The organism is Pseudoalteromonas sp. CO325X, assembly GCF_004208955.1.
GTDB lineage: Bacteria > Pseudomonadota > Gammaproteobacteria > Enterobacterales > Alteromonadaceae > Pseudoalteromonas > Pseudoalteromonas ruthenica.
The window spans coordinates 230,685-288,355 of the sequence record NZ_SGPG01000021.1 but is presented as its reverse complement, the minus strand read 5'-3'; the positions used below and the strand labels follow the sequence as shown (position 1 = coordinate 288,355).

The 57,671-nt window shown below is 47.6% G+C and carries 55 protein-coding genes; 28 read left to right on the top strand and 27 right to left on the bottom strand.

From position 1 onward, the window contains the following. Positions 1–78: 78 nt before the first annotated feature. Positions 79–423, bottom strand: coding sequence for a mannan-binding lectin (locus EXT46_RS12085; RefSeq protein ID WP_022946214.1), 345 nt, complete (start codon positions 421–423; stop codon positions 79–81). A 321-nt stretch (positions 424–744) separates the two neighbouring features. Here EXT46_RS12085 and EXT46_RS12080 point away from each other — a divergent pair, with 321 nt between their 5' ends. Together EXT46_RS12080 and EXT46_RS12075 are read left to right on the top strand one after the other, a co-directional pair. Then, a complete protein-coding gene (locus EXT46_RS12080) occupies positions 745–3,144 on the top strand; it encodes a TonB-dependent receptor (protein ID WP_130147534.1) in 2,400 nt (799 codons plus the stop codon). Positions 3,145–3,285: 141 nt separating this feature from the next. Further along, positions 3,286–4,308, top strand: coding sequence for a kelch repeat-containing protein (locus EXT46_RS12075; protein ID WP_130147532.1), 1,023 nt, complete (start codon positions 3,286–3,288; stop codon positions 4,306–4,308). 85 nt (positions 4,309–4,393) lie between these two features. On the opposite strand, the gene EXT46_RS12070 is transcribed toward EXT46_RS12075, so the two are convergent. Further along, positions 4,394–5,083 (bottom strand): alpha/beta fold hydrolase, encoded by a 690-nt coding sequence (locus tag EXT46_RS12070; RefSeq protein WP_130147530.1) that lies wholly within the window; start codon positions 5,081–5,083, stop codon positions 4,394–4,396. Between the two features lie 116 nt (positions 5,084–5,199). On the opposite strand from EXT46_RS12070, the gene EXT46_RS12065 reads away from it, so the two are divergent. The 3 genes from EXT46_RS12065 to EXT46_RS12055 all read left to right on the top strand — a co-directional run bounded on the left by EXT46_RS12065 (position 5,200) and on the right by EXT46_RS12055 (position 7,246). Next, complete coding sequence (locus EXT46_RS12065) at positions 5,200–6,279, top strand: hypothetical protein (RefSeq protein ID WP_130147528.1); 1,080 nt, start codon at positions 5,200–5,202, stop codon at positions 6,277–6,279. Positions 6,280–6,315: 36 nt separating this feature from the next. Next, positions 6,316–6,894, top strand: a complete 579-nt coding sequence (locus EXT46_RS12060) for a hypothetical protein (RefSeq protein WP_130147526.1) — start codon at positions 6,316–6,318, stop codon at positions 6,892–6,894. 103 nt (positions 6,895–6,997) lie between these two features. Beyond that, the gene (locus EXT46_RS12055; RefSeq protein WP_130147524.1) at positions 6,998–7,246 is read left to right on the top strand and encodes a hypothetical protein; all 249 of its coding nucleotides are present in this window, start codon (positions 6,998–7,000) and stop codon (positions 7,244–7,246) included. Positions 7,247–7,295: 49 nt separating this feature from the next. On the opposite strand, the gene EXT46_RS12050 is transcribed toward EXT46_RS12055, so the two are convergent. After that, on the bottom strand, positions 7,296–8,444 hold the full coding sequence (locus EXT46_RS12050) for a hypothetical protein (protein WP_130147522.1): 1,149 nt from the start codon (positions 8,442–8,444) through the stop codon (positions 7,296–7,298). Between the two features lie 233 nt (positions 8,445–8,677). Between EXT46_RS12050 and EXT46_RS12045 the strand changes: the two genes are divergently transcribed. Together EXT46_RS12045 and EXT46_RS12040 are read left to right on the top strand one after the other, a co-directional pair. Next, positions 8,678–8,923 (top strand): DUF3297 family protein, encoded by a 246-nt coding sequence (locus tag EXT46_RS12045; protein WP_022945333.1) that lies wholly within the window; start codon positions 8,678–8,680, stop codon positions 8,921–8,923. A 236-nt stretch (positions 8,924–9,159) separates the two neighbouring features. After that, positions 9,160–11,175 carry a TonB-dependent receptor gene (locus EXT46_RS12040; RefSeq protein WP_130147520.1) on the top strand — a complete coding sequence of 672 codons (2,016 nt, stop codon included), beginning with the start codon at positions 9,160–9,162 and terminating at the stop codon, positions 11,173–11,175. Between the two features lie 47 nt (positions 11,176–11,222). Here EXT46_RS12040 and EXT46_RS12035 read toward each other — a convergent pair whose 3' ends face one another. The 3 genes from EXT46_RS12035 to dbpA form a co-directional block, all read right to left on the bottom strand. Next, on the bottom strand, positions 11,223–11,855 hold the full coding sequence (locus EXT46_RS12035) for an SDR family oxidoreductase (RefSeq protein ID WP_130147518.1): 633 nt from the start codon (positions 11,853–11,855) through the stop codon (positions 11,223–11,225). 129 nt (positions 11,856–11,984) lie between these two features. Beyond that, positions 11,985–12,608, bottom strand: coding sequence for a trimeric intracellular cation channel family protein (locus EXT46_RS12030; RefSeq protein WP_130147516.1), 624 nt, complete (start codon positions 12,606–12,608; stop codon positions 11,985–11,987). Between the two features lie 122 nt (positions 12,609–12,730). Continuing rightward, complete coding sequence (gene dbpA, locus EXT46_RS12025; protein WP_022945329.1) at positions 12,731–14,131, bottom strand: ATP-dependent RNA helicase DbpA; 1,401 nt, start codon at positions 14,129–14,131, stop codon at positions 12,731–12,733. 97 nt (positions 14,132–14,228) lie between these two features. Between dbpA and EXT46_RS12020 the strand changes: the two genes are divergently transcribed. Beyond that, positions 14,229–14,459, top strand: a complete 231-nt coding sequence (locus tag EXT46_RS12020) for a hypothetical protein (protein WP_130147514.1) — start codon at positions 14,229–14,231, stop codon at positions 14,457–14,459. 31 nt (positions 14,460–14,490) lie between these two features. Here EXT46_RS12020 and EXT46_RS12015 read toward each other — a convergent pair whose 3' ends face one another. From EXT46_RS12015 to EXT46_RS12005, 3 genes are read right to left on the bottom strand one after another with little or no spacing between them, the layout of a single operon-like run. Then, positions 14,491–15,609: a tryptophan 7-halogenase gene (locus EXT46_RS12015; protein ID WP_130147512.1), complete on the bottom strand. Its 1,119-nt coding sequence runs from the start codon at positions 15,607–15,609 to the stop codon at positions 14,491–14,493. Between the two features lie 42 nt (positions 15,610–15,651). Next, a complete protein-coding gene (locus EXT46_RS12010) occupies positions 15,652–17,763 on the bottom strand; it encodes a LodA/GoxA family CTQ-dependent oxidase (protein WP_130147510.1) in 2,112 nt (703 codons plus the stop codon). A gap of 1 nt (position 17,764) precedes the next feature. Then, a complete protein-coding gene (locus EXT46_RS12005) occupies positions 17,765–19,225 on the bottom strand; it encodes a hypothetical protein (RefSeq protein ID WP_130147508.1) in 1,461 nt (486 codons plus the stop codon). 285 nt (positions 19,226–19,510) lie between these two features. Between EXT46_RS12005 and EXT46_RS12000 the strand changes: the two genes are divergently transcribed. Next, entirely contained in the window at positions 19,511–19,984 is a 474-nt protein-coding gene (locus tag EXT46_RS12000) for a VOC family protein (RefSeq protein ID WP_130147506.1), read from the top strand. A gap of 30 nt (positions 19,985–20,014) precedes the next feature. On the opposite strand, the gene EXT46_RS11995 is transcribed toward EXT46_RS12000, so the two are convergent. Further along, the gene (locus EXT46_RS11995; protein WP_130147504.1) at positions 20,015–21,898 is read right to left on the bottom strand and encodes a propionyl-CoA synthetase; all 1,884 of its coding nucleotides are present in this window, start codon (positions 21,896–21,898) and stop codon (positions 20,015–20,017) included. A 66-nt stretch (positions 21,899–21,964) separates the two neighbouring features. Between EXT46_RS11995 and EXT46_RS11990 the strand changes: the two genes are divergently transcribed. From EXT46_RS11990 to EXT46_RS11975, 4 genes are read left to right on the top strand one after another with little or no spacing between them, the layout of a single operon-like run. Then, a complete protein-coding gene (locus EXT46_RS11990; RefSeq protein ID WP_130147502.1) occupies positions 21,965–22,264 on the top strand; it encodes a hypothetical protein in 300 nt (99 codons plus the stop codon). Continuing rightward, a complete protein-coding gene (locus EXT46_RS11985; protein ID WP_130147500.1) occupies positions 22,243–22,884 on the top strand; it encodes a LytTR family DNA-binding domain-containing protein in 642 nt (213 codons plus the stop codon). Before EXT46_RS11990 ends, EXT46_RS11985 begins: the two co-directional genes overlap by 22 nt. Positions 22,885–22,931: 47 nt before the next feature. Further along, the gene (locus tag EXT46_RS11980; RefSeq protein ID WP_130147498.1) at positions 22,932–23,471 is read left to right on the top strand and encodes a cytochrome b/b6 domain-containing protein; all 540 of its coding nucleotides are present in this window, start codon (positions 22,932–22,934) and stop codon (positions 23,469–23,471) included. Next, complete coding sequence (locus tag EXT46_RS11975; RefSeq protein WP_130147496.1) at positions 23,468–24,685, top strand: erythromycin esterase family protein; 1,218 nt, start codon at positions 23,468–23,470, stop codon at positions 24,683–24,685. Before EXT46_RS11980 ends, EXT46_RS11975 begins: the two co-directional genes overlap by 4 nt. 36 nt (positions 24,686–24,721) lie before the next feature. On the opposite strand, the gene EXT46_RS11970 is transcribed toward EXT46_RS11975, so the two are convergent. Further along, positions 24,722–26,761, bottom strand: coding sequence for a S9 family peptidase (locus EXT46_RS11970; protein WP_130147494.1), 2,040 nt, complete (start codon positions 26,759–26,761; stop codon positions 24,722–24,724). Positions 26,762–26,969: 208 nt separating this feature from the next. Between EXT46_RS11970 and EXT46_RS11965 the strand changes: the two genes are divergently transcribed. Next, on the top strand, positions 26,970–27,353 hold the full coding sequence (locus EXT46_RS11965; protein WP_045978240.1) for an MmcQ/YjbR family DNA-binding protein: 384 nt from the start codon (positions 26,970–26,972) through the stop codon (positions 27,351–27,353). 7 nt (positions 27,354–27,360) lie between these two features. On the opposite strand, the gene EXT46_RS11960 is transcribed toward EXT46_RS11965, so the two are convergent. Then, a complete protein-coding gene (locus EXT46_RS11960; protein WP_045978239.1) occupies positions 27,361–27,786 on the bottom strand; it encodes a CBS domain-containing protein in 426 nt (141 codons plus the stop codon). Positions 27,787–27,993: 207 nt separating this feature from the next. Here EXT46_RS11960 and EXT46_RS11955 point away from each other — a divergent pair, with 207 nt between their 5' ends. After that, positions 27,994–28,584: a VTT domain-containing protein gene (locus EXT46_RS11955; protein ID WP_130147492.1), complete on the top strand. Its 591-nt coding sequence runs from the start codon at positions 27,994–27,996 to the stop codon at positions 28,582–28,584. Here the strand turns inward: EXT46_RS11955 and EXT46_RS11950 are convergent. Beyond that, the gene (locus EXT46_RS11950; RefSeq protein ID WP_130147490.1) at positions 28,574–30,073 is read right to left on the bottom strand and encodes an amidase family protein; all 1,500 of its coding nucleotides are present in this window, start codon (positions 30,071–30,073) and stop codon (positions 28,574–28,576) included. The two genes, EXT46_RS11955 and EXT46_RS11950, sit on opposite strands and share 11 nt — an antisense overlap. A gap of 145 nt (positions 30,074–30,218) precedes the next feature. On the opposite strand from EXT46_RS11950, the gene EXT46_RS11945 reads away from it, so the two are divergent. Together EXT46_RS11945 and EXT46_RS11940 are read left to right on the top strand one after the other, a co-directional pair. Next, entirely contained in the window at positions 30,219–30,569 is a 351-nt protein-coding gene (locus EXT46_RS11945) for a hypothetical protein (RefSeq protein WP_130147488.1), read from the top strand. Between the two features lie 89 nt (positions 30,570–30,658). Beyond that, a complete protein-coding gene (locus tag EXT46_RS11940; protein WP_130147486.1) occupies positions 30,659–31,012 on the top strand; it encodes a hypothetical protein in 354 nt (117 codons plus the stop codon). Between the two features lie 17 nt (positions 31,013–31,029). Here the strand turns inward: EXT46_RS11940 and EXT46_RS11935 are convergent, their stop codons facing one another. After that, the gene (locus EXT46_RS11935) at positions 31,030–31,416 is read right to left on the bottom strand and encodes a hypothetical protein (protein ID WP_130147484.1); all 387 of its coding nucleotides are present in this window, start codon (positions 31,414–31,416) and stop codon (positions 31,030–31,032) included. Positions 31,417–31,491: 75 nt separating this feature from the next. Further along, the gene (locus EXT46_RS11930; RefSeq protein WP_130147482.1) at positions 31,492–32,718 is read right to left on the bottom strand and encodes a GGDEF domain-containing protein; all 1,227 of its coding nucleotides are present in this window, start codon (positions 32,716–32,718) and stop codon (positions 31,492–31,494) included. Positions 32,719–32,895: 177 nt separating this feature from the next. Here EXT46_RS11930 and EXT46_RS11925 point away from each other — a divergent pair, with 177 nt between their 5' ends. Then, positions 32,896–33,591: a LiaF domain-containing protein gene (locus EXT46_RS11925; RefSeq protein ID WP_130147480.1), complete on the top strand. Its 696-nt coding sequence runs from the start codon at positions 32,896–32,898 to the stop codon at positions 33,589–33,591. A gap of 38 nt (positions 33,592–33,629) precedes the next feature. Here the strand turns inward: EXT46_RS11925 and EXT46_RS11920 are convergent, their stop codons facing one another. Then, complete coding sequence (locus tag EXT46_RS11920; protein ID WP_130147478.1) at positions 33,630–34,970, bottom strand: sigma-54 dependent transcriptional regulator; 1,341 nt, start codon at positions 34,968–34,970, stop codon at positions 33,630–33,632. 163 nt (positions 34,971–35,133) lie between these two features. Here EXT46_RS11920 and EXT46_RS11915 point away from each other — a divergent pair, with 163 nt between their 5' ends. Genes EXT46_RS11915 through EXT46_RS11905 form a run of 3 tightly spaced genes read left to right on the top strand, consistent with a single transcriptional unit; the run spans position 35,134 to position 36,928 of the window. Beyond that, positions 35,134–35,610: a DUF2383 domain-containing protein gene (locus EXT46_RS11915; protein ID WP_022945304.1), complete on the top strand. Its 477-nt coding sequence runs from the start codon at positions 35,134–35,136 to the stop codon at positions 35,608–35,610. 45 nt (positions 35,611–35,655) lie between these two features. After that, positions 35,656–36,297 carry a sulfotransferase family protein gene (locus EXT46_RS11910; protein WP_130147476.1) on the top strand — a complete coding sequence of 214 codons (642 nt, stop codon included), beginning with the start codon at positions 35,656–35,658 and terminating at the stop codon, positions 36,295–36,297. Positions 36,298–36,355: 58 nt separating this feature from the next. Continuing rightward, the gene (locus EXT46_RS11905) at positions 36,356–36,928 is read left to right on the top strand and encodes a tRNA-(ms[2]io[6]A)-hydroxylase (RefSeq protein ID WP_130147474.1); all 573 of its coding nucleotides are present in this window, start codon (positions 36,356–36,358) and stop codon (positions 36,926–36,928) included. A 24-nt stretch (positions 36,929–36,952) separates the two neighbouring features. Here EXT46_RS11905 and EXT46_RS11900 read toward each other — a convergent pair whose 3' ends face one another. After that, a complete protein-coding gene (locus EXT46_RS11900; RefSeq protein WP_022945301.1) occupies positions 36,953–37,504 on the bottom strand; it encodes a DUF308 domain-containing protein in 552 nt (183 codons plus the stop codon). 215 nt (positions 37,505–37,719) lie between these two features. On the opposite strand from EXT46_RS11900, the gene EXT46_RS11895 reads away from it, so the two are divergent. The 5 genes from EXT46_RS11895 to EXT46_RS11875 all read left to right on the top strand — a co-directional run bounded on the left by EXT46_RS11895 (position 37,720) and on the right by EXT46_RS11875 (position 44,003). Next, positions 37,720–39,369, top strand: coding sequence for a mechanosensitive ion channel family protein (locus EXT46_RS11895; RefSeq protein ID WP_130147472.1), 1,650 nt, complete (start codon positions 37,720–37,722; stop codon positions 39,367–39,369). 338 nt (positions 39,370–39,707) lie between these two features. After that, complete coding sequence (locus tag EXT46_RS11890; RefSeq protein ID WP_130147470.1) at positions 39,708–41,975, top strand: TonB-dependent receptor; 2,268 nt, start codon at positions 39,708–39,710, stop codon at positions 41,973–41,975. 123 nt (positions 41,976–42,098) lie between these two features. Continuing rightward, on the top strand, positions 42,099–42,395 hold the full coding sequence (locus EXT46_RS11885; protein WP_022945298.1) for a hypothetical protein: 297 nt from the start codon (positions 42,099–42,101) through the stop codon (positions 42,393–42,395). A gap of 84 nt (positions 42,396–42,479) precedes the next feature. Next, positions 42,480–43,136: an HAD family phosphatase gene (locus EXT46_RS11880; RefSeq protein ID WP_130147468.1), complete on the top strand. Its 657-nt coding sequence runs from the start codon at positions 42,480–42,482 to the stop codon at positions 43,134–43,136. Between the two features lie 42 nt (positions 43,137–43,178). After that, positions 43,179–44,003: a DNA ligase gene (locus EXT46_RS11875; RefSeq protein WP_240701128.1), complete on the top strand. Its 825-nt coding sequence runs from the start codon at positions 43,179–43,181 to the stop codon at positions 44,001–44,003. A gap of 29 nt (positions 44,004–44,032) precedes the next feature. Here EXT46_RS11875 and EXT46_RS11870 read toward each other — a convergent pair whose 3' ends face one another. From EXT46_RS11870 to EXT46_RS11855, 4 genes are all read right to left on the bottom strand, one after another. Then, entirely contained in the window at positions 44,033–44,500 is a 468-nt protein-coding gene (locus EXT46_RS11870; protein ID WP_045978231.1) for a methylglyoxal synthase, read from the bottom strand. Between the two features lie 31 nt (positions 44,501–44,531). Continuing rightward, entirely contained in the window at positions 44,532–45,164 is a 633-nt protein-coding gene (locus EXT46_RS11865) for a LysE family translocator (protein WP_130147464.1), read from the bottom strand. Positions 45,165–45,263: 99 nt separating this feature from the next. Beyond that, positions 45,264–47,090, bottom strand: coding sequence for a S8 family serine peptidase (locus tag EXT46_RS11860; RefSeq protein ID WP_240701130.1), 1,827 nt, complete (start codon positions 47,088–47,090; stop codon positions 45,264–45,266). Positions 47,091–47,341: 251 nt separating this feature from the next. Beyond that, on the bottom strand, positions 47,342–48,526 hold the full coding sequence (locus EXT46_RS11855) for a multidrug effflux MFS transporter (protein WP_130147460.1): 1,185 nt from the start codon (positions 48,524–48,526) through the stop codon (positions 47,342–47,344). Positions 48,527–48,675: 149 nt separating this feature from the next. On the opposite strand from EXT46_RS11855, the gene EXT46_RS11850 reads away from it, so the two are divergent. Then, the gene (locus tag EXT46_RS11850) at positions 48,676–49,149 is read left to right on the top strand and encodes a hotdog fold domain-containing protein (protein WP_130147458.1); all 474 of its coding nucleotides are present in this window, start codon (positions 48,676–48,678) and stop codon (positions 49,147–49,149) included. 2 nt (positions 49,150–49,151) lie between these two features. Here EXT46_RS11850 and EXT46_RS11845 read toward each other — a convergent pair whose 3' ends face one another. From EXT46_RS11845 to EXT46_RS11825, 5 genes are all read right to left on the bottom strand, one after another. Then, positions 49,152–49,577: a polymer-forming cytoskeletal protein gene (locus EXT46_RS11845; RefSeq protein WP_022945290.1), complete on the bottom strand. Its 426-nt coding sequence runs from the start codon at positions 49,575–49,577 to the stop codon at positions 49,152–49,154. After that, entirely contained in the window at positions 49,546–50,649 is a 1,104-nt protein-coding gene (locus tag EXT46_RS11840) for a M23 family metallopeptidase (RefSeq protein ID WP_045978227.1), read from the bottom strand. The genes EXT46_RS11845 and EXT46_RS11840 overlap by 32 nt, the downstream gene beginning before the upstream one ends. A gap of 156 nt (positions 50,650–50,805) precedes the next feature. Continuing rightward, entirely contained in the window at positions 50,806–52,113 is a 1,308-nt protein-coding gene (fahA, locus tag EXT46_RS11835) for a fumarylacetoacetase (RefSeq protein WP_022945289.1), read from the bottom strand. A gap of 129 nt (positions 52,114–52,242) precedes the next feature. Further along, a complete protein-coding gene (gene hppD / locus EXT46_RS11830; protein ID WP_130147455.1) occupies positions 52,243–53,289 on the bottom strand; it encodes a 4-hydroxyphenylpyruvate dioxygenase in 1,047 nt (348 codons plus the stop codon). 294 nt (positions 53,290–53,583) lie between these two features. Beyond that, positions 53,584–55,050: a peptide MFS transporter gene (locus tag EXT46_RS11825; RefSeq protein ID WP_022945287.1), complete on the bottom strand. Its 1,467-nt coding sequence runs from the start codon at positions 55,048–55,050 to the stop codon at positions 53,584–53,586. A 531-nt stretch (positions 55,051–55,581) separates the two neighbouring features. Between EXT46_RS11825 and tyrR the strand changes: the two genes are divergently transcribed. Then, the gene (gene tyrR, locus EXT46_RS11820; RefSeq protein WP_022945285.1) at positions 55,582–57,138 is read left to right on the top strand and encodes a transcriptional regulator TyrR; all 1,557 of its coding nucleotides are present in this window, start codon (positions 55,582–55,584) and stop codon (positions 57,136–57,138) included. An 18-nt stretch (positions 57,139–57,156) separates the two neighbouring features. On the opposite strand, the gene EXT46_RS11815 is transcribed toward tyrR, so the two are convergent. Further along, complete coding sequence (locus EXT46_RS11815) at positions 57,157–57,642, bottom strand: hypothetical protein (protein WP_130147453.1); 486 nt, start codon at positions 57,640–57,642, stop codon at positions 57,157–57,159. Positions 57,643–57,671 lie beyond the last annotated feature (29 nt).

Genomic DNA, 57,671 nt, shown 5'->3' with positions numbered 1-57,671 from the left:
GTTGTTTTATATATAATAACGGCTGGCTTTTTAGGGTTGCTAGCCGTTATTATAAAAATAAAGGTAATGTAGAATAACTTAGAACTTGAACTCAACTTCAATCACACTCATTTTGCCTTCAACAATGGTGTGCCACTCACCGGTAAAGGTGCCGCCGTAAGAGGCTGCTAAGGTTTCCCCCACTTTTTGCGCTTCATCGTTGCTCCATAGCGGCCCAGCAAGAACGTTTGTTTTGAAGCAGTCTGAGCCAGTGTTTTTCACTTGCAATTCAACTTCCACAACACTCATCTCTCCTTGAACGACAGTGTTCCATTGTCCCGTCCATTTTCCCTGGTGTGCTGCCGCTACTAGGGGCGCTTTATCCTCAGCATCTTTTTGGTCCCAAATTGGACCTGCGGGAATGTTTACTTTAAATGTTGACATAGTAATCTCCTTTTAATGACTTTAAATTCGACTGTTTTTTGTGGTTTTTATATCCACGCTATAAAATTAGTCGCTGTGTGAATATTAACTATTACACTCGGTAACAGTTAATTATTATATTTAAAATCAGTTTGTTGCTTATATGGGGTCGTGTTTGGGCTGCTACAGAACGAGGGAAAACTGCTAGCTGATTTCAACTTTTGCTATTCAGCTATGGCAGTGCTTACATAAATTTCACAAATAAAAATGACAATTGTTATCATTTGTGTGTGGTGCTAGAATGCGCGCGTTTTTTGCTGTATCTCATATAGGGAAGAGATAATGAACGTATTTCAGTTTTCACTCGTAAGTGCTGCCGTAGGCGCAGCGTTGCTGTCGTCTGATGCATCTGCCAACACCTCGTCGTCGCAAGAGCTAGACAAGGTTGAGCGCATTAGCGTCTATGGTCGCCATAACGAACTCGTGCTCAACAGTGGCACGGCAACCAAGTCGAATATGGCCTTGATGCAAACCCCCGCACCCATTGTTGTGGTTGATAAAGCCTTGCTGGATCAGCAATCGGCTGACACTTTGCAAGAAGCGGTGCGTAATGTCTCCGGATTAGCACAAGCGGGCAATAACTATGGTGTCGGTGATAATCTTATTATTCGTGGCCTAGGCGTTAACTACACCTATGATGGCATGTATGGTGGCGCTGATTTAGGCAACGCCTTTAACCCTACGCGGTCGATGACCAATGTAGACAGTGTTGAGGTGCTTAAAGGCCCGGCTACGGGGTTATATGGTATTGGTGCCGCTGGTGGCGTTATTAATCTAATTGAAAAGAAGCCACAAGACCAAGCCCAGTATGAGGTGGCGGTTAATGTTGGGCAATGGCAAAGCTACGGGGTGATGTTTGATGCAACTGGCGCACTCAGTGAGAACTGGGCTTACCGCGCAGTCGTCAATCACCAATCGAGTGATGGTTACCGCGATTTAGGTAGTGAGCGCAGTGAGTTTTATGGGTCATTGCGTTATCAGGCAAGCGATAACCATCGTTTGTTATTATCAACGGCTTATATTGACGATGAAGTGCAGGTAGACTCCGTAGGCTTTCCAGTACGTATTGTAAACTGGGATAGCATTGACGGTGACTACCCTTTGAGTGGCGCTGATCTCCCCAATGATGCTGCAAGCGAAGCGCTCCAGCTAAGTGCCGAGCAACGTCAACAACTGGCGCTGAGCATTAAACAAAACGATGGGCTTGAGCCCTTTGATCTCGGTGATGGCAATGTAATTTCGCCGTTAAGTCGCCCTAATGCTGGTACTGAGCAACGTGTGAAGCTGCGGTGGGATTGGTATCTCGGTGCCAATACAGAGCTCACGCAACAACTGCAATTTCGCGATTATGAGTCCGACTTCGTGCGCCAAACCGGAGCTTACAACTATGTGTATTGGCAGCGTCGAGGCACCATTAATCTAGCGCCACGTGCACCGCTAATGGTCGATGGTGAACTTTACCCCTATGCAGCGCGACGCCAAGAATATCGCAAGCAGCATGCGCAAGAACAAATGTTTCAGTACTTTGCCGATCTGCAGCATACGTGGGATTGGGGCTCGGTAGTTGGTGAGCACTTACTGAGTGTGAATGCAGAAAAACGCGATATTAGCCTTAAAAGCTGGTCAATTTACGATGCCGATGGCGCCGCTGCGGATGCCAACGCTGTTGATTATATTCTTGATATCCGTAACCCCAACTGGCCAACAGGGCATTTTGAAGACTACAGCCCAGTGCTGCGCAGTCACTATGATAAAAGTGTTGAAGCAGTGGGGATAAGCGGCCAAGAAGTTCTTTATTTAAGTGATGCACTTACAGCGCGTGTGGGCGTAGCCTATACGCGCATTAAGCAAAGTTATCAGCATCGAGGCACTGCGCGACTACCCGAAGTCAGCCTAGAAAACGACAGTGATGATGCCGGTATGACCTATAACCTAGGCCTCAACTATCAGCTGTCATCGCAATTTTCGACCTTTGTGAATGTGTCGAAAGGGCGCACGGCCTATAGTATTTTAGGGTCAGTAAGTGAAAACCAAGCGGATAATCGCCCTGATTCGGAATCCGAATCATTGGATATTGGCGTGCGCTTTACTGCCTTAGAGGAAGACTTACTCGGTTCTTTAGTGCTATTTGACACCCGACGCACTAATTTACGCTATGCCAATGAGGCGTTTAACGACAATCCCAATGACCCCGAGTTCAACATCAGTGTGCCACAATATTTTTATGACGATGAGGACTCCACCAAAGGGGTGGAGTTTGATCTGAATATGGCACTCAGCGAGGTAATGTCTGTCAATGTTAATGGTACGTACCAGGATGCAGTGACCGTGCGTGCAGGCGAGCGCTCTGGGCAAATAAAAGGGGTGCCAAGGCGCTTTGCCAGCACTTGGTTACGCTATGATATGAGCGCCTTTGAGCTTGCACATCCTGTGGCTGTGAATCTCGGGGTGACTTATGTTGATGAGCGCACCATTAATTCCACCGCATTTGGCTTGCCTAAATCCGTGGTCCCGAGCTACGTGCGTTGGGATGCCGCTTTTGCCTACGAGGCGGATAACTACAAAGTCCAATTAAACCTAGATAACCTATTTAATGAGCGTTACTACGAAAAGGCACTTTTCCTAGGCGGCTTGCCCGGAGAGGAAAGGAACCTCGAACTCAGTGTTCATTATCAGTTCTAACTAAGCGCCTGCGGGCGCTTTTTTGTCACTCATGGGTGTTGATAGGGGATTTGTAAGACCTTTAGTTAGTTGTTTTTAAAGCACTGTTCTGTCTATGCTAACGGTTGTTTATTCACCCTTCGGAGTCATCCAAGAATTATTATGCGACAGTTAAAATACCTTCTGATGCTGGTATTGAGTGCTTTGTGGGCCGCTGGTTTACACGCTGAGCCACAACATTCGGGTGCATCTCTTGTGGAGCCTATACAGGAGATATACCCGACATTGATAGGCGATGAGATATGGGTAGCGGGTGGAATTTCTAGCCAGCTGCCAGTGTCTCAAGGGCAAATGACAGCGAAAGTGCATTACTGGTCTCCTGGAGATTCGCACTGGCAGAGCGCACCAGATTTACCCCAAGGGCGTCATCATACCTATCTACAAGCGGTTGGCGATAAGCTGTTTGCATTGGGTGGCTTTATCAACTCCGAAAGCGGCCAGTGGTTTAATACTGGTGACATTTTAATGTTGTCTCAATCAGCGGCGCAGTGGCAGCATGTAGCCACTTTACCTATCCCATTAAGTGAGACGGTTGCAGCGGTTATCGATGACAAGATACACCTCGCCGGTGGGCGCACACTACATAGCGATAAAAATGGTCAGTGGCAGCATAGCCATGATACCGCACGCCATTTTGTGTTCGACCCTGACACATTTAGCGTCACTGAAGCAGCGCCGCTACCCAGTGCTCGTAACAGCGCCGCAACCGTGCAGATTGATGGACGATGGCTCATCCTTGGCGGGCGCCAAGTCGGTATGCCGCCAATGACGGATGTGTTGGAGTATCAGAGCGAACAAGGTATATGGCGGCACTTGCCTTCTATGCCACAGCCAAGGGCAGGGCACGCTGCAACAGTCAATGATCACTATGTATCTGTTTTTGGCGGTGAACACGCCGAGGGGGTCTATACCGATGTGCTGCGCTACAACACTCGTACTCAGCAATGGCATGTGCAAGGACAGTGGCCTTTGGCTCGTCATGGTTTAGGGGCGATTTCCTTAGGCGCACAAACCTGGCTGATCGGAGGGGCTCAGGCGGTCGGTCTGGCAAAAACCAGTGCGCAGGTTAACACCGCCGCTGAGGCCGTGGTAGTAGCGAACGAAGCCACAAGTTCAACGAAATAGTTACGAGCCGGTATGATGGTACCGGCTATAAATGCGTATATTTAGTTATAAAGCAGAGTATTGGGTGCCATATACGACAAGGTCGTTATTGAATTAGACTAACCTGCTTAACAGCGGTCTCGGTTTGTAGGCCAAAATGGCCAAGAGCGTAAGTAAAAGTAGCGGTTTCATGCCAAATTCGACTGCTGTGAATGCCGTATACATAGCAACTCCCCGTTGCGCAGACGACCTGATCGGCATAGCTTTTAATGGAATACACTCGGTTTGCGAATTGCTGCCCATATAGACCGTCAAGAAACGGGCTACTTACTGATAGGCCGTGATAGCCACAGGTACTGTTCCACACATTGTAGGGATAAACACCGCAACTTAATAAACCGCGCAACGCCCCGGCAATACCGACAAATGCATCGACATCGGCACTTACCCCCAGTTTGTAAACTTGCTGCGCGGCTAGGGTGACGCCCATCGAATGGCCAATAATGTCTATTTTCCCACTGCACGATTGGTTGATGGCATCAAGAATTGCTTCGCGCACGGGAAGCTCTTCACTACCGTTGTGATCGTTGCAGCTGGCGCATGTTTTAGAGCCCCAATTCGGAGCAAAGATTTGTGTATCGGTATAACCTTGAGCATGTAGTTGCTCACGGGTGTTGTTCCAACTAGAGGGGGATGATGTGTTGCCATGGACCAAGACGACATTATCGCGACACTGTGCCCAAGCGAATGGACTTAAACCGACCAATAAGGCGATAGCGACAAAAATATGTTTCATGAGTACAAAACCTATTATTAACATAGATTTTACACGGTATGAAAATGATACGGCGCTGGGTATAGTTCTTTGGTACAGGCAGCCATTATTTATATTCTCAAGCCGGACACATTATCATGAATCTAGAGCCGAGCATGGCAAAGCGAGTGCACACGCAACTCAATAACCAACATGCAGTAAAAGCCGCTTTGTACACAAGCATGTGGTGTGTACCTATTTTGCTGCTGTGGTATGGAACGTTTGCTGTGTTGCCTAAGGCATCTCCTTTGATGTTATTTGTCAGCGGTGCTCTGTTAGGCGTTGCTGTGCGTTATCATGGCAAGGGCTTTATGCGGCGTTTTGCCGTGCTCGCTTTGTTGGCGCACATAATAGTCGTGGGCGTTGCCATCAATATCGGTATTGTCCTTTCAGGCACAATTTGGGGAATTATTTTGCTGGCATTGTATGTCAGTGGTGCGTGGGCTGCTGCTTTTTTTGCTCGCAGAAGTGTGCCGTTGACAGACCATCGTGCTTTTTACTTGCTCAGTGAACAGCAGCCACACGCTAGTCGCCAACAGCTAAAGAATCGTAGTTATGTTGCGTTTCCAGTGCTACTGCTTGGCGCTTCCTTTTGTTGTGCCGCAACTGCGCTAGCGATTCATGTTGTTCATGGGGCGAGGCTTCAGCAGCAGTGGGCGCAGGACTATCAGCAACAATTAACGCAGCATCGTGAAAAAAGCATAGATGTGACACCACAGGCATTGCAGGGTTTATCTACCGAGCAGGCTTTTTATTACGCTTACAGTTATTACACTGGTCGTGATATGCGCCCTCAAGGGCAAATGCGCGGTGCCTATCCCCACTCACCGTTTAAAGCGCAAACGATCCTGCGTTATTTGCTCCGCTATCGTCAGCAGCCTCGCGCTGCGTTTATCTTGGCTCGCACGAGTGAGGGAGCCAAACGAGGTGAGTATCTCCAACAGGCTGTAAGCTTGGGCGATAACTACGCAAAATTTTACTCAGTGGTTGACTACGGGTGTGGGGGCCATGAAACTCGAGCCAAAGAGCTACTCACAGCGATGGCTTCGCTGACGCAAGAAGGCGCTATTGGCGCTGATATTGATACCGTGTTGCATTATGGGTTCGATGTCATGTGCACAGACTTTGATAACACCGAATTCCAGTTGCGTTTTATTCGTGATTACTCATTTTTATAAAGTTGTACTTAAATTGAATCTTTAGGGAAGTAGCAGATGAGATTAACGATAATTTTAGGTGTAATTTATTTACTGAATGCCTGTGGAGGAGCGCCACAACAGTGGCAAGGATACTGCTTCCCTCGAGCCTATTTGACGCCCGATATCCAGAGCGACGACAGTAACTTCGACTCCGCAAGCAACTACGGGCCGACGATATTTTTTGAAGGTGAGTATATCGCTAAACATGTAGATAGCTTTAAGGGCACCACTGCCGATCCCTTATTTGGCAGAGTGTATAATCATTTACAAATTATTTCTTCGACCCAAGCAATCGAAAAGCAGCTATCCGAAGAGCACAGCCTAACGCAAAGCGAAGAAGTTCCTAGTCTATATTTTGATAAACAAAGTAAGTACGACTGGTATGCCTATACGCGAGGTGATAACGGTTACGAATACTGGGGAAGCTGTATGTTAGACGGTAGCGGAGACTCAAAACAAGGCTATAGTTGCATGCGGCAGCTGACTCAAAACGGTTTGTCTTTCACTTACGATGTAGATTTTATAAATCTCGCAGCTTATCCACAAATAGACGCCTTTATTAAACGCCAATTAACGCAATGGCGATGCGAGTAGCATTGTTAACGAGTTGGGCGGGCTTGTAGCTTACACAGCCATGTTTATCTGTCGGGCAAGAGTTGTTACCCTTTGCGCTTTAAGCGGTAATTGAGAACCTAAAATGATAAACGATAATGACATTATTGATACGCTAGAGGAATTAGAGGCGTTTCTGCGCTCGGTGGAAAGCGGCAAATTAGGCTTAGACAATGCGGCTGGCATTGCACTGGCGACTAACAATGCCGATGGCCGACCTTTTATTGCGGTACTCGATGACAATCACCAGCTACTACTTGGGCGCTGGGTGACTCAAGAGGTGTACGATAATGGTAAAGATTTAGTGCGTAATACACCGCAGCAGCGTCATTAAAGGCGCGCTGAGGTCAGAGGCTGCCTAGCTAGGCAGCCTCACTTAACAGTTATAGCGCTGTTAAGCTTTGCTTTAGCATGGCTTTAATTTGCGCTACGATTTTCGCTTCCGTTTGTGGCTCAAACTGCGCAATGCGAGGGGTGTGAATATGTCCTGTAGGTACATCTGAATTAAGCTCGTTGCGCAAGCGAATACTGCGGTAAGAGATTTCATTCGATAAGTAGCCACCGCCACCGCCATTGACCGCGATTGCACCTTCCAGCTCGGCCAACGAACTAGGCTTAAATGTCTTCTCTAGAGTGGTTACTTCATGATTATCATTGATTTCATAGGGGCCTTGCGCTTTTTGCATGTGCGCGACTGGCAAACTGAATTCAACAAACTCTGCACCGGGAAGAGGGCGGCCATTAAGGCTGGATATTTTCGGTGCGGTTTGCGTGCCACCATAAACTATATTGGCGTTATCGGGAGCGGTCACGCTGCGGCGCTTACCTGGAAAGCGCTCTAAATCAAAGTGCTCTCGGCCCATACTGATAGTGACGACCATATCAACGTTGTTGAGCGCGTAGTAGGGCGCTAGCAATGCTTCAATCAGGCCCTCATCAAAGTCTTTATAGCGCACCGGGATCATCACGGTGTTAATTTCTGTGCGTATACCCTTGTGGCTGATTACCTGCCCATCTAATAACAATGCAGCGACCCCTGAAGGATTACTTTGGTCAATGTGTTCATCAAGCAAAAAAGGGTCAAAGCCGGTGATCAGAATCTTTTTCTCAGTGCCCTGGCTGTACGCTAAGTCGTATTGTCCTCGGCTGCCTCGCTCTAGGGTGTTGAGTAAGCTTTGACGCTGCGCATCGCTGAGCGCAAAGTGTGGGTTAGTGGCACGAATAATCTTACTCGACTGTAACCGTGCCCAATACAATGCGCGGTCATCGTAATCTTTTTTCGTAGTGATACGCTGTTTGGCGTTGCGCCACAACTGGTTGGCGTAATCATAAACCACATCCTGAGCACGCTCGAAGCTCTTTAGTTTTTGCCACTGTTGTGCAAACGCGCTTACATCACTGGCAAAGGCGCTGGTTACGTTGGGCATTGCTTCAGCAGCTGCGGGTAGACGCTGCTCTTCCACCGTAAGGTTGGCGGCCAAAGCGGTGGCACAAGAAAAGACTAAACTCGAAGCTAGCAATAGTTTGAACATGATTATCCTATGTAGTTACAGCATTAAAACCGCATATCACTATCCTACGTCTGAGAGCTGAGCGCAAATAATTCAGCTCTATTGGCGATGAGGCTAAGCACACTTGTTTAAAGTACATTGCCAACGAAAGCAATATAAGCGAGATTATTTTCCTATCAGCAACTTTAATAATTGAGCCTAAGGATGGGATTACCTACAATAGCGCCCACGTTTATTTGTAGAGATACGTCATCATGACCGACAACAGCAAACCTGATATTCCCAATATGCTTTCGATTAACCCGCGCAGCCCGCATTACAATGAAGAAGTGCTAAAGCACGATATTGGCGTGCGTTTCAATGATAAAGAGCGTAATGATGTAGAAGAGTACTGCATCAGTGAAGGCTGGATTAAAGTAGCCCATCCGAAAGCCCGCGACCGTCGCGGTCAGCCTCTGTTGATTAAAAGTAAAGGAACGGTTGAGGTGTTCTACCGTTAATCAGTTGGGCAGGCCGTTGTGAGCTTGCCTGAACTTTACACACCCCCTTGCTCTAGCGCAGTTTGCAGGCGGCTATCGTTAGCCACACGCCTGGCAGTTATCATTTTCGCATACCCCTGCATTATCAGTGACACTGACAGTGAGCTATCGTTTCTAACTAACTTTCCTTTTTTGCATCCAAAATCAGTGCTTGTCCGTTATCACCTTTGATATTAACTGGTAACAAGGAACAAGCCATGAGGTTTAACACATTACTACTTTCTCTCGGGGCGATTACGGCTCATCCGTTGTCGGCTAATGTAGAAACGATCACCGTGTATGGGCACCGCAGTGGCCTTATTGGTGAGTCGATTAGCGCATCAAGTGGCGTGATAGGTCAGGGTGAAATTGATAGCCGAGCCATATTGCGTAGCGCAGAAATGCTAGAGCTTATTCCGGGTATGGCCGTGACACAACACAGCGGCTCGGGTAAAGCGAATCAGTATTTTATTCGTGGTTTTAACTTAGATCACGGCACCGATTTTGCGACCTATATCGATGGCATGCCCATTAATATGCGCAGTCATGGGCACGGTCAAGGCTATACCGATCTCAATTTTATTATTCCTGAAACGATTGCCACCATCACCTATCAAAAGGGCAGTTATCACGCAGAGCAAGGAGATTTCTCCAGCGCCGGCAGTGCCTACTTTCACCTTGCTGATAACCCCACACATCAGCAGTTAACGTTGACTATTGGTGAAGATAACTATACTCGAGCGGTTGCGATGGCGAGTGTTGCAGCGGGGCAAGGCAAGGTTATTGGCGCTGCCCAATGGCAAGGTTATGACGGCCCTTGGCAAGATATCAATGAAGATATCAGCAAGAAAAATGCGTTGCTACGTTATGTAGGCCGCGCTTGGGACGGCGATATGTCTATAACGGCAATGGCCTACGACAATCGCTGGAATGCCGCCGACCAAATACCACGTCGCGTGGTACGCCAAGGAATAATAACAGAGTTAGGTTCTTTAGATAAAACCTTAGGGGGACACTCCAGTCGCTACAGTGTATCGGCCAATTGGCAAGGGCAACGCGTTAGCGCAAGTGCCTATCTTATTGACTATAAATTGGATTTGTTTTCGAATTTTACTTACTTTCTCAACGACCCCATCAATGGCGATCAATTTCAGCAATATGATGAGCGGGTGATCAGCGGTGCAGCGCTAGGGTATACCTTTTCACAACAGACGCCCTGGCCCATCGAGCACCGCGTAGGGATCACCCTGCGTAACGATAATGTCGGTGAAGTGGGGCTGTATAATACACGTGCGCGTCAGCGTTTAAGTACTGTGCGTGAAGACAGTATTGATGAGCGTAGTTACAGTGCTTATTGGCATTCGCAGATAACCATTAGCTCACAGCTCGAAGCTAATCTAGGTCTGCGTTATGACTATCTAGAAGCCAATGTGCAAAGTGATAACCCAAGTAACTCCGGCGATGCCAGCGATGACTTATTCAGCGTGAAGGCGAACATAAACTACCTCTTTACGCCGCAATGGGCCGGCTATTTTAATTTTGCTCAAGGGTTTCATTCCAATGATGCTCGCGGAGCAACGATAAATCTAGACCCTATCACCCTGGAGGCGACAGAGCGGGTCGACCTACTTGTACGCAGCGAAGGAGGTGAAATAGGCGTGCGCTATTTCGATGAGCAGCAGTTTAATTTTTCAACCGCTCTATGGTGGTTAGAGTTAGACTCGGAGCTACTATTTGTTGGCGATGCCGGTAATACTGAGGCCAGTGATGCTTCGCGGCGCTATGGTTTGGAGCTGAGTGCTTATTATTGGCTCAATGAGCGCTTTAGTGTCGATATGGAAGCGTCGTTCACGCGTTCGCGCTTACGTAATGGCACTCAGGATGATCGCGTCGAGGGCGCAGTACCCGTAGTGGCAAGTGCTGGTGTCAATTGGCATATCAATGAGTTGTGGTTGAGCTCGTTACGTTTTCGTCATATTGGCAAGCGCATACTCAGTGCCGATGGCGAGCGACGTTCGCAGCCTCTGAGTGTGGTCAATGGGTTGCTCAGTTATCGTCAAACCCACTGGAAAGTGGATGTCGAGCTACTCAACATGTTTAACAGTCAGGATCATGATATTGACTACTACTACAGTTCTCGCTTGCCGGGTGAGGCAGATGAGGGTGTTGCGGATATTCACTTTCATCCCATTGAACCACGGACGTTGAGACTCTCGGTAAGCTGGTTGTTTTAATTGGCGTAAAAAAATGAGCGCCCAGCTTGGGGCTAGGCGCATTGGCTTTAATCTATGAGCGAAGTGATTGGTTCGGGACCATCAAACAGCTCAAACACTTGGCTCGTTTTACTGTCTTTGCCGGCGATATACACCAGCGCCTCTGCCACGTTCTCGCGAGAGATCACCGCGTCTTGGCGCGACTCTGGGCGCTTGATACGGTATTTTTTGGTCGCTGGTTCATTGAGCAAAGTACCCGGGCGCACGATGGTGTAATCAAGGCCACTGTTTATCAGTTGCTCATCGGCCATGTGTTTGGCTACCAAATAGGGCTTTATGCTGCTTTCAATATTATCAGGTGCGTCGGCACCAATTGAGCTCACCATAATAAAGTGTACAAGCTTATGATCTTTAGCAAAATCCACGGCCCGCTTTGCAGCCCATAAATCAATGAGTAAGGTTTTATCAGCCCCGGTGCTGGCCCCAGAGCCTGCAGCAAAGATCACTTGTGTGCAATTTTCAAAGGCAGGGCTAAAATCATTTTCCAAATCTTGCTCAATAATAGTTAGCCCTTGTTGGGGCAAGTCACTTAGCTTGCTTTTATCGCGTACTAAGGCCACGACTTCGTGCCCTTGGGCTAACAGTTTCGCGGTCGTCATTTTGCCGATTTGACCACTGGCTCCGATGATCAGGGTTTTCATATCGCGCTCCTTAAAGTTCTGCTATTTTCCCGTGCCGGTGAGGTCATCACCCACGGCTTAAAAAGGTGTACAGTTAAAACCTTGGGGCGGAGCATATGATTTAAACCCCAAATTATAAAATGGTTGGCATTACTGCATTCGGCCTTTCTTGAATATACTCGGCTGCCAACCCCAATGAATTGCGCCAAGGCGCAGCAGCACAGTGACCAACACAGACCCGGTAATGCACCACAGGTAAGCAATATCTAAATGAAATAGCACGGCATAAGTCAGCCCTCCTAACAGACAGGCTGTAGAGTAAAGCTCTTGGCGCATAACGAGAGGGACTTCGGCGCAAATCACATCCCGCAGTAAGCCGCCAAATATGCCTGTGGTCATCCCCATGGTGATGGCCACGATCATATCAGTGCCTTGCAGTAGCGACTTCTCAATGCCGACAATATTGAAAATAGCCATGCCAATGGCGTCAAGTAACAGCATGTAGTAACTTGATACATTAGGAAGGTGGCGGATAAACAACACCGTGATAAAAATAGCGCTGTAGGTGGCATAGAGGTAGTTGGGGTTGTCTATCCAGAATACTGGTTGATTTAGCAACACATCGCGCAGGCTGCCGCCGCCAAGCGCGGTGACTGAAGCAACAACGACGACACCAAAACCGCCGATGTTTTTATCATGGCCTAGCAAAGTACCAGAAATGGCAAAAAATGCGACGCCAATAATGCTTAAAAACTCAAAGTAGTCAGATGTCACCGAAGGCCTCCATTGCAGGTGAAAAAGAGTTCCTGAACAGGCAACGCTAACTAAAGCAAGGTGTATTGATACTGAATGACAAAGTGGGTAGCAGGCCGCAGCAATGTGCGGCCAATGGGATGTTACTTAGTGAGTTTACGAGCGCGAAATTGTCGGCCTTTCATTTTGCCTTCGCTGATCACCTTCAAGGCGGTATTAGCTGCTTTTCGCTCCACTGCGACATAAGCGCTGATCGCCGTGACTTTGATTTTACCTATTTGTGCGCCTTTCACCGCATCCTTTGCCGTCAAGGCACCAAGAATATCACCGGGGCGCAGCTTAGACTTTTTACCACCATCGATTTGAATTGTGACCATAGGCGCACGTTTAACCGGATTACCAAACACGTTGTCGTTAGGTAAGTCTGTTGGCTCCACTGTGGTATTTAGATAATCTTCTAAAGCGTTGACCTTGTGGGATTCTTTATAGCTCATCAATGAACATGCAACCCCTTTATTGCCAGCCCGACCGGTGCGGCCAATACGATGCACGTGCACCTCAGGGTCGTGCGCAATATGGTAGTTAATGACCATATCAACATGGTCAACATCAATGCCACGAGCGGCGACATCGGTGGCAACTAGCACGCTCATGCTTTGGTTAGCAAAGCGCACTAACGTACGGTCACGGTCTTTTTGTTCCAAATCGCCATGCAGTGCACCACAATCAAAGCCACACTGGCGCAGGCTATCGCAGAGCTCTTGGCATTGTGCCTTAGTATTGCAGAAAATAACCGCTGCACTGGGAGCAAAGTGCAATAACAGCTTTTGCGTTGCTTGCATACGCATGGCATTGTCGTCCACCTCGTAGAAATACTGCTCGATAGTGGCATGATCATGGGTGGACTCAACGGTGATTTTTTCCGGATTGTGCATAACATGCTGAGCGAGCTGTTCTATTTTTGCCGGGTAAGTGGCGCTAAATAGTAGGTTCTGTCGCACCGCAGGGCAGTGGTCAACAATGTATTGCAGCGGCTGTTCGAAGCCCATTTCCAGCATGCGATCGGCCTCATCAAGCACAAAGGTATTTACCTCATCTAAACTGAGGCGGCCCTTACGCAAGTGCTCTTCAATGCGCCCTGGGGTACCGACAACAATATGCGCACCATGCTCCAGCGACCCAATTTGTGGGCCCATCGGTGCACCACCACATAAGGTTAACACCTTAATATTATGGATTGCGCGTGCTAACTTGCGGATTTCGACCGCCACTTGGTCGGCCAGCTCACGAGTGGGGCAGACAACCAGAGACTGTACTCGAAAGCGCTGTACATTGAGGTTATGCAGTAACCCCAAAGCGAATGCTGCGGTTTTACCTGAACCGGTTTTGCCCTGACCAATGACATCTTTGCCGGCCAAAATAAGCGGCAAGGTTTGCGCTTGAATATCGGTCATCGAGTGATACCCCAATGATGCGAGGTTATCTAACAACGCAGGGGACAGTGGAGTGGAGGAAAAGGGCAATGCAGTCACGGCAAGGTTCATCTTATTGAGTACAAAACGCCATTATAACACGTTCGTGACGATAATAATGAGGGTCAAGTGCTGCCACTTGACCCACCGAACTTTAAAAAGTGGATTTTTGCATATCAATGACAAAGCGGTAATGCACATCGGCGCGCTCAAGTCGTTCAAACGCCTCATTTTACGCTATCGCATGCCTGCTTTAGTTGCGAGTATCGCTGCTTACTATGTGGGTGTATTTACTTTATTTTGTGGATATGCGGTGCTTGCCGGTATTGCCGCGCTCATCGCTCTACTTAGCTGCACTCTTCATAGCGCTAACAGGCCAGAGCCCAGCAAACCCACTTAATAATGGGTAAGTTTATATAACCCATGCGTTACTAAGCCTGTGTTACGGCCCGTCGTGCTTGCCAAAATGAGGCGTCAGCAAAGCGTTGATTGCAACCGTAATGCTGTGCATGAAGCGCTATATATTGATTAAAATCGGCAAAAACACGCTGCTCATAAGCCAGTAAAGCCTCTTCACTGCCATATTGGAAACACTCAGCAATGGCTTTACCTGCGAGTTCACCATGTATGAGCGCTTTGGTAATACCGGCAGAGGAGATGGGATCGTAGTTACTTGCGCTATCGCCTACTGCCAGCCAGTTGTTGCCAATAACCTTACTAAGAATACCTGAGCTTACGCGCCGCTTTGTTATATGTATCTCATTAGCGCTGTAATTACGTAAGTGGTTAAACCCATACTGAAATAATCCGTTTTCGCAGGCCCGACATAAAAATTCGTAACTGTTATCAAGACCATATTGAGCAACATTATCGCGGTCGGTACATAACATTAGCATCAACTGCTTACCAGGTAAGGCTGCGCCATACCACCATCCATAAGGCTGTGCCTCAACCACAGTACGCTCACTGCATGAAGGCGATTGCTTAACTGAGACAAGCGCACTGAGATAGAGTACTTCATCGAAGGTGTTTTCTGCAACTTCTAAAGTTCGGGTCAGGCGGCGCTGCTGAGCGCTCGCATCCACCACAAAGCGGGCATGGTATATTTTCTTGTCACTCCCTAAGTGTACAGACAAGCGAAAGCCAGTGGTACTTGCAGCGACAGCGTTAACTTTTGCACCACGTAATAATGTCACACCCAGTTGGCAGGCATAAGTACTTAGGTCATGTTCAAAAAGCTGTCGATCTAAATGATATCCTTGGCCTGTCAGGGCAAAGAAAAAGTCATTAAAGCCAACTTGTTCATTATGCCATCGCGAAATCGACCCTGGACAAATGAGGTGCTTAGATAAAAGCTCCTCTGAATGCTCGCCAAGTATTCGCCTAAGCACCTCGTTAGCAGCTGGAGGAATAGTTTCACCAAGCTTTGCTTTGGCACTGGTTGCGGCATCAACGAGTGTAACAGTCAAATGTGGTGCTTGCTTTTTAATTGCGATTGCAGTGGCAATCCCAGCAGGCCCAGCACCAATGATCAAGACATCGTCAGTCATAGTTAATCCTTAGCCGGTCCCAAAAGAACCGGCTATCAAGCGTTATTTACCAGTTGGCTCTGGGATCACTGAAGTTGGCCAAGGCTGTACCAACTGCCCATTAGACTGATACAAGCTCTCTACTTCAACGAACTTGTCGCTACCATAGTTATCACCTTTTGGAGCACTTACTTGGTGACCTTGAATAATAAATCCGGTCTTATGCCAATTAGCCAAGTAATCGAGGTATTGACGGTACCGGCCTACATTTTGCGGGTAATCTGAGTAGGTTAAGTTATCCTCACCATCAGCATCACCGCGAATACTAAAGAGTTGTCCGCCAAGGTTCCAAGTGCCTTGTTGTTCGTTAAATGTACACAAATTGGCAGGGTGTACTTGAACCGGGCGTTGGGCAGGCCAAGACCAATACAAGGTGTTACTTGCAGGGGGCACGGGATCAGGTTCATGCACGGCACAACTGTTGTAATCGGTATGCCAAGGCTGTGCCATAAACTTACTTAAATCTCCGGGGGTTACTTTGGCACTGTTATTGGGTATATAGCCAAAACTTAGGAACGGCTGTGCTTTACTCGCATGGCTATAATCCAATGGCTGCTCGTTTATCCTAAATGGTCCTTGTGTGGCGGGAATCGTGGCTACACCATTGCTATTGTCTACTTTATAAAGGTGTGTATCACGCACAATGAAGGTCAGCTCAATGCCTGGCGAATAGCGTCCTCCCAAGCAGTTTTCTAGAACTACTTTATCAAGCTTTTCGCCCTCACCTAGGTTGGGTGCTTGTTCTTCACTGTGACCTTCGTACCACTGTTTCATAAGGAAGTACTGGGTGGTAGATAACGATAAAAAGCTCTTCGTTGCATCGCCCAGCGACAATGGCATTTTCGTGCGTTCGCTATCATCAGCAGGCAAGTTAGGGTTGCGTATCAAGCCATCGAAGTCTTTGATGAACTCTTTAGGGTTGTCGGAAGGTTTAATTTTAGCGATAAAGTTGTGCCCTTGTATTCCCTTATTCGGTAGATTGGTATTCCAGCGTTGTAAATACGCACCATGCAATATAGGTAAAACATCGCCATTAAAAGAGGCTTTGTAGTTGCTGTTATACTGGCCCTCGCTATAGAGGTCAGGAATAAGGTTGAGATGCTCCACCCAGGTATTAAAAATATCATCCCACGTTGAGACAATGTTTCGCGTTTGCGGAGCATAGGCGGGATCGGTCGATACAAACCAACCGGCGACAACTTGAGCTGTTGAGCCATCATCGAACACAATCGTTGCATGCACTGGGCCATCGGCAACGTCATCGAACCACCCATCATTATCAATAGCGCCATTGAGCTCAACCTTCCGCTTTTGCTCTTCACTCATATGCGCACCTGCGCCATAGTTACCTTTTTTAAAAGCAAAAGCATTACCGTACCCCCCAGTAACGACTAAACGCCCAGTATTAGACTCGACTCGCAGCTCACCTAGGGTGGTAATGTCACCGGAACTGGGATTGAGATTGTCAAAATGATCGCTCGGGAAACTAGTGGGGTAGTTTGGCTGTTGCTGAATTTGCCCCTGTTGATCAATATAAGAGGCAGTAGTGTGAGCATCAAAATGCACCACCGTATTGCTATCACTGGCACGAATGCAACGAGGGCCAGGGTCTATGACTAATTGTAATAGGCGCTCTGGCATGTTTGGGTCAAGACCATAAGTGGGGTTACGCAACGGCGGAGTTTGTCCATGAGTGTAGCTATTTATGCCCTCTTCATTGCCTTCACTATCGGCAATTGTAAAGTTATTGTTCTTTTTATTGGCTACATGCACTTGCCAAATAATATCGCTGACGGTTTTGCCATTGATGGTATCGCCAAGGGTTATTTCCCGACCTTTGTCATTACTTGGGTAGCTACTTTGTGGTTCATCGTACGCGTAGATACGAAAGCGTGCGGCTTGACGTTTTACCCGTTGTTGCTGGTCGCGAAAGTCATCGGCAGTGATAGGGGTCGCTTCGCTTCCCCATTTAATAGGTAAACCACCAAATAGTCCCGATGATTTGTCCAATAGCTCACCGGCGGCTGTCTCCGGAGCGATATAAAACTCTTCACTGTTGCCAACGCGAGCAAAGTTGATGGCTGGGTGAACGCGAAAAATAGTATTAGTACTCATGTTATTTTTCTCCCTTTTTGGCTAGGTTTTCCTTCACGTACTGCTTCATTTCCTGATCCCAGAAATACATATTCATAAAGGCATGGCTGATATTGAGGTTGGTGGGCTTTAATGGCGACAGTTTATGTGAACCATTCGGGGGAAAGCGTTGTGAACTATTATGACAGCGGAAACAATTATCCATAGTGCTTTGTGTTTGCGTAAAGGTCTCTATGGTTGCGTTTGATAAATGTAAACCGCCAATAAGTAATTGCTGTCCCTTGTCATCGACGTTAGTAGCCAGTGTTTGTCCGGGTTTAAGAGCATTTGCTTGAGCAAACCAAATAGCCGAGACCTCAAAATAATTTTTTAACCATTGGCGATCTTGCGGCAGGGCAAAGTCCTTGGAAGCCAGTAAATCATCGACACTGTGGTTCAGTTGTTGTACTACTCGAATATTAGTTGGCGCTTTGAAGGTGGCTTGGGTGGCGTCATTACCCCAGGCATAACGGCGACAAACTTGGGTACTAGGGCTAAGTGTTTGGCTTTTTTCGTCAAGTGTGAGCCGGCCCGAAACACTGTAGTTTAAATTACACTCTTTGTACTTAGTATTGGCACTGTAAAACGTCCAGTCCCGCTCTGAGACAATCTGGTTGGGGTCGATGTTTTGTACTACTGGGCAGGGATCGTCATAACTGTTCTGTGGCTTAGAGCACACATTGGGAGCGTTGTCTTTATGCTCGAAAGTGGCCCAGATCATCTCCGGGTGCCCTTTGACCACGCCTGCAATATGAAACCCTACCAGGGCCAAGTACTCGTTGCTTTGTTGCGTTATATCCACCACTATTTGACCACCCTTATTTACCAACTTATAAACCGGTTGGCGGGTAACAAAATACTGGCCACTGTTGGCGGTGGTCGCATCAACGATTTTCCAAGAAGCTTTAAACTCAGCAACATTAATATCGAAGCTCAGAGATGGGTCAATCTTCTGTACACTTTTATAGTTAGTCAGATCATGCTCGCTGACAAAATCGACAAATTCAGGGTTTAAGTATTGAGAGTAGTAAACAGGTTTGCCTTGTCTGTCGACGAGTAATCCCTCAGTGCCTGCTTGCAGATACTCATCAAGTGCTTTGGCATCGCTCGACTTTGCCATTCTTGGCAGTAAACTTTCACGGTTTTCTACACCCAGTAAATCATAAGGAGTCTCAAACCCTAGGAAGCGTGGTTGTCCAGAATTATGTGGATCTTCTTGCATTAGCCACATAAACATCTGCCATGACCAGGCGTGGAACTCGCAGTTTGAAGACGAGTTAAAGTCATTGCCATCAGGCATAGTGATATTTTTAAAGCTTTGCCAACTCTGTGGCGCTTGGCAGTGTTGGTCATTAAAGTCGTCGGAACTGGCGGCAACAGAGTTGGGACTGCTAAATGTCAGCAGCGAGCTACTTAGCAGCGCAAGTGCGGCAGGTGTTTTCATCAATAATCTCCTTGCTACAAAGAATCCTTTTAAAGCAGGCCTGTTTTACCTTAGGCACCCAATAATGGTGTTGGCCATAAAAGAACAGTGGGTGTAAAAGAACACGATAGATGGTCTCCCCATAATGGGTTCAACATCTAAATTTAATGTAGTTAGTTAACATTTAAATAACAATTACAGCGCATAACATTTGTACCTTAAATTGTTTTAACTTGGTTGTAGTCTGTGTTTGTATAGGCTCATCAACTAAGCTAAAGCTGAGCGATTAAAATAACCGGAGGTCATATGAGTGTGTCTGCCAAACCCAAAGGGTTTCACTCGCTTACTGCCTATTTGATTATTGATGGTGCGGCCAAAGCGATGGCGTTTTATCAACACGTATTTGCCGCAGAAATCGTAATGCAAATGCCGTTACCTGATGGCGGCATTGCTCACGGTGAGCTTAAAATAGGTGATTCATACTTGATGGTGGCTGATGCCTGCCCCGATGAACATTTTATTAGTCCTCACCAACTCGGTGGTACTCCCGTGAGTATGATGCTGTATGTGGACGATGTTGATACCACGTTCGCTCGTGCTATTGACGCAGGTGCAAAAGAGCTGCGCCCTGTGCACGATCAATTTTATGGCGACAGAGCAGGGACCTTAGCAGATCCCTTTGGCCATATTTGGACCATTGCTACCCATCAAGAGGATCTCAGTCCAGAGCAACTGCAACAGCGTATGGCTGACTTTATGAGCGAGCAACAGGATGCTTAGTGAGGGCCCACTACCGTGGGCACCGGGTCTTTAGGCACTGCGTAATTGTTGCGCTATTTGGGTGAAAATACTGGCGTCATCAATGGTAGAAGGAATTTGCAGCGCTTCGCCATCAACCAGTTGACGGAGGTTTTTACGCAGTATTTTGCCCGAGCGAGTTTTCGGTAAACGCTCAACACACAGCACTTCTTTTAAACAAGCAATGGCGCCGATTTGTGTGCGTACGCTGCTGATAAGCTCGGCGCGAATATCAGCCCAAGTCCCTGAATAACTATCTTTCAGCACCACCATTGCCATCGGCAGTTGGCCTTTCAAGGTATCACTTATACCAAACACCGCACATTCGGCAACAGCGGGGTGGGCAGCAACGATTTCCTCCATTTCGCCGGTGGATAATCGATGCCCGGCGACATTAATCACATCGTCGATACGGCCCATGATAAACACGTAGCCTTGCTCATCGATGTAGCCGCCATCACCACAGAGATAATAGCCAGGGTAGGTACTTAAGTAACCGGCTTTGAAGCGTTCATTGTTTTGCCAAATGGTCGGTAAACACCCCGGAGGCAGTGGTAACTTAATGGCAACCGCACCACTTTCACCTGCAGCGCAGGGGGTGCCATCAACATCAAGTATATGCACATCGAAACCGGGAGTGGGCACACTGGCACTGCCCGCTTTGATTGGTAAAGGTTCAATGCCTATGGGGTTACAGGCAATGGCCCAGCCGGTTTCAGTTTGCCACCAGTGATCTAATACGGGTAACTGTGTGGTTTCGGTTAGCCACTCATAAGTGGGCGGATCGAGGCGCTCTCCAGCTAAAAAGAGCCGCTGTAAACTTTGCGTGTTATGGCGCTTAAACCCTGCGCCATTAGGGTCTTCCTTTTTTATCGCGCGAAAAGCGGTTGGCGCGCTAAACAACGCATTTACTTGATGTTCTTCAACCACACGCCAAAAGGCACTGGCATCAGGGGTTCGCACTGGCTTGCCCTCATATAAAACCGTAGTACAGCCGTAGATCAGCGGCGCGTATACAATATAGGAATGGCCGACCACCCAGCCGATGTCCGATGCAGCCCAAAACACCTCCGCCGGTTTCATGGCGTAAACCACTTCCATACTGTAATGCATTGCCAGGGCATGGCCGCCATGCTCGCGCACGACCCCTTTTGGGGTGCCGGTTGTCCCCGAGGTGTAGAGAATATATAAGGGGTGATCTCCGGCTACGGGAACAGCGTCAACGGCGGTGGCTGTTTGCATTGCTTGATGCCAGTCAACATCACGCATGGGGCTCAATTCAGCAGGGCATTGTGGGCGCTGGTAAATAATACAGTGCTGCACCTTATGATGTGCCTTGGCTAGGGCTTCGTCAATGAGTGGTTTGTAAGCGATGACACGCTCTACTTCAATGCCGCAAGAGGCGCCGAGCACCAGCTTGGGTGTGGCATCATCAATGCGCACCGCTAATTCATGCGCCGCAAAGCCGCCGAATACCACCGAGTGAATGGCGCCCAAGCGTGCACAGGCGAGCATCGCTATCACTGCTTGCGGGATCATCGGCATGTAAATCACCACTCGGTCACCTTTGCCGACGCCTAATTCACGCATGACTCCAGCAAAGTGAGCCACTTCATCGCGCAGTTCGCGGTAGCTGTATGTTTGTTGCGTGGCGGTGACGGGTGAGTCATAAATCAGCGCTGGGCGCTCACCATAACCTTGGTTAACGTGACTATCTAATGCCAAGTAACTGGTATTGAGTTTGGCATCGGCAAACCAATGATAAAGCCCTTGTGAGTCTTGATGGTAAGCCTCAGTGGGTGGCGTATGCCAATCGATGCGCTGGCTCTGGTGCATCCAAAATTTCACTGGGTCGCTTTGAAACTGCTGGTAAATGCGCTGATATTCGCCCGCCATAATTACTTTCCTCGTATTACATGTGAGAGACCCTACAAAATGTAGGCTCTTTTTCGGGCAAGCTGTATGCGACCTTGGTCTGTGCTGCATGGCTTTGTTTATCGCGTTAGATTTGTTATTTTTGCCAATCTATTAGGACAATGGATTGACACCATGACTTGGCTGCAGCGCTGGCAACAGCTTAGCCACCCAACGCTGAAACTGGGCGTCTTATGGGTAGCCTCGCTTTTTATATTTAATTTCTATTGCTTGTTTTGGCGCCACTACGTGGGTGGTGCACGCTGGGACTTTATCGACTCACAGTTATTTTGGGTGAAAGAGTGGGGGCTTTATGGGGGCTATCTATGGCAACAATATACGCGCTAACACGTTTTCAGCGAGTGTATAAACCGCTGCTGTTGAGCTGTGCTGTGGTGAGTGTGTTGTTGCTAAGTTATATCCGAGTGTCGCTCGATTTCGATTTTTACGGTCCTAATTGGGCTGGCGCGGTCATTAATTTACTACCTAAGTACACCTTTGCAGTGCTTTTGGTGATGGGAGCCATTTACCTGAGCTTGGTAACCAAGGTGAAAGCGCGCGACTCAGTTAACGGGGCCGATATCGCTCCTGCATGTCTCACAGTGCAGCATCGGGGCATGGAAAAAGCGCTCGCTATCAGTGATATTCAGTATGTGCGCGCTGCAGGCAATTATGTTGAGGTTGTCGATGCTGATAGCCGTTACTTGGTGCGCACCACCATTAAACAACTGAGTGAGCAGCTAGGCGCGGCGCCAATGATACGCGTCCATCGCAGTTACCTGATTAACCTACACCACGTACGTGAGCTTAAGCCATTGGAAAATGGCAAAGCGCAGGTGTTAGTGGGTGAGGATCATTGGGTACCAGTGAGCAAAACTTTTAAACCAGCGCTGAAGCAAGTATTAACTCAAAGCACACAGCCAGGCATTTCGTCACAAACTCAGTTGTTTCATCACAAAGTTATTTAAATCAATGCGTTAATAAGTACCTTTGAAGAAAAAAGAGGAGGTACTTAATGACTTATGCAGGTGTAAACCGACTACTACATTGGCTGATGGCGGGGCTTATTTTGGGGTTGCTGACCCTGGGATATTACATGACTTATGTCGCCGACTATGGCCTATATCACTTACACAAATCCGTTGCCGTGGTGGTGGCATTATTGCTGCTACCCAGACTGATGCTGCGCTGGTTCAGGCCCTGGCAGAGCACGGTTAAAGGTAAGGGCGCGAAAGCGGTGCATGGCTTTCATTGGTTGTTGTTGGTGCTGCTGGTAATAATGGTGGTGTCGGGCGCTGCTTACAGCGGCTTTGGTGGTTATGGCATTGCTTTATTCGATTGGCCGTTGTTGGCGCAAAACATAGATGCTCAGCAGCAAGTTGTTGCTCACTCAGCCGCGCTTAGCGACTGGGGATTGGCGGTGCACATATACTGTGCTTGGGCGCTGTGCTTTACACTGGCTATCCACGCATTGGCAGCGTTGAAGCACCACTTTATTGACCGAGATGGGACATTAATACGGATGTTAGTCGGCGAAAAAGGAGCGCGACTATGAAGTGGCTAGTAACCTTATTGTTGAGCGTGTATGCAGCCGCGTTAAGCGCTACAACAATAGAGAAAATAAACCTTGATAACCACTGTGAACAGGCCAATTTTGCGCGCTTTGGCGAGGCGATTGGCGATGCACGTATTGTTATGCTGGATGAACTGACCCATGGCGAGCAACAGAACTTTGCACTCAAGACCTGTTTGGTGCGTTATTTACACCAACACCAAGGCTTTGATGCGCTGATACTGGAAAGCGGTCTATTTGATGTTGCGCAAATCTGGCAACAGAGCGGTCAAGCTATCACTGCTCAAGCACCGGGCAATATTTTTTATATGTACGCCGCAAGTGCGTCAGTGCAAGCGCTCATGCGGTATATTGACGCACAGCGAGACAGTGAACGGCCTTTGCAGCTGGCTGGCTTTGACGGCCGTCTCAGTGGTGAATATTCTAAGGCGCAGGTCAGCGAATTTATCATCCAGCAAAGTCAGCGTTTCATCCCAAGTGTTGCCAAAGAGGTCGACTGGGAAGCGTTTAAGCGCACCAACGCAGCGGTGCTTAAGCGCCAACCACAGCATATTAATGCAAAGCAGCAACAAGCCTATGTTGCTACCTCATATCGCCTCCAGCACGCTCTAAACACGGCTGTCAGCGACCAGCAAGGATACCAAGGGCCAAAGTATGTTGCCCGGTTACTCCATGGTTTAGTGCTCGTGGCGCAGTCGATGGCAGGGCAGCGACGTCATGACGAGCACGACTTGGCTATGGCCGACAACGTGAAGTGGTTACTGAGCAGTGAATTGGCAGATAAAAAAGTGATTATCTGGGGTCACTATATCCACTTAAACTATGGCGGTTTTATTGAACATCACTATGCAAACTTAGGCACTGTGCTGAAGCAACACTTTGGCGATAGCGTGCACTCAGTGCATATTAGCGCCGCCAGTGGCGAATATCGCGACTATGTGACGATGGCGACTAAACAGATTCTGGCCCAGCCACAGCAATTTGAACGTTTAGTTGCGCAACAGCATGAATTGCAAACACATCAAGCACTCTTTATTGATAGCGCGGCAATGCAGCGCTTTGTGCAAAATGCGCCCTCTACTAGCGTATTGTTTGGCCATCAATATCGTTACGGCATTGCTTTAGCGCAGTGGCAGCAATACTGGGATAGTCTCTTTGTTTTGGCGCACACCAAAGCGTCGAAAGAGCAGCCATAAACCTATGCGGGGCAGTATGCCCCGCTGATATTGAGGTTATTTCCTGTAGCGCTCGAACCAGGCTAATGTATGCTCTATTTTGGCAATCATCCGCGAGGGGCGCCCAGCAATACCGTGGGCGGAGCCAGGTACACGGATCAGTACGGTATCTACTTTTTGCAGTTTTAACGCTTGATAGAACTGCTCGGACTCCGATATGGGCGTACGGCGGTCCTGCTCCCCTGTCATGATCATTGCCGGTGTGGTGACGTTGCCCACTAACGACAGCGGCGAGCGTTGCCAGTAGTGGCTGAGATTGTCCCACGGCATGCCCGGAAATTGGTTACGAATTTGCCCTAAATAACTGTCGGCGGTAAGCACTTTACTGACCCAATTGATCACCGGCTTGGTGATTGCCGCAGCATTAAAACGGTCGCTCAAACCAATGGCGTAGGCAGCAGCAATGCCGCCGGCAGAGCCGCCAGCAATGAAGAGGTTGTTTTTATCGATAAAGCCTTTAGCGATTAATGCGTCAACGGCGGAATTATGATCGGCAAAATCTTCCTTTGAGGAATACTTACCATCAAGTAACAAAGCAAAGTCTTTGCCGTAGCTGGTGGAGCCGCGATAATTCATATAGACCACCACATAGCCAGCGGCCGCATAGCGCTGTAATTCGGCGCTAAAGCTGGGGCCATAGGCTAGGTGTGGGCCGCCATGAATTTCCACCAACAGTGGATATTGCTTGGTCGTATCAAAATCAGGAGGGGTGATATACCAGCCATGAATAGGTTCACCATCAAGCTGCGATTCAACCGTTAACTCATGCACTTGCCCTAAGGTTTTATGGCCGAGCAGGTCCTCATTGAGCGCCGTTAGTGTGCGCTGCTTGTTGCGGTGAAAATACCCTAAATCAGCGGGGCGCTCAGCACTGCCCTGAGTAAAAGCGAGGGCGCCATTGCTTGCCATGGAAAATTCACCACTGACATAAGGGCGACCTATGGATGTGCCTGCGACTGAGCTGACGCGTTCAGTGATGTTTCCTGCGCGGGTTAGGGTGGCAAGCTTACGTTGACCGCGATCGTCGTACTGAATGACAAAATCCCCTTTGCCCGCCCATTGATAATAGCCGACAGCGCGATCCAGTGCTGATGTCAGTGACTTGACGGCCCCGGACTTGAGGTTTAACAAGTTCAGCTCGGTATTAACGTAAGGAACAGCGGCGTTACCTCGGGATAGAAAGGCTAGCTGCTGAGCATCATGACTGAATTGGGGGTGGGTCTCACGGCCGGGCAAATCGGTGAGCTGTGTCGTGCTATAGGTGCCAATATCCACGCCATACAGGTCAAGCTCAGTGGTGCGATACTCCCAATCAGGGTGCTGATCCGAGGCATACACAACTTGTGTCGCATCTGGGCTCCAAGCCAATGGCCCATAATGTTGATAATCGCCTTGTGTTAATTGCCGTGGTGCGCCGCCCTCGGCTGGAAGCACAAACACATGACGAAAGCTGGGCGTTAAAAAGCCTTGGCCATCGGCTTGGTAGCGCGCTTTGTCAATAACTGTAACTGGTTCAGACCAGTCGGCGCCTTTGGGTTTTTTCGGTAACTTCACTGATTTTACAAAATCGGAAGGGCCTTGTGGCACCGTCATGGTAAAGGCCAGCTGTGTGCCGTCAGGAGACCACGTGAGGTCGCGCACTGGTTTTGGCAATTGTGATAATAACGCCGTTTTATCTTGCGCCAGCCAGTGCATATGCACTTGCAACGAGCCACTGCGGTTACTGGTAAAGGCGATGCGTGTGCCATCGGGAGACCAGCGTGGCTGAGCGTAGCTATATTGATCTGCAAACAGCGGAGTATGCTCATCAGTGCTTAGGCTATAGAGCCACAGGCTTTGCTTATTGTTATCCTTCATAATGTCGTAGCCACGACGGACATACACAATGTGCTCGCCATCGGGGCTAATTTGCGGGTCGCTGGCATACTCGAGGGCAAAAATATCCTCAGAGCTGAAGGTCTTGTTGTCGGCTTGGGCGGGCAACGATGCGCCGCCAAGCAGCGCAGCTGTAAGTATCAAAGGGGTTAGCGCATTCATAAGTAAGTACTTTTTTTAACCAGAAAATATCATCCTAGGTGGGCGGGTTAATGCTGGCAACTGCAATGCGATTAACGGCGAGTATGAGTAAGTTGCGGATATGAGGTACTTTTTCAATATACTTGTGGGGTATTAGATTAAATGGTTAGATTAGGCCCTACTTGGGCGAGAGCTCGTCCTAGTTTGCTTAGCCTTAAAAGGAGTTTATATGGACAGTCAAGGCGTACATGATTATTTGCTCACTAAGCCATTGAGCTCAGTGGCGCAGCCCTTTGGCCCTGGGGTCGACGTCTACAAGGTAAAAGATAAAATGTTTGCCACCCTAGCGCTTGGAAAAATGGGGAAAGAGGATGAAGACAATCGCCACTGGCGCGTAAATTTAAAGTGTGACCCTGATGAAGCCCAGGCTCTGCGCGATATTTTCACTGCGGTCATCCCTGGTTATCATATGAATAAAAAGCTATGGAATACAGTGATACTGGATGGCTCCATTCCAGCGGGTGAAATCCAAAGAATGATAGATAATTCCTACACGTTGGTGGTGAGTAACATGCCCAAGAAAGAGCGTGAACAGATTTTGTCGTTACTTTAGTGCCCGCTTATTTACCGGCCTTGCTCTGATAACGCTCGAGTAATAGGCGCATAATATCGCGCCAAGTCACAATCCCCACCGGTTGGCGCTGTTCATTAACGATAGGCACACAGGTAATAATATGCTCGTTAAATAACTTCACCACATCAATAAGTTGCGCATGTACTGGTAAGCAAACAGGGGAATGAGTCATAATTTGGCTAACGCGTTTATTGAGAGTGGCTAAGTCGGCTTTGGATGCCGAGGCCTTACCAACATTCGGGCTTAATGCCTTAAAAATATCGCGATCAGAGACGACCCCAACTAATAACGATTGCTCTACCACCAACACATGGTGAAATTGCGTGCGTTTGAAAATATCGTTGACAACGCGCAGGGTGTCATCGGGTGAACAAGTAACCACTGGCGTGCTCATTAAGTTACTTAACTTCATAGGCGCTGGTTCCCATACAGAAACGGTTAAAGTGACTGCTGATACACTGTTTTTATTATGACATTTAACAGTCTTATACGTGACTAAAAGCCTATAAGACTGCATTAAGTGTAGTAAATATAAGCTTATAAAGCTTCTTTGCTGACTAAACAATAACAGAGTCATTAGTACACACTAAACTTTTGAATTTTATACAAGGCACTTTGGATGGCAATTTCAAAAACGTTAAAGCATAAGACCCAAAAACTCGTAGACTCGAAGCATATGCTTAAAGGCATCACTTTCGCTTCTTTTTTAGAGTCGACCATTGTGCCTATTCCTTTAGAAGCGGTGATGGTGCCATTGATGCAAGCACGACGAGATAAACTATGGTTAATCGCGTTGATGGCTACTTTGGGCTGTATAGTCGGTGCCTTGTTTGGTTATGCCATCGGTTATTTTTTGTTTGACCTGGTCGGTCAGTGGGTTATTGATACGTTCTCTAGCCCTAAGCAATTTGAACAAGTCAAACAACAGATGCAAGCACAAGGGTTCTGGTTTGTGCTCACGTTAGGTATTGCACCTATTCCTTTTCAAATAGCGATGCTGGCTGCGGGAGCGACCAAGTACTCCCTATTAATGTTTGTTTTAGCCAGTGCGATAGCGCGCTCAATTCGCTATTTTGGCTTGGCGGCGGTGGTCTATTTTGCTGGTAATCATGCCGAGCGAGTGATCAGAAAACACAAAACAAAGGCCATTGCTGGCCTCTCTATTGCGGTGCTTTTATTGTGGTGGGCAGCCAACGCGCTTAAAGGCTAGTGTGCTCAAGCAGTGAATCAATGGTTTTGGCCGCTGCAATGGCTTGTTCATCGCCGCCGACATTCGCCATAACAGAAAACCCTACAGGCAGACCCTGAACATCAGCTAAAGGCAGAGTAATGTGGAGCGTACCTGCCACGGCAGCGAGCGTGCTGGCGCCACCGAGATAATGATCGCCATTAATTTTATCAATCTTCCATGCCGGAGAGTTCGTGGGGCTAATGATGGCATCAAGCTGATTTGCTGTGAACCAATGTTGTAGTGCATTACGCGCAGTGAGGCGATACTGCTGTGATGCCTTTAAGTAATCTTCACGTTGAGCTTGTAAATCGATGGCATTTGCTTGATGTAACAGCTCTTGACCGAAGTAGGGCATGGTGCGATCTTGGTGCTGTTCATTAAAGGCGATCAGCTGGCTTAGCGTTTTCACCTTTACCTGCGCTGGCGTGGCGGCCAGATAGGCGTTCACATCGCGTTTGAATTCATACAATAACACTTGGAACTCTTGGCGGTACATACTACCCAGATCAGCTTGAGGCAGTTCGATAAGTTTAATGCCATGGCGCTCTAATTGCTTGAGCTGCTTTTTAAACACAGCCTGGGTCTCGGCGGTAAAGTGGCTGTAATCAACATAGCCAAGTGTTAATTCCTTTGCCCTACTGGGCTTTACCTCTGTGTAATTGATGGTGCGAAAGGCGTGGTGATTTGGGTCTTGGGCGTCGGGTGCGGCGATGACCTGAGTCGCTAATAACACATCCGCTAGCGAATTAGCCATTACTCCAACGGTATCCTGACTTTCAGCTAGCGGCACCACACCCACGCGGGAGACTTGACCATAGCTAGGTTTGAGCGCATAAACACCATTTGCCGCAGCAGGGCAGACAATCGAGCCGTCGGTTTCAGTGGCTAACGCGAGGGGCGCGAAGCCCAGCTTTACCGCCACGGCTGAGCCAGAACTGGAGCCGCATGGGCTACGGGTTGCATCAACGGCATTAGCCGTTTGCCCACCTAGGGTACTCCAACCAGATGAAGAGCTGTTGGAGCGAAAGTTCGCCCACTCGCTAAGATTGGCTTTACCGAGGATAATGGCTCCGGCGCTGCGTAACTGAGAAATGACCGGGGCATCGGCGCTGCTGATATTCTGCTCCAAGGCTAAGGCCCCAGCTGTGGTGGCCATGTCAGCAACGGCTATATTGTCTTTCACCAGTACCGCCATACCATGAAGTGGTCCTTGCCATTGACCTTCACGAGCCAAGTTATCAAGGCGCTGCGCATCGTGTAGGGCGTTATTATTAATCGCCATCACCGCATGATAGTTATCATTTAGCGCGTCAATACGTGTTAAATAGTGTTGGGTAAGCTTAGTGGCAGAACTCTGTTCACTATGGAGCTGTTGCTGAAGGTGCGACAATGTTTTGGTCTTTTGCGCATTGGCGCTGAAGGCCATACTCAAGAGCAGTGCTGATATCGTAAGCCGGGTGTGGTTCACGAGCGTATCCTTATTGTTATTATGTGCCTTTAGATTAGCGGCCTTCGTTATCTGCGGTCAACTGCAATAGGTTGAGTGAAGTGCTTGCCAACATTGGTGCCATTTGCGTTACTATGGCTTCTTTCATAACCCATGGACGATAGCTATGAGCCAATATTTACACCAAGCCTTTCAAGACCTTCGTATCCGTAAAAATGACGTCACTAACGACCAAAACAAACTCCGTTCGCAAGGTAATAGTGCGCATTTGCAAGCACTGGAAGAGAAAATTGACTCCCTATATTTAATGAATTTAGCGGCGTTGGAGTTGTTGCAAGACGTGGGAGTCAGCCGCAGCGATATTTTACGAAAGATAGAGGAAATCGACCTACGTGATGGCAAACTCGATGGTAAAGTCGCATCGTCGAGTCACTGCAAAGACTGTGGTCACAAAGTGAGCCCTCGTCGCCGTCATTGCTTTTATTGCGGCGCTAACATCGCTCAGCTGCAATTTTAGCTCCCTCCTTAGTTACAGTACGAAAGTTAAGCCTAGGGTCAGTGATCAGTCGCTAGGTTATAAGCTCGAATAGAGCAAAGGGGCAAACAGTGCGATTACTAACAGGGTTGTTACTGACGTTATCACTTGCGGCGTGTAGCGAACCACAAACCCGCTATTACGCAAGTTATGCAGATGCACACAGAGCACAACTATTTGAGCAGGGGGAGCTACCTGAGGTATTGCCGCTATCGGCCAAGGCATTTCAAGTTAACACCGATGCCGATAGAAAACAGGCGACGGGACGCTTTAAGATCGCGCCAGCGGATATTAATACCTTTGCTGGCCGGCTACAGCAAAGCCCATACCCAGGCTACGAATTTGTCTATTATCATGGCGAACAGGTGTGGTTATTTAATATACATGAAGACGGCAAGGTGGAGTATCGCTCACAGTCAAAGTGAGGCAATACCCCGTTGCTTTAGACTACTAATTCAGCCTGAATATGGCGTATTAAATTATTGACCCAATTGACATACTGGCGATGAATTTTCTTGCCATCGTATCTTAAATTGACAGAGTCAACATACTCCACCGAAAACTGGCTCGGGGTATAATTAATATCAACCGTCAACTGATGAGTGCGAATATTGAGCACCGCAGCAACGACCCCTTCGCTTTTAGCTGCACACTGCCAGCCGAGCTGCAGGCATGCTTTAATAATGGCTTTTTCAATATCCTTATCACTGAGGTTTTGGCTCTGGGCCATAGGAATGGCGTTATAAGGAAAGTCTCGCACTGGCACTGTGGTTTTGCAGGCACTTAGGGTGAGTAAGGCCACCAAGGCAATGACAAGGGTGTGACGCATTTACTGATCTCCGTGTAAAAGCAGTATTGTCTCTTAAAAGTTATTATTACTCAAACCCTTATATGTCGGTTTATGTTAGCCAGTAGAAGCCGTGGTGGTGTCGCTATGATGGGTTTCAACCAAGCAGTTACGGCCACGGCTTTTTGCCTCATAAAGGCCTTTATCCGCCTCAATCAGCATCTTTTTAATATCAAAATGGCCACTTTCTCGGCAAGTGACGCCGATGCTAATGCTCAGCGGCAGGCGTTGATGATGCCAATAAAATGAGCCTTCGGCAATCGCCTTACGTAAGCGATCGCCCACTTTGAGCGCCGTGCGTTGATGGGTATTGGCTAAAATCACTGCGAATTCCTCTCCGCCAATACGTGCAGCTAAATCATCTTCCCTGAGTTGCTCGCGAATGCGCTGACTCACCCATTGCAATGCAGCGTCTCCGCCATCGTGACCAAACTGATCGTTGACCTTCTTAAAGTAATCCAAATCTATCATCATGACTGCAAGCGGCTGCTGCTTAGCAATACACCGCGCTAGTCGTTTTTCGCCTTCATAGAAAAACGCACGACGATTGTACAAGTTTGTGAGTGGGTCGAAATTAGCTAAGTTAGTGAGTTTAGCTTCTGAACGTATGAAAAAAAGCATCGGAAACACCAGTGCCGTGCACGTCGTCAGTAGTAAGTGAACAGCAAGAACTAACGGTTTTGTCCAAGGTGGTAATGATTGCTCCCAGTGCAACAAATTGGTAGTCAACAGGCCCGTTTGAACCAACATTACCAGCGCATGCAAGGTGACGAGAACAAGCAAAGTAGCGGCATATATATTGCCTTTGGTTGTTGTTCTAACAGCCGCTGCAGCGGCAAAGAATAATGTGGCGATAGCCATAGAAGTGTAAACCTGCCCCCACAGTGGTTGCTGGTGCAACAACGCCAGTAACAACGCACTGAAACCCAGAATAAAATAGATAAACAACGGGTTATGGTGTTTTGAAGAGCAGTACCAGAGTATACCTCTTAGCACCAGCAATGGCGCTGTTATCATCAATAGTTGGGCGCTGTAATGGGTCAGTACCGGCAAATCGATAAACACACGCAGAGTCGCGCTTATTTCAGCTAAACTAAATACCAGACAAGATAACCCCCAGTACAAAAAGCTTCTTTGTGCACGTTGGTAAAACACCAGCAACAAAAAGACGCCAATAAAGGCGTTTAGTAAGGTCGATACCACTATCAATGTTGGTAGATGTAACATGGCACTCGGGATCTTGGGGTGACAGCTGAAGTTTAGTTCACCTGCTTGGCGTCGCAACCCGCGCCATGGGAAGTTATTCAGTACAGATGATTAAAATATCGTTAATTAAGCGTAAATGTGGTGGTTTTGGCGAATGCGGCAAACTGGCTTTATCTCCATCTAACTGAAACTAAAGGAATTAATATTTGGCGCTGATTTTGCTTAGGTAAGCAAAACGACAACAGGAGTGTGAACATGAGTGTTCCTTTAAAGGATAGGCCGTTAGCGCAAGTAAAAGAAGAGATCATCGATCAGCTAATTTTAAATTACAGTCATGGTGAAATTTCAGCGCAGGCGTTTGAACGTCGCCTTGATCAAGCGTATGACTGCAGCTGCCAAGAGCAACTAGCAACATTGGTTGCTGATCTGCCACTGCACAGCGACCCGCGCTACAACAGCGAGAAGGCGGCACGTATGCGCACTCCTTTCACGCAAAGTAGCGAACAGGTTAATGGTGAGAAAATTACCGCCATATTAAGCTCGGACCAACGCAGCGGTGAATGGGTTGTCCCTAAAGAGATTCACCTAAACAATTATTTGGGAAGCATTGAATTAGACTTTACCAACGCTATCTTTTCTCACCCTGAGGTACACGTTTACGTTAATTGTATTTTGGGCAGTGATGAAATTGTGGTGCCAGAAAATGTAGATGTGCAAACTCAGACCACCAACATCATGGGATCACTGGTAAATAAACGGGTCTCACTTGGGCCGCGATACGAAGATAAACAGCGACCGCGCATTATTATTCATGGTCGTATTATTCTCGGGAGTGTGGAAGTCAGTATTAAGCGAACGATGAAAGAGAAATTAAAGGCCTTTGCCTTTGACTTACGTGATTTATTTGATGGCCGAGAGCCAGGCAAAAGCCGCAACCGATATGATGGCTAAAATGTCGGGGCTTGTTCATAGCAAGCCCCGTAAACTGATTAGTCCTGAGAGTACTTTTCTAGTTTGTTGTAAAGTGTTTTCACACTAACACCTAATTGTTCAGCGGTATCCGTTTTGTTGCCGGCGTTCTCTTCCAAGTTTTTCAAAATTGCCGCTTTTTCCAACTCTTCCAAGGAAACGCCAGTAGGAATATCGACGCTGTTGCTGTCACTTTTGCTTACTGATTCACCCAATGAAAGGTGCTCGGCTTTGATTACGTCATCGGCCAAGATCATCGCCCGTTCAATGGTGTGTTTTAGCTCCCGTACGTTACCTGGCCAATTATAAGCAGCAATGCGGCTAAGTGCATCGGTAGCGATACGTTTGTGGCTCAATTCTTGGGCATTACGGTAGGCAAGAAAATGCTCAGCGAGGCCGGTGATGTCATTGCCTCGATCGCGCAGTGGTGGCACCCGAATAGGGAAGTGCGCTAAGCGGAAGTATAAATCCTCACGGAAAATGCCATCATCAATGGCTTGTTGTGGGTTACGGTTGGTTGCACAAACAATACGCACATCAGCATGTTTCACTTGTTGACTGCCTACGGCGCGGTATTCTCCGCTTTCGAGCACGCGCAGTAACTTAACTTGTTGCTCTAATGGCATCTCTGTCACTTCGTCCAAAAACAGCGTACCGCCTTTAGCTTGGTCGAAGACCCCTTGGTGGTCGCGGTGTGCACCTGTAAATGCGCCTTTCACATGACCAAATAACTCGCTATCAATGAGCTCTGGGGAAAGTGCGCCACAGTTTATAGCAACAAAAGGTGCTTGTGGCTTATCGCCGGCAATATGAACGGTATTGGCAACGAGTTCTTTACCTACACCACTTTCGCCAATAATCATCACGTTGGCATCAGTGCGTGCGACCTTACGAATAGTGCGATACAACTTGTGCATAGACTTAGAAGAGCCAACTAATAAACCAAATTGGTCAAGGTCGCTGGACTCAACAGCTTTACTTGATTGGCTGGCTTCACCAAACAGTTCGTAGCTGTCTTGCAGAGTTTCGCTAATCAGTTCCAAATCATACGGGGCACGGCAGTGGAACCCGGCACCATCGCGCATCAACTTATCAAGATATGGATTTGGCTTACCTTTACTTAAAAATAAAAACTCAACGTGAGATAACGCGTTGGTGTCATTTAGGGTGTTGTATCCTTGTTCATTGAATTCTTCGAGTTCCACCAATGCAATATCACAACCCGACTGGGCAACTTGCGCTTCCCACGGCTCAAACTCGTTTGCGTAAATCAGCTGAAATTTCTTTAATACTTCTAATTTAGCCAGCTTCGAGACCAGCTCGGGGTCGCTGAGTTGTACAAACATTTTAACCTGGTGCATACATTGCTCTCCTTGAAAGAGTTGTAAAAATAACAAGTCAGCAGGTAGATGTTACTCGAGTTCAGCGAGGAGGTCCTTCTAACCTTCTGATTTATAATAAAATAAATAATGGTATATGAATTGCAGGTGAACTTGGTACATCAGCGACCATAGGAGTTTAGATATGGTTAACCTTGACCAAACACAAGCAAAACGTGATAAAAAAATTGCCAAAGATATTCTTAAGCTGAACCGAGATGCAGCGACGTTTTATAAGCAGGCAGCCGAACAGGTCGGTGACTACAATGTCAGGCATGTCTTTATCAATATGGCAAAAATACGGGAACAAGCCCAGTTATCTGTCTACGATGTGGATGAAAATCCCGATCACAGCAGTATAGAAAATACTTGGCTGGGTACAGCGATCGCTTGGTACGCGCAAGCTAAGAGTCATTTTTCTAACAGGCCTGAGCAGTCAATGATAATCGATCTCATTGAGTTCGAGAAGAAGTTATTGGCGAAAATAAAAAAAGCAGTCAGTGAAGCTCGCGACCCAGCACTCAAAGGCGCTTTAGCGAGTATTACTGCCGATATTCAGATGTGTATCGACCAACTCAGTGCATGTAAACCAGCGAATACTCGCAGCCACGCAACGCAGTGAGTACAATAACGGTCATAGCAATGTTTAACAACCCGTACTATGGCCATGTCGAAAATATTTGTGATAGGTTTACCGCGCAGCGGCACTACCAGCGTGTGTGCTGCTGCACTTGATTTAGGTCTTCGCACCGCCCACACAGCTTATACTAAAGCGTGTTTTGAGCGTGCGGAGCTCGTCGCCGACACACCTTGCTTTAGCCACTACCCGGAGCTGGCTGAGCGCTTCCCTGAAGCAAAATTTGTGCTCTTGCAGCGTCAACCAGAGTGTTGGCTGGAGTCTGTCCAACGTTTATTGCTGAGAATGAAAGCCAATTTATTGAGCGATACAGGGGGGTTTAGTCCGCTTCTTAAAGCAAGTTACCATCGTGTATTTTCGCCTTTGAATGAACAAAGTCTAATTGATGGTAAGCACCTTGAATATTGCTATAAGCGGCATCAGCAACAGGTATCGACGTATTTTGCTCAGCAAGCGCACCGTTTACTGACAATTGATATCAGTGAGCCCCATAGTTTTCAGCAATTTTGCCAGTTTGTTGGAGCCAATAGCACGAGCAAGCAATTTGCGCACCTTAACCAGCATAATAAGGTGATGGCTTGGCGCGACTTAAAGCACCCGCTGAAAGTACCCTCCACGCGCAACGGCAAGGTCGACAACCTTGAGGCGTGGCTTAGGGGGGAAGCGGTATGAGTGTGTGCAAATTTGGTATAGAATGCCGGCCATTGTTTGTATACCCATCATATTGATCATGTTCGAACTCAAATACCACACGCCAGCACAATGGACTGACGCTGTACTGGCCGATTTTGACGCATTTTTACAAGACCATGCTGGCGCTGAAAAAAAAGCCTCGGGCATGGCGTTGTCGATGCTGTCTCACTACCCAGATAAACGCAAGCTCGTTAAAGCGATGACTGATTTAGCGCTCGAAGAGATGATTCACTTTAAACAAGTGGTTAAGTTGCTAAGCGAGCGCGATGTGAACCTAGGGGATGATAAAAAAGACCCTTATGTGAATCAGTTGCGAGGCATGTTTCGCCATGGAAAAGACGTGTTTATGATGGACCGGCTGCTGGTCGCGGCTGTGATTGAAGCTCGAGGCCATGAGCGCTTCGCGCTAATAGCTGACGCCTTGCCACCTGGTAAAGACAAAGAATTTTATGTCGCGATTGCAAAATCAGAAGAAAAACATAAAAACTTATTTGTTGAGCTTGCTTATGAGTATTTCGACAAGGCTGAAGTCGATGCGCGGTTAGCCCAAGTGATTGAGCGCGAGGCACAAATTTGCGCCTCTTTACCATTTCGTGCAGCCTTGCACTAATAACTTAAATTCGACTAGCGTGAGCTAGTCGAATTGCTTCTCGAGGGTACGTAACTTAACCCCTAGCCAACATAAAATAAGGCCAAACACAAAGGCATACAGAGCGACTAGCCAAAGCATGGCAATAATACCTTGTCCGGGGTTGAAAATAAGGTAGCCACCAAATAACACCGACAATATACCACTGATTAATATAAGCGTGGTGCCCTGTAAATGTTTAGCTAATTTCACTGCCGCAACGATTTCTGTAACACCGATAGCGACTGCCCAAAAGGCGATGAGGTAGAGCATCACGTAGGCCGTTAATTGTGGCATGATCAAGGTGATAATAGCCGCAACAATCCCCAAAAGGCCGGCTATTAAGGTGACAAACCAATAGCCGTTCTGGCCTTTTTGTTTTAACGCCAGCCAGACTCTTGAACCGCCATCGAGTAAAAAGAAAGCCGCAAAAATAAAAATTAACACGTTGATAGTTAATTGCGGTGATAACCAAGCGATGGCCGCAAATATGATTGCGACTAAGCCTTGCAGTATGAAAATGGGCCATTGTCCGGGTAGTGACTTTGCGATACTCATCATCCCTCCTCGCGATAACAACACAGTCCAAGAGATTGCGTCTGTGCTACTTATCGATGCAGCCTGCAAACAGGCTAAGTGGTTAAATTGATAGTGCCAATTGCTTAGTCAATCTAGCAAGTGCCTGCTTTGAAGGCAATTTATATCGACCCACGTGCGCAAGCTTGGCGCTTATAGCTATGCTTTATAGAGTGCGAGAACAGATGGATGATGTGATGAACCCTTGGCGTAGTTTCAAATGTGGGCTCTTGGCCCTTGCCCTTGTTTTACCTTACTCGCTTGAAGCCAAAGTTACGGTGAAAGAAATTTTAAACAATGAGCAACAACAGGCAAAGGATAACAGTGAGCAGGCCGAGCAGTCTACGTTACCAGACGATGAGGTTGCTACTAACGAGCACCTAATAATCGATGAGTTTAATCGACAAACGCCGCGCAGTGCTATGCAGGGATATTTGCATGCGGCCCACCAACGTGACTTTGAGCGTGCGGCGCATTATTTGGACTTTCGCAATTTATCGCCGCAAGCTCAGGCGATGAATCATGCTGAGCTCGCGCATACCCTCTATTTGGTGCTTAATCGCACTTTATGGGTGGATACGCAGGCGCTGAGTAATCACCCTACAGGCAATCGTAATGAGCCTGTGCCTAGTTATCGTGACCTAGTGGGAGAGATAGACACCTCACGAGGAGCGGTGCAAATTTTATTGCAGCGTGTGCCCGGTGAAACCCCGGGTAACTACCTATGGAAAGTGTCCAATGCGACCGTAAACCAAGTGCCATTTTTACGCCAAGAGTTTGGTTATTCTCAAGCGGGTGAGTGGCTGTACCGCCACCTACCTCATGGGGCATTTTTAGGGGTTGAGTTGTGGCAATGGGTTTATTACAGCCTGAACCTGCTCGCATTTTTACTGATTGCTTATCTAAGTACGCGCATTTTTCTGTCTTTGCTGTTGCGTGCTAAAGCAGACGTGAGCCAGCCAGCAAAAGCGTTAGTAACCGGGCCATTATGTTTTTTACTGGGGATTGTGTTGGCCCGCACTTTCTCCTCTGAGGCTAATTCCACCTTGGCCACCCGGGCTATATTCGAAGGCGCAACTTTGTTAATTCTGGCGTGGACGTGGTTTTTGCTCAGAGTCGTTGATGTTATTCGTTTGCGTCTAACGTTACGCTTGCAACGCAACAACAATACTCAGGCCGAATTTTTACTGCGCCCCGCAGGGAATGTCGTGAAGATTCTGCTGACTCTTATTGCCTTATTGGTCTGGTTTGAGAATTTAGGTTTTAGTGCCACAACACTGATTGCCGGGCTTGGAATTGGGGGCTTGGCACTGGCCTTAGCAGCACAAAAGTCGGTAGAAAACATTATCGGTGCGATTACCTTGTATGCTTCTGCGCCGGTCAAAGTTGGTCAGGTATGTCGTGTTGGTCGCTATTTTGGTGTTGTTGAGGAGATAGGCCTGCGTGCGACGAGAGTTCGCACTTTGGAACGCAGCGTTATACATATAGCAAATGCCAAGTTTGTCGATATGGAAATTGAGAATATATCTGAGCGTGAGTGCATAGCCTATAGACCCGATATTGTGCTTGAGCGCTCAACTCAACACCAGGTGTTAGCGCAGTTATTAGAGCAGATCCGCGAGATACTTGAGCAGCACCAAGATATTGCCGACCAACCGTGTCGAGTACGACTCAGCGGCTTTGTGCCCAGAGGCATAAAAATAGATGTGTTAAGTTATACACAAACCACAGACTTTGACTATTATCTGCACATAGTTGAATCGTTAAACCTACAAATTATCGAGTGCTTGAACCAGCTAGGAATCGCATTAGCTGCGCCTGAACCATTGAGTTTTGCAAAACTATAATGCAGGCAGAGCGAGATATAGCAAATGTGTCTAGGTACGCAAGAGTGATTTTGCACTTAAAAGGACAAATGTCCTTATTTGCATCTAAAATCGGTTAAAAAAATCAAACCTGTATCTAAAAGTAGATAAATGTTGCAAATTAATGAATTTTTACTGAACTAATTTCAAATTTCAGTGCTATAATTCTCGCCCGTAATGTTCAGCCTTATTTTTGCTCTTACACTCTCAAATTTAAGGTCCGCGCTCGAGGATGCGCGCAAAATTGAACATTGTGCCAGGTGAAACGGCGCTACATATCTACCGTTGAACAAAAGAGTGTACAAAAGGCTAAAACCAACATGAAAGCAATGAAACGTACCACGCTTGCAACATTAATTAACGCAGCGTTGTTCTCAGCCGCTGCCGGCTCTTCATTCTCTTCAATCGCTGCTGAACAACAAGGTCCTGCAGCAAAAGACAATTCTCTCGAAGTTATTCAAATTACCGCACGTAAGCGTGTAGAAAACGCTCAGGAAGTGCCTGTTGCGGTATCTGCACTGCAAGGTGATGGCTTAGAAGCCTATAGCTCTGCGGGCATGGACATTCGTTTTATGAATGCGAAAATCCCAAGCCTATCTATTGAATCTTCGTTTGGTCGTTCATTTCCACGCTTTTATGTTCGTGGTCTAGGTAACACAGACTTCGATTTGAATGCTTCACAACCGGTTTCGCTTGTTGTTGATGAAGTTGTACAAGAAAACGCTATTTTAAAAGGCTTCCCGGTATTTGACGTTGCCCGCGTTGAAGTGCTTCGTGGTCCACAAGGTACATTGTTTGGCCGTAACACCCCAGCTGGCTTGGTGAAGTTCGATACGGTTAAACCGAGTCAAGAATTTGAAGGCTATGGCTCAGTCTCATACGGTAGCCGTGGTGCCGTAGACTTTGAAGGCGCTGTCGGTGGTGGGTTAACCGACCGCCTATCAACGCGTGTCTCTTTGCTATGGCAAGAAAAAGACGACTACATTGATAACCGCGCGCCAGGTTTTGAGCAAGAAGATGTGCTTGGCGGCTACAGTGAAAAAGCGGCGCGTGTACAATTCTTGTACGAAGGCGACGACTTCACCGGCTTATTCAACTACCACGTACGCGACCTTGATGGTACGCCTATCGCCTTTCGCGCCAATGCTATTAAACGCGGTAGCAACGATTTAGTCGACAACTTTGAGCATGACGTGGTTTACCACGATGCTGCATCGCGTGCGACGCAACAGGTTGAGTCGCAAGGTGCAAGCCTAAAGCTTGAGTGGGACGTTAATGATTTTTACACCCTGACTTCTATTTCTGCATGGGAAAGCGCAGAAATTTATTCGCGTGCCGACATTGACGGTGGTTACGGTGCTGCGTTCTTACCGGACATGGGCCCGGGTGTTATTCCATTCCCATCTGAAAGTGCCGATGGCATCCCAGATCAAGACCAATACACGCAAGAGCTTCGTCTATCGAGTAACTTTGCCGGTGACTTCAATTACCAAGTGGGTGTTTTCTACTTTGATGAAGCATTAACCATTGAAAACTTCAGCTATGACACCTATGGTACGCCGCCTGGTAAATTAAATGGTAAAGTGATTCAACAGCAGGATACCGAAGCATGGGCGGTATTCGGCTCAGCGGATTACACCCTGACTGATGATTTGAAAGTCACTGTGGGTCTGCGTTACTCAGACGATGAAAAAGAATTCTCAGCAAATCGCACCGAAAGCCCTGTCGGCGGCGGTGTATTGTTCCTTACTGAGAACCCAAGTGATGACCACGTGAGCTGGGATATCTCAACCAATTACAAAGTGAGCGATGACATCAATTGGTACGCTCGGGTAGCAAATAGCTTCCGCGCTCCAAGTATCCAAGGTCGTATCTTATTTGGTAACGAAGTGACGATTGCAGAGTCTGAAACCGTAACCTCTTTCGAAACCGGTATTAAGTCGGATATTCTTGATGGCCGTGGTCGCGTCAATGCGGCGGTATTCTATTACACCATGGACGACCAGCAGCTTACTGCGGTTGGTGGTGGTGCTAACTTTAACCGTTTAGTGAATGCTGATGAAACCACAGGTTATGGCTTCGAAGTTGATACCCAGTGGGTGTTAACCGACAACCTTAATGCGACCTTTAACCTCAGTTACAACAACACTGAACTGAAAGATGACACCCTAGCAGTTGATGTCTGTGCACAATGTATCGTTACCAACCCTGTTAACAACAGTGGCCAGGCAATTCTTGACGGTAACAGCCTACCGCATGCGCCTGAGTGGATCTCAAACCTAACGCTTAGCTATATGAGACCTATGGGCGAGGGTGATTTCTTCACTTACGCCGATGTTTCTTACCGTAGTGAAATCAATTACTTCCTATACGAGTCTGTTGAGTTTGAAGGCAAACCGCTAACGGAAGTAGGCCTACGTGCTGGTTATACTTGGTACCAGGGTGATAACGAGTATGAAGTATCAGCTTTTGTACGCAACATATTTGATGAGCAGCAAGCTATCGGTGCTATCGACTTCAACAACAACACCGCAATGGTGAATGAAGAGCGCTACATCGGTGCTGAATTTAAAGTGAGTTTCTTCTAAGCGAGAATCACTTTTAGCTTTATTGAAACCCGCCAATTGGCGGGTTTTTTCGTTTATATTGGGAGCTTGAGCTGGTAAAGTTTGCGCTAAGCCCTAAGGGGAGTGTTTATAGAGAGAGTAACTATGTCTGGATTTTGGAACTACCGCGTTATTTTGGCTGAGGAAGCCGGAAAAGAGCCGCTTTATCAGATTCATGAAGTGGAATATACCAGCAATGGTAAAGTGACCAATTGGTCAGAGACCGGCGCTGCGCCCTTCGGACACGACATAGAAGAGCTAAAAGCGGATGCTGAGCGCTTAAAAAGTGCCTTTGCGAAACCGGCTTTGAAAGTCGTTCGTCAAGCCAGAGGCTATGAATTGGTAGAAATAGAAAGTGGCGAGCCGGCTTCAGCAGAGCCGCCTGCAGGAGTACAGCAATAAGCATCTAGCGGCCCATTTTACTCGCCCTTGCCGATACATTTCATAGCGGTCGGGGCGGTAACATGAACATGAGAGAGTACCGACATGATCACCACCGTATTATTTGATTTCGACGGCACTTTGGTTGATTCCGAATCGCTGCACTTTCAGTGTTGGAATAACATCTTAGCACCTTATGGTATTGCCTATGATGAGGTGGAGTTCTGCCAGCGTTACAGCGGTCGTCCAACCTTGGCCTCCGCGAAAGAGGTGGTCACACAGCATAATTTGGCGATTAGTGCAGAGACATTGGCGCAGCAAAAAAATGACCAGTTTGCCAAAGTGGCCGCCACTTCTTTACCACGGCTAATGCCCTATGCGCTGGAAATTTTGCAACATTGTCGTGAGGATGGCTTCAAGGTAGGGCTTGTGACCGGCAGTACGCGTGACGAGGTGATGCCAATATTGCACGGTTACGAATTGGCAGAGTACTTTGCCTGTGTGGTCACCAAGGACGATGTTAGTGAGCCAAAACCCGCGCCGCAGCCCTACCTTTTAGGCCTGTCTTTATTAGGCGCGAATGCGCAGCAAAGCCTCGCCATTGAAGACACCCATACCGGCTCTATGTCGGCCAAAAGTGCTGGTCTGCGCGTTGCTGTGGTGCCCAATACACACACTCTTACCCAAGATTTTAGCCACGCGGATGGGCGCTTTGCTAACCTGGCGGATTTATATCAACAGTTGCTACAAATCCGTAAATAGCTACTACACTAAAGAGTAAGCGAACAGCATAAGGATATGGTCATGCGCTTACTCTTCACTTTCATCCTTTTAGCCAGCCCCGTACTGTGGGCGACGACACCGCCGTTGGAGTTGGCGAAACAGCTCACTGACAAACACCAAGTAGAGCGCTACCTTGCGTCGGAAAAGTACGACGGGATCCGTGCGACTTGGATTAACGGCGAGTTGCGCAGTCGTGGTGGTTTACTTATCAATACACCCGCTAATTTTACCGCAAACTGGCCGTCGATGCGCCTTGATGGTGAGCTATGGGCGGGACGAGGGCGCTTCAATCATGTCAGTAACACCGTATTAGACAATCAACCCAATGCCGAGCATTGGCAGGACATTCGCTTTATGGTGTTTGATGCACCGAGCGATAAACCTTTTTTCAAGCGCTACAGTGACTACACACATGCGATAGCTCAGTGCGACTGCGATAACTTAGAGGCGATTAAACAACACCGCTTTAGCACCCGTGCACAATTATCGCAGTGGTTTAATGAGTTAGTTAGCCAAGGCGCGGAAGGGGTGATATTGCACCGCAGTGATGCGCGTTTTAATCCCGGGCGCAGTGATAATGTTTTAAAACTGAAACCTTACATGGATAGCGAAGCTAGAGTCATTGGTTATCAGCAGGGACGGGGTAAATATCAAGGTATGCTCGGTGCCTTGATAGTCGTTGATGAGCGCGGTAAGCAGTTCAAAATTGGCACTGGGTTTAGCGACGCCGAGCGGGCAAATCCTCCCGCTATCGGCAGTACTATAACGTTTAAATACCATGGCTATACAAAAAATGGCGTGCCACGTTTTGCCAGCTATTTGAGACAAAGAAAACCGCTTAATTAATGCGCTCTATCAGCGTCGTGGGCAGTGATTTACTCGTTGTCGAGGCTTCTGTCAGCGAGGTAATTGTCATAATCTGGTAAGCTACGCGGCATAATGCTTTGCATGTAAGTGCTTGCTAGCAACATATCGGCTGTGGCTTCATTACAAGCCACGGGGATATTCCAAACCGCAGCTAAGCGCAGTAGCGCTTTAACATCAGGATCATGGGGCTGAGATGAAAGCGGATCCCAAAAAAATATGAGCATATGGATGTGATGCTCAGCGATTTTTGCTCCGAGCTGCTGATCGCCACCCATAGGCCCACTTAGCAATTTAGTAACACCTAACCCCGTTTCTTTTTCTATGCGCAGCCCCGTGGTTCCTGTGCCGTACAGATTATGCACTTCGAGTACGCTTTTATGACGCTGACACCAATCTACCAATGCTTGCTTTTTGCCATCGTGAGCCACTAAAGCAATGGTTTTAATTGGCGGAAGGGGCTGTTGTTTTTGTTTCACTGCTGGGCCTCAATAAATCGTATTTATCATTTTATAACAGCAGGTTGATAGCTAATGCAATGAAAATAAAGCCAGTCAGGCGGTCTATCCAGCACTGTGCACTCGGGTGAGTCTTAAAGTACTGGGCAATTTTATCACCGAAATAAATATAGGTGCAGTCAATAGGCAGCGCCAATACGGGATAAAGTAGTCCAAAGATAGCCAGCTGAGCAGTGGTCGAGGTAGTCAATGAGGGGTCAACAAACTGCGGAATAAAGGCAATGAAAAACAGAGCCACTTTGGGGTTTAGCACTTCCGTCATCATTGCTTGAAAAAGTGGGCTTTGCTTTTTGACACTGACATGCGGTTTATCCTCTTGCTCTATGGCCGTTGCTTGCCTGCTTTGCCACAGCGTCATGATCCCTAAATAGGCTAAATAACATGCCCCTAAATACTGCACGGCTGTATAGGCTGTCGCTGATGCTTTCAGTAATGCAGATAAGCCAACAACTGCAAAAAGGGTATGAATAACACCACCGAGTGCGAAGCCAATAGCACATTGAATCCCTGCCTGGCGACCGTTGGCAAAGGTTTGCGCCATTAGAAATGCATTCGAGGGGCCTGGACCCACGGCAATAAGAAAACTGGCACCAAGAAATGAAAGTAATAGTTCAGGGTTGAGCATGATGGTGTGCTTAAAGCTAAAGCGGTAAATCTATCAGCTTAGCTATGAAGAATAAAGCGGGCACGAAGCCCGCTTTGAATGCTTGTCAAAGGCAGTAATTTAGAAATTAACAGTGATGGTTGCTGAGCACACTGCTGAACCTTGCTCACAGACTTGATAACCGAAGCTACCCCGCACTTTACCTAGGCTATCGGTGTAGCTGTTGGTGTTTGCGGTGGTCGTGATCAAGTTACCATCACGATAGATGTCAACATTTGAGGTAGCCGCACCGCTGTAGCTCAAATCAACAAAGGCTGCACCGCGAGATTTATAACCAGAGGCGCTAAGGCTAATGTCGGCCTCAGGCTCACCGCCGGTATCTCCGCCGCCGCTGCCACTGCCGCCACAACCATTCGCTAATAGGTACTGATCAGCGGCGGCCGCTTTGACGATGCCGTAACCGAAGTATACATCTTTACCGGCAGCGCCTTGGTCTTGTGCCGTCGCTTTAAAGGCGTTACGAATTTCTTCACCACTACAGCTGGCATGATTTGACCAAACTAAGGCAGCAAGGCCTGCCACAGCAGGTGTGGCCATGGATGTACCGCTCATGTAACCGTAGTCACTGGCGCTAATGTTAATGCTTGCGTTCGTTGCTGCCATCAGCGTGGTGCGCTGTTCTAACGCTGCGCCTACTGCCGGAATCGTGGTGCTGTTAGTATCCCCAAGCGTGCCGTATAGCATGCCTGATTCGTTATTGACAATAATAGCACCAAGGCCGCCGGAGTTTTCACAGTTAGCGACTTTATCGTGGAACGAGATATTGCCTCTATCGATTAAGCACACTTTACCGGATGCGTTGCTGTCAACTGCTTCAGCGGTGCCCATGAAGTATAAATCGCCACTGGTTGCACCGGTGTTTTCCATTGCCGATATTTCAAACGCGGCGCCATCAGCGGTCGCTGAAGCAAATGCAGCCATCCCTGCAGGGTAAGTAGAGAGCGTATCAACACCGCCTGCGGTAACTTCAACACAGATACGCTCGTCGTCAGTGGCTTTCTTACCACGTCCTGAGGTACAGCTCGGATACTGGGAGAAATCGGCAATGTTATTATCCGCATCATTGGCGCCAATCATCATGACTGAGGTATATCCTGCAGGGTATGAGCGCACATTATTACCATCGTTACCTGCGGCCGCAACGGATAAGCCACCATTGGCAGCGAAATTAGCAAAGGCATTTTCTTCAGTGCTATTGCTGCCACCACCGCCTAAACTCATGTTAATGATATTGGCACCCGCTTGCGCACATAAGTTGGCAGCATGCGCCAGATCAGACGAATAACCCCAGCCGCTTTCATTAAATACTTTAATGATGTGCATATCCACGCCCGGTGCCATGCCTACAACACCTTGGTTATTATCAGCAGCACCAATGGTACCAGCAACATGCGTACCGTGAGGGCCGCCATGCTCAAACCAGTTACCTGTGCCTGAGTCATTGTCGCCCGTAATCGCGCCCCAGTTGAAGTCGGTATTTGAGCTATCTAAACCCGAATCGATAACACAGACCTTCATGCCACTGTTAGCGTTAAAAGTGACTTGATCCGCTTGCGACTGATACACCGCATACGGGGTAAGTTGCTGAGTCATTGGATCGCCAATATCGTCACTGTAAGCAGACATGGGGTAGCGGCGACTATCAGTCTCAATCAACTTGATGTGGGGATTGTTCAACAAACCTTTAACTGTCGATAAGTCCATTCCGGTAAAGGTAGCAGCAAAAAAGCCATTGCCATCAACCTTAACATCACCACCAAGCTTTTTAGCGAGCGCTTTAACGACGCCTTTTTTATCGTTGTCAACTTGGATGATGTAACGGTCGTCAGCCGCAGATACCTGCGTGGCGCCGCCCAAAATAGCAAGCGCAATTGCGCTGCGAATCATTGTTTTTTTCATAGTTTCCTCTATATGTAGCGGTTGGAGGTTGTTAACTATAGATTAACATTCTTTAACAATAGTACGCACTTTAGGGAAAACAGCAAGGTTTTGGACTCGTTATTAATAACTTTTTTGGAATAATAAAAGGTGGAGAACAGAAGCTTTGTGTATATACAGGAGTCTAAGAGTCTAAAAAATATAAAAATCTAGTGAGAACAGTAACTGTTCTCACTAGAGTACCTGATAAAGGTTGGTTCTTATTTGTGCAACAAACGTCCCTGCTTACTTAATAGCACTAACCAAAATGGCAATAACGCGGCGATGTGCAACGCAATAGCAACGGGGGCTGCTAATTGTAATTGCTGACTTAAAAGCACGAGTACGCCAGCGCCACTCATTTGCATAACGCCAACAAGCGCCGAAGCAGTACCGGCTTGTTTGGCAAAAGGCGCCAGTGCTGCGCCAGCTGCACTGCCCAAAATCAGTGCATACCCCATTGCACATACAAACATGGGGAACATTAACGCAGCGATAGCGCTAGAGTGTCGCAACAACACTAAGCTTCCGGCACTGACTAATAGTAAAGATAGTCCCCACAGCAAGGCTTTACGGCTAGATCGTTTTATAAATTGAGGAGCGATAAAGCAGGCGAGGACACTCAAGGCACCGTTAACGGTGAACCAAAAGGTGAAGGTGCCAATATCATGGCCTAGGTGCTGCATGATCCACCCTGGGGCTGCGGTCACGAACATCAAGATGGAACTCATAGTGATCATCGCTATGGCCGCATTGAAAGTAAAAATGGGCGAGCGGACAATGGGCACAAAGCGTCGTAAGTCGAGGAGGTGACCTTGATAGTGACTATCCGCAGGGCGTGTCTCGCGATACAGCATAAGGGTGGCGATGATACCAATCACAGCCCATAGCGCCATAAATACAAAATTGCTTTGCCAAGAAAACTGTACGGTTAGCCAAGCCCCTAAAATGGGGGCCAGTGCTGGGATAAAACACACAATACCATTTAAATAGGTCAGCATTTGTCCACTACGGGCAGGTCCAAAAACATCGCGGACAATGGCAAAGGCAGCCACAAATGTCGCGCATGCCCCCAAGCCTTGAAATGCTCTTGCGACTAGCAGCCATTCGAAGCTCGGTGCCCAGGCCCCGGCCAGTGCCGATACCCCATATAACACGGCTCCTCCGATGGCGACAGGGCGTCGGCCTATCTTGTCGGCAAGCGGGCCGGCAGCTAGCTGACCTAAGCCAACGGTGAGCATAAACACGGCAACGCTTTGTTGTAATTGTGCTTGAGACACAGCCATTTGCTCGGCCATAACCACAAAAGCGGGTAAATAAATATCAATAGCGAGTGGACAAAATACCACTAGCAGCATCAATACGAGCAGTAGGGTTTTACTTTGCTTGGAAGATGAATGACGCACAGACTCAGTAATACTCTAATAATACGAGCCAACATTGTAAGAGTAACACTATTAGATACCAGCATTTTCGTGTTATTTGTTTGTTATGAATTGATTTTCGCGGCGATTCTAGGTTTACTGGTAGGATGAGTTAGAAAGAGAACCTTATCATGTCCACGCCCCCTTTACTTAAAACCTATAAAAAACTGACCAACTGGCCATTTGGGCACTGGTTATTCTCCAAAGCCGTATGCTTTAAAGCGCCTTACTTTGGCTCAATAAAGCCTTTTATCACTCTGTTAGAGCCAGGCAAGTGCGTCGCCCAAGTAAAAAACCGCCGTGCTGTGCATAACCATATCCGCACCATTCATGCGATCGCGCAATGTAATGCTGCTGAGCTTGTCGCGGGGGTGATGACCGATGCCACGGTGCCACATAAAACCCACCGCTGGATCCCCAAAGGGATGACGGTGGAATATCTGAACAAGGTGGACACCGATATGACAGCAACGGCGCACATCCCACTGCCACATCAATGGCAAGATAAGGAGGACTTGCTGGTTCCTGTCGAGGTGACTAATACGCGAGGGGAAATTGTATTCCGCGCGACGATAACCATGTATATCACCGCTCGAAAAGGGTAAAACTACTCGTTGACTTGGCTGTCAGCAACATCATTGTTGCTGACCACGCTAAAGCTGTCTTTTTTGTTTAACTGCTTTATTTGTCCTTCCATGGTCGCACCGGCGGCAATGCTTAGGGTGTCGTGAAAGACATCGCCCTGTACTTGCGCGGAGCTTTCAATCGCCACTTTACTGGCACTAATTGAACCACTTACTCGACCTTTTATAGTCACATCAGTGGCTTCAACACTGCCTTCAACTTGACCTTGGCTGCCAATAATTAAGGTATCGGCTTTAATGTCGCCGTCAATACGGCCATCGAGCTGAACTTCGCCTTGGCTGGAGAGGGTACCTGTTAAGCGAACATCTGCCGCTATCAATGATGGGGTAGCTGTATTTTTACTCAAAGCGGGCCTACTATTCTGTGTATCTTTGTTCTTTGAAAACATCGGTTAATGCCTTGGTGATTTTTACCGGATTAATATGTTTGTTGTTATGCAGCACTTCATAATGTAAGTGAGTCGCTGTGCTACGACCGGTACTTCCCATAAGCGCGATGACTTGTCCTTTAGTTACGGTGTCACCACGTTTTACTTTAATTTCATTGAGGTGGCCAAAGCGGGTGCTAAAGCCATTTGCATGCTCTATTTCGATGAATCGACCATACCCGCCATTGCGCCCTGCACGAACGACAGTGCCCTCAGCAGGTGCAAAAATCTCGGTATTGCGCCAGGCTGCTAAATCCACGCCTTTGTGCATAGCACGGCGGCCATTCATGGGATCTTTACGCAAGCCAAAACTGCTGGAGATATAATAGTCGGCAGCGGGAAGTACATGTGGAACTTGCGCGAGCATGGTTTCTAATTGGTTAAGTGTGAGCAGGCGGTCGACTACATCCATTGACGTGTCGGTTTGCTGATCATCAAGGATCAGCTCCAGTGGTCCACCTTGAGCAATGGCTTGTTCACTCTTTTCGAGGAGCTCGTCCATCACCGTTTGTGGTAACCCGGCTCGAGCAATAGCTTCTGACAGTGCCTGTTCGCGCTTGGCAATCACTTGGTCTAGCAGCGTAAAGGTGTTGTCGTGGCCTTGTGTTAGGCGAGCCACACGAGTATCTATATTGCTGTCACTGACATCTATGGCCTCAAAGGGTAAACCTTGCTCTGGCATTAATGAAGCCGGTAGGGTTGCCAGCACGCTTTGTGTTAGCTGTTGGCGCTGCTCTAAATGCCCCAACTTGACGATTAACTCATCTTGCGCCAACCGTGCTTGTTGCAATTCGTGTTTTAGCTGTTCATTTTCGGCCAGTACATCGCCGCTGGTGTGTTGTAATTGCGTTTGTTGCCAGAAGTTATAGGCACCAAAGCTCGCCAAGGCACCAATGCATGTCAACACCCCAAGGGCAAACATGCACTGTTTGGTCGTGCTCATTTCAACAACTTTGACTTCGCCGTGTTGACGGATCAAGAGCTGCTTAGCTGGGAATAACTTAGTAACTAAGTATGATGGTGTTAACTTCATAGCGACAAATTACTGACAAAAACGCAGCTAAGATATCAAGGTGAGATTAAAAAGCCAGCAAAAAATTGTAACTGAACGGAAAAAAGTGCGACTTATCGCACCCTGAACAGGGGATAAATCGCACTTTTTTATGGCGTATTGCCATATCAAAGAATGTTATTTAGCAGGGAGCACGGTGCCACGGCATTCGCCAAAACCGATACGAGCATAGCCCTCTTTTTCGCACCAGCCACGCATGATCACGGTGTCGCCATCTTCGAGGAATTTCCGTTGTTCGCCATTGCCTAAATCAATGGCCTCTTTGCCGCCGCGTGATAGCTCTAACAGTGAGCCCGCCTCTTCGTGCTCAGGACCAGATTGAGTACCTGAACCTAGCATATCGCCTGGCTGGAAGTTACAGCCGTTAACGGTGTGGTGGGCGACCATTTGTGCCACTGTCCAGTACGAGTGTTTAAAACTTGACTGTGATAAGCGGTACGGCGCTTTGCCCTCGCTGCGCATTTTTTCGGTTTCAACAGCGACATCCATTTGAATATCAAGCGCACCGAGTTCGCGGTTTTTACTGGATTCAAGGTAATCAAGCGGCTGAGGGTCATTTTCGTCACGTGTCCAAGCAAGGCGATAAGGTGCTAGCGCTTCGTTGGTAACAATCCACGGCGATACGGTAGAAGCAAAGTTTTTCGCTAGGAATGGCCCAAGTGGCTGATATTCCCATGCTTGCAAATCACGTGCAGACCAGTCATTGAAAAGACAAAAACCAAACACATGGTCATCAGCGTCATCCAAGGCAATAGTGTCGCCCAGCTCATTGCCTTTACCAAGATAAATGCCAAGCTCTAATTCATAGTCCAAGCGCTTACAGGGACCAAACGATGGCGTATCGGCATCAGGTGCTTTAGTTTGACCTTTAGGGCGCGGGAAGCTTTGTCCACTTACGCCAATGCTAGAGGCGCGACCATGATAGCCAATGGGCACCCATTTATAGTTTGGTAGCAAAGGGTTATCCGGACGGAATAAACTGCCTACAGCTGTAGCGTGATAAATCGAGGTATAAAAATCAGTGTAGTCGCCAATGTGACAAGGCAGGTCATACTCGACGTCACTTTGTGCGATTAACGCATCTTGCAGCTGGTTTTGTAACTCGCTATCAGTGCGTAAGGCGCGCGATAAAGCCAGACGCAATGCTGACCAATGCGCTTGGCCCATGGCCATAAATGCGTTTAGATTTTTTCCTGCTGCGGCTTCAACAGCCTGCTGTGCCTGCTCATCAAACAGCTCTAGGCGTGCAACTGTGGCTAGGTCAAGGACTTGATCGCCAATGGCGACACCACCGCGAAAGACTTCGTTGCTGCCTTTGCGACGAAAGGTGGCAAATGGCAAGTTTTGGATAGGGAAATCGGTATTGGCGTTGGCTGAGCTGACCCAACTGGTTAAATTCTTATCGTGCGTTTCATTGAGTTGCATAAGAGATTCCTTTTGCTGATTCTAAATTGGTTATTGAGCCGTTCACACAAAAAACAAGGGCTCGAAACGTGAAAAAGCAGTACCCGCCATAAATGGCGAGCCTGCTTTTAACGCTAGATAAAAAGGGAATTATAGAACGCCACGGCGCTCTTGATCGCGTTCGATAGACTCGAACAGCGCTTGGAAGTTACCTTCACCAAAGCCACCATCATCAACACGCTGGATCATTTCAATGAAGATAGGGCCAAATAAGTTCTTGGTGAAAATTTGTAGTAAGTAGCAGTTTTCTTTTTGGCTATCGACCAAAATTTGATGCTGCTTGATTTTCTCGCGGTCCTCTTTGACCCAAGGCACCCGGTCAAAAATAGTGTCGTAGTAATGCTCGACAATATCCAAGGTGGCGATATTGCTCTTATCTAGCTTATCCAAAGAGCCGACTAGGTCATCAGTTAAGAAAGCCAAGTGCTGCACGCCCGGACCATTGTACTCGTCTAAGTACTCATCGATTTGGTTGTTGTTGTCATCCTTACCTTCATTGATTGGAATAGAGAAGGTGCCGCAAGGTGACTTCAATGCATATGACAGCAGTGCAGTTTTTTGGCCTTTAATATCGAAATAACGTACCTCGGTAAAACCAAACACATCTTTATAGAAGTTAGCCCATGTTTCCATGGTGCCTTTGTAAACATTGTTGGTTAGGTGGTCGATACGTGTGAAGCCTTTGCCTTCAACCACATTCGGTTGCGCTAAATCTTCAAAGTCGGTGTCATAAATTGAGCCGTTGTCGCCAAATTTGTCGATAAAGTAAATTAAGCTGTCGCCAATACCGAAAATAGCAGGGTAAGGCATATCTTTATTGGTTGCGTCCGTGGCTGGTTTGGCTCCACGCTCAACCGCCACTTCAAAGGCTTTATTCGCATCTTTTACGCGCCAGCCCATAGAGCAAATGGCAGGGCCATGGCTTTTGGCAAACTCAGCAGAAAAACCACCGCGCTCATTGTTTAAAAGGAAGTGAATGTCGTTTTGGTTGTAATAAACAATGTCTTTACCTTTAAACTTCTTCAACTTTGAGAAGCCAAACTCACTAAAGATAGTGTCCATATAATCCGCATCTGGGGTTGCGTATTCAGTAAACTCGATGCCCATCAGGCCGAGAGGGTTATTTACTTCGCTCATGTTGTTACTCCACTTGCATAGGTAATAGGTGGCTGTGATTGCGATAGTCCGCACTAATAATGGTTATAAATTGCAACAGCCAACCTCTGATCATTTGATGGCATCATCGGAGAAAAAGTGCCAAAGAGAAAGCCTAGGCAGGGAATTAACCAGGAGGAGTAATGTAAATATAAGTGGACGTTTTTAGGTAACTGTAAGCTTTTCGTTAAATTTGTTCTCTAAATAGATTCAGCCATCAAAAAAATTGCGTAAAAAAGGCGCCATTAGGCGCCTTAGTGAAGAGGGGATTAACGGTTACTGCTTCTCACCAGTGATTTCTAACTCTTCTTCTAGCAGTTGCTCTTTATCATGCTGGCCCTCAGCACCATGCATCCAGTCAACCAGCTTATCGGCCATTAGCCACAAGCAAATACCTGCGATAAAGGCCATAATGGCAACGCCGCCAAAGGTGCTAAGTGGTCCACCTTCGCCAACTAGTTTACCGATTTCGGCGGCTACGTAGTTACCCAAGCCCGAGAATAAGAACCACATACCCATTAGTAACGAAGTAAATTTAAGTGGTGCTAGCTTCGAGACCATAGATAAACCAATCGGCGATAAGCACAGCTCACCCATGGTGTGGAAGATATACGCCATCACTAACCAAATTACATGGGCTTTCATATTGGCATCATCGCCAATTTGTAAAGCCGCTCCGACCATAGAAATAAACCCTAGGCCAAGGAAGAACATGCCTAAGGCAAACTTACGTGGTGAATCGGGTTCTTTATCACCCATGCGGATCCATAGGCTGGCAAAAATAGGCGCTAAGATAATGATGAAAATAGGGTTAACTGCTTGCAACCAACTGGCCGGCATTTCCCAACCAAAAAACACCAAGTCGGTTTTGTATTTCGCAAAGAGGTTCATTGACCCTGCTGCTTGCTCAAACCCAGCCCAGAAGATGATAGTGAAAAAGCTCATAATGAGGATCACTTTAACGCGGTCGCGCTCTTCACTGGTTAGCGGCTTTTTGTTTGCGCCTTGGTCGTCCTCAGACTGCTTAGCAGATGGCACAGTACCAATGCTACCTAAGTATTTTTTGGCTAGTAGTAACTGCAACACCACACCCAGTAGCATACCGACGCCGGCAGTGAGGAAGCCGTATTGATAGTCAAACTTTTCACCGATAGAACCAACGACGAAGTAACCTAAAATAGAGCCTAAGTTGATCCCCATATAGAAGATGGTAAAGGCGCCATCGCGGCGTTTATCACCTTCGCTATATAGGTCTCCCACCATGGTAGAGATATTAGGTTTGAAGAAGCCGTTACCTAGAATTAGTAGCGCTAAGCCTAGGTACATCATCTCTTTCTCAAAGCCTGACACCATGGCATGAGGCGTGCCTAAAGCAAATTGGCCGAGGGCCATGGTGAGGCCACCGAAAATGATGGCTTTTCGCTGACCAGATACATTGTCGGCAAACCAGCCACCGAGTACCGGTGTTACATAAACAAGCAGCGCATAGATACCCAAAATGCTGAGTGCATTTGATTGTAGCGCTTTGTGATATTCGTCTTGGGCGTTGGCACTTAAAGGGTCAATACCAAAATAAGCCATATCCCAACCCATGGCTGCGGCGGTGGCGATAGTGGAAAGGTAAAGCACGAAGATGCCGCGCATACCGTAATAGCTCATGCGCTCCCACATTTCTGTGAAAAATAGCAAAAAGAGCCCTTTAGGGTGACCGAAAAGATCACCTGTTTTAGGTGCTGAACTCATGAAAATTTACTTCCTAAATAAATCAGTATCAAAGGCTGTGAGCCTTGAATACTATTACTGCAATTTACAGTACTGCCGTACTGTCACTTATTTAGGCCTTATTATTATTGTTATGATGTTCAAGTATTACTTCGGCGACGCCAAGTAATGGTGTGCCATAACCTCAACTGGAGTCTGAGGGGGCACATTTTATGTGAACGGGTGGCCCGCTATCACCATGGTAAAAAAGCGAGGTTATGCATAGAATTGCACGCGCTGCGCTGCTTTATCCTGATGACAAGCGCGCGACAGTATACATAGAGCCATGCATCAGGGGAAGCACTGACGCTTAACCGCCAATGAACCCAGAGCGCTACCATGCTGGCTTTTTAGCCTTATATTGTGCAATCCAGACGATAACTTCTTGGCGTGGGGGTATAAAATAGAATCGATTATTTGTTCAATTTTCTTTACGTTTTGCTATCCATCTTAGCCTTTTATAGCGTATGATTGCGCCCAGCATTTGATTGGTAACACGTGATTGAGGGATCCATGCGCCTTGAAATATATTGCCAAGACCGAATCGGTATCGCCCAAGAGATACTGAATATCCTGGTGAGCTACCAAGTTGACCTAAAAGGCATCGAAGTAGATGCTAAGCATTGTCGTATGTATGTCAGCTTCCCCCCCATCGAGTTTGAGCAATTCCAAAAAATTATGCCTTCTATCCGCCTAATTGACGGTGTTGAAGACGTTCGAACAACCGCATTTATGCCCTCCGAGCGTGAGCATAACGAGCTTAATACGCTGCTCAGTGCGCTCCCCGATGGCGTTATCTCCATTGATAACAAAGGTTGGGTGCGGTTGTGTAATGCTGCGGCATGTCGCGACTTACAATTGAGCGAGCAAGACGTGGTCGGTGCCAATATCAATAACCTCCTTAAAGGCTTTAATTTTACTCGCTGGTTAGAGGGGTCAGAGGTATTAGGACAAACCACCCGTGTGGAAGTGGCCGGAGAAGATTTCATTGCCGATATTCTGCCTATCTCTGTGCCTCAAGGTGAAGAGCAAGACGCCTTGGCGGGGGCGGTTATCAATATCAAATCACAAAGTCGTTTAGGTCAACAAGTCAGTGCATTTCGCCGCTATGGCCAAGAAAGTTTCGCCACCATACATAATTATTCAACGGCGATGCGCCGCACTGTACGCGAGGCACGCAAAATGGCGCAGCTTGATGCGCCGATATTGATCACCGGTGAAACGGGCACAGGTAAAGAGCTTATGGCCAGAGCCTGCCACTATGCCTCTAATCGTTCGGTTAAACCCTTTATTGCGTTGTCATGCGCCTCTTTGCCTGATGATGTTGCCGAATCAGAGTTATTTGGTTATGCCGGATATGAAGACAACGCCGCACCCAAACGCGGGGTATTAGAGCAAGCCGATGGCGGCACGGTATTTTTAGATGAGGTTGGCGAGATGTCGACCCAGCTGCAGACCAAACTGCTGCGCTTCTTACAGGACGGTACTTTCCGCAAGGTCGGCGATGAGAACGAAGTAAAGGTCAATGTGCGCATTATCGCGGCGACGCAAAAAGATCTTCCAGCCATGGTGCAAGAGGGAGGCTTTCGCGAGGATCTCTATTATCGTATTAACGTACTGACGCTGGAAATATCACCATTGCGTGACAGAAAAGCAGATATTGGGCCCCTGGCCGAGCACTTTGTGCAAAAGTATGCGCAGCAAAACGGCGCGACGGTACCTAGCTTAAGTAAAGAGTGTATTGAGTATTTGGAGCAGTATCCATGGCCGGGCAATGTGCGGCAATTAGAAAATGCCATTTACCGCGCGGTATCTTTGCTCGATGATAGCGAATTGACGGTGGAGCACTTGCAACTTCCGAGCTTCACCAATGATCTTGGTTACTTGGAGTCTGATTTTGAAGGCAGCCTAGATCAGGCGGTAAAACGCTTTGAAGCTACGTTATTGCGTAAACTTTACCCTGCATACCCAAGCTCTAGACAGCTTGCAAAGCGTTTGGGCCTGAGTCACACCGCTGTAGCAAATAAGCTGCGTGAATACGGGATAAACCGAAAAACGGTCAAAGTTTAATAATGGCGCCGTTAGGCGCTATTTTTTTGTGCCCATGTTCTTAGTGACCCCACTGACGGTGATTGATTCAACGCCCTCAGCTGCGAAATTTACTTTTATAGCGGCATTATTGCTGGTGAAAAAGTAACTGCGATCATCAATATGTAACTCGTAATTGCCTTTAACCTGTTGCTCAAATTGTCCTTTCTCTAGGCGAATTACATGTTCGCCGAGTTGCCAGTAAAAGCTGTCAAACCAGCCAGAGTGGAACTCTTGCAGCCATACTTGGCTGTCGTCTTTACTAAGCACTAAGGCCAAAGAGTATGACTCGGGGAGGGTGTCCATATCATAACTTTTGTTGCCGATACGCAACGTACCTTGCTCACTGTCCCAAGCGAAACCGAAGGTGAAAGGCGTTTGTTGTCCGGCGCTGTTTGCGGTTGTGCCCTTACCGACGTAATCAAAATCAGCAAAGCAAGGCATACTCATTGCCAATGTGGCCAGAGCAAATAAAGTTGGTTTCATATTAACCCCTTTGTGAGCGAGAAGTTTTA

What these genes read in the sequence shown, in the direction of transcription:
- EXT46_RS12085 (WP_022946214.1), bottom strand. Translation starts at nt 423, where the DNA reads ATGTCAACATTTAAAGTAAACATTCCCGCAGGTCCAATTTGGGACCAA.
- EXT46_RS12080 (WP_130147534.1), top strand. Translation starts at nt 745, where the DNA reads ATGAACGTATTTCAGTTTTCACTCGTAAGTGCTGCCGTAGGCGCAGCG.
- EXT46_RS12075 (WP_130147532.1), top strand. Translation starts at nt 3,286, where the DNA reads ATGCGACAGTTAAAATACCTTCTGATGCTGGTATTGAGTGCTTTGTGG.
- EXT46_RS12070 (WP_130147530.1), bottom strand. Translation starts at nt 5,083, where the DNA reads ATGAAACATATTTTTGTCGCTATCGCCTTATTGGTCGGTTTAAGTCCA.
- EXT46_RS12065 (WP_130147528.1), top strand. Translation starts at nt 5,200, where the DNA reads ATGAATCTAGAGCCGAGCATGGCAAAGCGAGTGCACACGCAACTCAAT.
- EXT46_RS12060 (WP_130147526.1), top strand. Translation starts at nt 6,316, where the DNA reads ATGAGATTAACGATAATTTTAGGTGTAATTTATTTACTGAATGCCTGT.
- EXT46_RS12055 (WP_130147524.1), top strand. Translation starts at nt 6,998, where the DNA reads ATGATAAACGATAATGACATTATTGATACGCTAGAGGAATTAGAGGCG.
- EXT46_RS12050 (WP_130147522.1), bottom strand. Translation starts at nt 8,444, where the DNA reads ATGTTCAAACTATTGCTAGCTTCGAGTTTAGTCTTTTCTTGTGCCACC.
- EXT46_RS12045 (WP_022945333.1), top strand. Translation starts at nt 8,678, where the DNA reads ATGACCGACAACAGCAAACCTGATATTCCCAATATGCTTTCGATTAAC.
- EXT46_RS12040 (WP_130147520.1), top strand. Translation starts at nt 9,160, where the DNA reads ATGAGGTTTAACACATTACTACTTTCTCTCGGGGCGATTACGGCTCAT.
- EXT46_RS12035 (WP_130147518.1), bottom strand. Translation starts at nt 11,855, where the DNA reads ATGAAAACCCTGATCATCGGAGCCAGTGGTCAAATCGGCAAAATGACG.
- dbpA (WP_022945329.1), bottom strand. Translation starts at nt 14,131, where the DNA reads ATGAACCTTGCCGTGACTGCATTGCCCTTTTCCTCCACTCCACTGTCC.
- EXT46_RS12015 (WP_130147512.1), bottom strand. Translation starts at nt 15,609, where the DNA reads ATGACTGACGATGTCTTGATCATTGGTGCTGGGCCTGCTGGGATTGCC.
- EXT46_RS12010 (WP_130147510.1), bottom strand. Translation starts at nt 17,763, where the DNA reads ATGAGTACTAATACTATTTTTCGCGTTCACCCAGCCATCAACTTTGCT.
- EXT46_RS12005 (WP_130147508.1), bottom strand. Translation starts at nt 19,225, where the DNA reads ATGAAAACACCTGCCGCACTTGCGCTGCTAAGTAGCTCGCTGCTGACA.
- EXT46_RS12000 (WP_130147506.1), top strand. Translation starts at nt 19,511, where the DNA reads ATGAGTGTGTCTGCCAAACCCAAAGGGTTTCACTCGCTTACTGCCTAT.
- EXT46_RS11995 (WP_130147504.1), bottom strand. Translation starts at nt 21,898, where the DNA reads ATGGCGGGCGAATATCAGCGCATTTACCAGCAGTTTCAAAGCGACCCA.
- EXT46_RS11990 (WP_130147502.1), top strand. Translation starts at nt 21,965, where the DNA reads ATGCGACCTTGGTCTGTGCTGCATGGCTTTGTTTATCGCGTTAGATTT.
- EXT46_RS11985 (WP_130147500.1), top strand. Translation starts at nt 22,243, where the DNA reads ATGGCAACAATATACGCGCTAACACGTTTTCAGCGAGTGTATAAACCG.
- EXT46_RS11980 (WP_130147498.1), top strand. Translation starts at nt 22,932, where the DNA reads ATGACTTATGCAGGTGTAAACCGACTACTACATTGGCTGATGGCGGGG.
- EXT46_RS11975 (WP_130147496.1), top strand. Translation starts at nt 23,468, where the DNA reads ATGAAGTGGCTAGTAACCTTATTGTTGAGCGTGTATGCAGCCGCGTTA.
- EXT46_RS11970 (WP_130147494.1), bottom strand. Translation starts at nt 26,761, where the DNA reads ATGAATGCGCTAACCCCTTTGATACTTACAGCTGCGCTGCTTGGCGGC.
- EXT46_RS11965 (WP_045978240.1), top strand. Translation starts at nt 26,970, where the DNA reads ATGGACAGTCAAGGCGTACATGATTATTTGCTCACTAAGCCATTGAGC.
- EXT46_RS11960 (WP_045978239.1), bottom strand. Translation starts at nt 27,786, where the DNA reads ATGAAGTTAAGTAACTTAATGAGCACGCCAGTGGTTACTTGTTCACCC.
- EXT46_RS11955 (WP_130147492.1), top strand. Translation starts at nt 27,994, where the DNA reads ATGGCAATTTCAAAAACGTTAAAGCATAAGACCCAAAAACTCGTAGAC.
- EXT46_RS11945 (WP_130147488.1), top strand. Translation starts at nt 30,219, where the DNA reads ATGAGCCAATATTTACACCAAGCCTTTCAAGACCTTCGTATCCGTAAA.
- EXT46_RS11935 (WP_130147484.1), bottom strand. Translation starts at nt 31,416, where the DNA reads ATGCGTCACACCCTTGTCATTGCCTTGGTGGCCTTACTCACCCTAAGT.
- EXT46_RS11925 (WP_130147480.1), top strand. Translation starts at nt 32,896, where the DNA reads ATGAGTGTTCCTTTAAAGGATAGGCCGTTAGCGCAAGTAAAAGAAGAG.
- EXT46_RS11920 (WP_130147478.1), bottom strand. Translation starts at nt 34,970, where the DNA reads ATGCACCAGGTTAAAATGTTTGTACAACTCAGCGACCCCGAGCTGGTC.
- EXT46_RS11915 (WP_022945304.1), top strand. Translation starts at nt 35,134, where the DNA reads ATGGTTAACCTTGACCAAACACAAGCAAAACGTGATAAAAAAATTGCC.
- EXT46_RS11910 (WP_130147476.1), top strand. Translation starts at nt 35,656, where the DNA reads ATGTCGAAAATATTTGTGATAGGTTTACCGCGCAGCGGCACTACCAGC.
- EXT46_RS11905 (WP_130147474.1), top strand. Translation starts at nt 36,356, where the DNA reads ATGTTCGAACTCAAATACCACACGCCAGCACAATGGACTGACGCTGTA.
- EXT46_RS11900 (WP_022945301.1), bottom strand. Translation starts at nt 37,504, where the DNA reads ATGAGTATCGCAAAGTCACTACCCGGACAATGGCCCATTTTCATACTG.
- EXT46_RS11895 (WP_130147472.1), top strand. Translation starts at nt 37,720, where the DNA reads ATGAACCCTTGGCGTAGTTTCAAATGTGGGCTCTTGGCCCTTGCCCTT.
- EXT46_RS11890 (WP_130147470.1), top strand. Translation starts at nt 39,708, where the DNA reads ATGAAAGCAATGAAACGTACCACGCTTGCAACATTAATTAACGCAGCG.
- EXT46_RS11885 (WP_022945298.1), top strand. Translation starts at nt 42,099, where the DNA reads ATGTCTGGATTTTGGAACTACCGCGTTATTTTGGCTGAGGAAGCCGGA.
- EXT46_RS11880 (WP_130147468.1), top strand. Translation starts at nt 42,480, where the DNA reads ATGATCACCACCGTATTATTTGATTTCGACGGCACTTTGGTTGATTCC.
- EXT46_RS11875 (WP_240701128.1), top strand. Translation starts at nt 43,179, where the DNA reads ATGCGCTTACTCTTCACTTTCATCCTTTTAGCCAGCCCCGTACTGTGG.
- EXT46_RS11865 (WP_130147464.1), bottom strand. Translation starts at nt 45,164, where the DNA reads ATGCTCAACCCTGAACTATTACTTTCATTTCTTGGTGCCAGTTTTCTT.
- EXT46_RS11860 (WP_240701130.1), bottom strand. Translation starts at nt 47,090, where the DNA reads ATGATTCGCAGCGCAATTGCGCTTGCTATTTTGGGCGGCGCCACGCAG.
- EXT46_RS11850 (WP_130147458.1), top strand. Translation starts at nt 48,676, where the DNA reads ATGTCCACGCCCCCTTTACTTAAAACCTATAAAAAACTGACCAACTGG.
- EXT46_RS11845 (WP_022945290.1), bottom strand. Translation starts at nt 49,577, where the DNA reads ATGTTTTCAAAGAACAAAGATACACAGAATAGTAGGCCCGCTTTGAGT.
- EXT46_RS11840 (WP_045978227.1), bottom strand. Translation starts at nt 50,649, where the DNA reads ATGAAGTTAACACCATCATACTTAGTTACTAAGTTATTCCCAGCTAAG.
- fahA (WP_022945289.1), bottom strand. Translation starts at nt 52,113, where the DNA reads ATGCAACTCAATGAAACGCACGATAAGAATTTAACCAGTTGGGTCAGC.
- hppD (WP_130147455.1), bottom strand. Translation starts at nt 53,289, where the DNA reads ATGAGCGAAGTAAATAACCCTCTCGGCCTGATGGGCATCGAGTTTACT.
- EXT46_RS11825 (WP_022945287.1), bottom strand. Translation starts at nt 55,050, where the DNA reads ATGAGTTCAGCACCTAAAACAGGTGATCTTTTCGGTCACCCTAAAGGG.
- tyrR (WP_022945285.1), top strand. Translation starts at nt 55,582, where the DNA reads ATGCGCCTTGAAATATATTGCCAAGACCGAATCGGTATCGCCCAAGAG.
- EXT46_RS11815 (WP_130147453.1), bottom strand. Translation starts at nt 57,642, where the DNA reads ATGAAACCAACTTTATTTGCTCTGGCCACATTGGCAATGAGTATGCCT.